The organism is Streptococcus sp. 27098_8_134, assembly GCF_041431675.1.
Lineage (GTDB): Bacteria > Bacillota > Bacilli > Lactobacillales > Streptococcaceae > Streptococcus > Streptococcus sanguinis_R.
On record NZ_JAPVYD010000003.1, the window covers coordinates 230127 to 287797 of the forward strand.

General features: G+C 42.9%; 56 protein-coding genes (2 of these 56 cut by a window edge). 51 read left to right on the plus strand and 5 right to left on the minus strand.

Going from position 1 to position 57671, the window contains the following annotated elements; genetic code table 11:
* The 33 genes from purR to O3620_RS08645 form a co-directional block, all read left to right on the plus strand.
* Positions 1 to 208 carry the 3' end of a pur operon repressor gene (gene purR, locus O3620_RS08485; RefSeq protein WP_260467425.1) on the plus strand. It extends 608 nt beyond the left edge of the window, so 208 of the gene's 816 nt are visible here — the last part of the coding sequence; its start codon lies off the left edge, out of view; it ends in the stop codon at positions 206 to 208.
* A gap of 21 nt (positions 209 to 229) precedes the next feature.
* Entirely contained in the window at positions 230 to 694 is a 465-nt protein-coding gene (locus O3620_RS08490; protein WP_061592469.1) for a hypothetical protein, read from the plus strand.
* Positions 695 to 910: 216 nt separating this feature from the next.
* Complete coding sequence (gene rpsL, locus O3620_RS08495; protein ID WP_002893867.1) at positions 911 to 1324, plus strand: 30S ribosomal protein S12; 414 nt, start codon at positions 911 to 913, stop codon at positions 1322 to 1324.
* Between the two features lie 19 nt (positions 1325 to 1343).
* The gene (rpsG, locus tag O3620_RS08500; protein ID WP_002893865.1) at positions 1344 to 1814 is read left to right on the plus strand and encodes a 30S ribosomal protein S7; all 471 of its coding nucleotides are present in this window, start codon (positions 1344 to 1346) and stop codon (positions 1812 to 1814) included.
* A gap of 421 nt (positions 1815 to 2235) precedes the next feature.
* Entirely contained in the window at positions 2236 to 4317 is a 2082-nt protein-coding gene (gene fusA / locus O3620_RS08505; RefSeq protein WP_002916556.1) for an elongation factor G, read from the plus strand.
* 323 nt (positions 4318 to 4640) lie between these two features.
* Positions 4641 to 5648, plus strand: coding sequence for a type I glyceraldehyde-3-phosphate dehydrogenase (gene gap / locus O3620_RS08510; RefSeq protein WP_002893859.1), 1008 nt, complete (start codon positions 4641 to 4643; stop codon positions 5646 to 5648).
* A gap of 350 nt (positions 5649 to 5998) precedes the next feature.
* Positions 5999 to 7810: a glutamine--fructose-6-phosphate transaminase (isomerizing) gene (gene glmS / locus O3620_RS08515; RefSeq protein WP_002920298.1), complete on the plus strand. Its 1812-nt coding sequence runs from the start codon at positions 5999 to 6001 to the stop codon at positions 7808 to 7810.
* 214 nt (positions 7811 to 8024) lie between these two features.
* Positions 8025 to 9071 carry a uroporphyrinogen decarboxylase family protein gene (locus O3620_RS08520; RefSeq protein WP_371601643.1) on the plus strand — a complete coding sequence of 349 codons (1047 nt, stop codon included), beginning with the start codon at positions 8025 to 8027 and terminating at the stop codon, positions 9069 to 9071.
* A gap of 55 nt (positions 9072 to 9126) precedes the next feature.
* A complete protein-coding gene (locus O3620_RS08525; protein ID WP_002911630.1) occupies positions 9127 to 9327 on the plus strand; it encodes a hypothetical protein in 201 nt (66 codons plus the stop codon).
* Positions 9328 to 9410: 83 nt separating this feature from the next.
* Positions 9411 to 10412 carry a uroporphyrinogen decarboxylase family protein gene (locus O3620_RS08530; RefSeq protein ID WP_002914090.1) on the plus strand — a complete coding sequence of 334 codons (1002 nt, stop codon included), beginning with the start codon at positions 9411 to 9413 and terminating at the stop codon, positions 10410 to 10412.
* 15 nt (positions 10413 to 10427) lie between these two features.
* Positions 10428 to 11312: a transporter substrate-binding domain-containing protein gene (locus O3620_RS08535; protein WP_002902202.1), complete on the plus strand. Its 885-nt coding sequence runs from the start codon at positions 10428 to 10430 to the stop codon at positions 11310 to 11312.
* A gap of 207 nt (positions 11313 to 11519) precedes the next feature.
* Positions 11520 to 12212, plus strand: coding sequence for an amino acid ABC transporter permease (locus O3620_RS08540; protein WP_002893846.1), 693 nt, complete (start codon positions 11520 to 11522; stop codon positions 12210 to 12212).
* A gap of 3 nt (positions 12213 to 12215) precedes the next feature.
* A complete protein-coding gene (locus O3620_RS08545; protein ID WP_002893845.1) occupies positions 12216 to 12902 on the plus strand; it encodes an amino acid ABC transporter permease in 687 nt (228 codons plus the stop codon).
* 12 nt (positions 12903 to 12914) lie between these two features.
* The gene (locus O3620_RS08550; RefSeq protein ID WP_011837550.1) at positions 12915 to 13679 is read left to right on the plus strand and encodes an amino acid ABC transporter ATP-binding protein; all 765 of its coding nucleotides are present in this window, start codon (positions 12915 to 12917) and stop codon (positions 13677 to 13679) included.
* 457 nt (positions 13680 to 14136) lie between these two features.
* Positions 14137 to 16275, plus strand: a complete 2139-nt coding sequence (locus O3620_RS08555) for an ATP-dependent Clp protease ATP-binding subunit (protein WP_002920293.1) — start codon at positions 14137 to 14139, stop codon at positions 16273 to 16275.
* 468 nt (positions 16276 to 16743) lie between these two features.
* On the plus strand, positions 16744 to 17427 hold the full coding sequence (locus O3620_RS08560; RefSeq protein WP_002920292.1) for a type II CAAX prenyl endopeptidase Rce1 family protein: 684 nt from the start codon (positions 16744 to 16746) through the stop codon (positions 17425 to 17427).
* Positions 17428 to 17467: 40 nt separating this feature from the next.
* On the plus strand, positions 17468 to 17788 hold the full coding sequence (locus O3620_RS08565) for a hypothetical protein (protein ID WP_223323636.1): 321 nt from the start codon (positions 17468 to 17470) through the stop codon (positions 17786 to 17788).
* Between the two features lie 58 nt (positions 17789 to 17846).
* Positions 17847 to 18104: a hypothetical protein gene (locus O3620_RS08570; RefSeq protein WP_002893837.1), complete on the plus strand. Its 258-nt coding sequence runs from the start codon at positions 17847 to 17849 to the stop codon at positions 18102 to 18104.
* A 443-nt stretch (positions 18105 to 18547) separates the two neighbouring features.
* Positions 18548 to 20005, plus strand: a complete 1458-nt coding sequence (locus O3620_RS08575; protein WP_002899076.1) for a PTS ascorbate transporter subunit IIC — start codon at positions 18548 to 18550, stop codon at positions 20003 to 20005.
* A 29-nt stretch (positions 20006 to 20034) separates the two neighbouring features.
* The gene (locus O3620_RS08580; protein WP_002899074.1) at positions 20035 to 20313 is read left to right on the plus strand and encodes a PTS sugar transporter subunit IIB; all 279 of its coding nucleotides are present in this window, start codon (positions 20035 to 20037) and stop codon (positions 20311 to 20313) included.
* Between the two features lie 148 nt (positions 20314 to 20461).
* On the plus strand, positions 20462 to 20947 hold the full coding sequence (locus O3620_RS08585; protein WP_023916969.1) for a PTS sugar transporter subunit IIA: 486 nt from the start codon (positions 20462 to 20464) through the stop codon (positions 20945 to 20947).
* Positions 20948 to 21000: 53 nt separating this feature from the next.
* Entirely contained in the window at positions 21001 to 21666 is a 666-nt protein-coding gene (locus tag O3620_RS08590) for a 3-keto-L-gulonate-6-phosphate decarboxylase UlaD (RefSeq protein ID WP_011837547.1), read from the plus strand.
* A gap of 3 nt (positions 21667 to 21669) precedes the next feature.
* Positions 21670 to 22533: an L-ribulose-5-phosphate 3-epimerase gene (locus O3620_RS08595; RefSeq protein WP_002920289.1), complete on the plus strand. Its 864-nt coding sequence runs from the start codon at positions 21670 to 21672 to the stop codon at positions 22531 to 22533.
* On the plus strand, positions 22533 to 23234 hold the full coding sequence (locus O3620_RS08600) for an L-ribulose-5-phosphate 4-epimerase (protein ID WP_002920288.1): 702 nt from the start codon (positions 22533 to 22535) through the stop codon (positions 23232 to 23234). The genes O3620_RS08595 and O3620_RS08600 overlap by 1 nt, the downstream gene beginning before the upstream one ends.
* A gap of 172 nt (positions 23235 to 23406) precedes the next feature.
* The gene (locus tag O3620_RS08605) at positions 23407 to 25098 is read left to right on the plus strand and encodes a transcription antiterminator (protein WP_002920282.1); all 1692 of its coding nucleotides are present in this window, start codon (positions 23407 to 23409) and stop codon (positions 25096 to 25098) included.
* 182 nt (positions 25099 to 25280) lie between these two features.
* The gene (gene ulaG, locus O3620_RS08610) at positions 25281 to 26372 is read left to right on the plus strand and encodes an L-ascorbate 6-phosphate lactonase (RefSeq protein ID WP_002902226.1); all 1092 of its coding nucleotides are present in this window, start codon (positions 25281 to 25283) and stop codon (positions 26370 to 26372) included.
* Positions 26373 to 26671: 299 nt separating this feature from the next.
* Positions 26672 to 28648 carry a transketolase gene (gene tkt / locus O3620_RS08615; protein WP_002920278.1) on the plus strand — a complete coding sequence of 659 codons (1977 nt, stop codon included), beginning with the start codon at positions 26672 to 26674 and terminating at the stop codon, positions 28646 to 28648.
* 177 nt (positions 28649 to 28825) lie between these two features.
* Positions 28826 to 29161: a preprotein translocase subunit YajC gene (gene yajC / locus O3620_RS08620; protein WP_002920276.1), complete on the plus strand. Its 336-nt coding sequence runs from the start codon at positions 28826 to 28828 to the stop codon at positions 29159 to 29161.
* 231 nt (positions 29162 to 29392) lie between these two features.
* Complete coding sequence (locus tag O3620_RS08625; RefSeq protein ID WP_002899059.1) at positions 29393 to 30142, plus strand: isoprenyl transferase; 750 nt, start codon at positions 29393 to 29395, stop codon at positions 30140 to 30142.
* An 18-nt stretch (positions 30143 to 30160) separates the two neighbouring features.
* Entirely contained in the window at positions 30161 to 30964 is an 804-nt protein-coding gene (locus O3620_RS08630; protein WP_002920274.1) for a phosphatidate cytidylyltransferase, read from the plus strand.
* 227 nt (positions 30965 to 31191) lie between these two features.
* On the plus strand, positions 31192 to 32448 hold the full coding sequence (gene rseP, locus O3620_RS08635; RefSeq protein ID WP_002920271.1) for an RIP metalloprotease RseP: 1257 nt from the start codon (positions 31192 to 31194) through the stop codon (positions 32446 to 32448).
* Positions 32449 to 32513: 65 nt separating this feature from the next.
* Positions 32514 to 34364 carry a proline--tRNA ligase gene (locus O3620_RS08640; protein ID WP_371601644.1) on the plus strand — a complete coding sequence of 617 codons (1851 nt, stop codon included), beginning with the start codon at positions 32514 to 32516 and terminating at the stop codon, positions 34362 to 34364.
* Between the two features lie 90 nt (positions 34365 to 34454).
* Complete coding sequence (locus O3620_RS08645) at positions 34455 to 34835, plus strand: PH domain-containing protein (protein WP_032916189.1); 381 nt, start codon at positions 34455 to 34457, stop codon at positions 34833 to 34835.
* A gap of 82 nt (positions 34836 to 34917) precedes the next feature.
* Here the strand turns inward: O3620_RS08645 and O3620_RS08650 are convergent, their stop codons facing one another.
* Positions 34918 to 35460: a DUF1307 domain-containing protein gene (locus O3620_RS08650; RefSeq protein WP_371601645.1), complete on the minus strand. Its 543-nt coding sequence runs from the start codon at positions 35458 to 35460 to the stop codon at positions 34918 to 34920.
* 166 nt (positions 35461 to 35626) lie between these two features.
* Here O3620_RS08650 and O3620_RS08655 point away from each other — a divergent pair, with 166 nt between their 5' ends.
* From O3620_RS08655 to O3620_RS08705, 11 genes are all read left to right on the plus strand, one after another.
* Positions 35627 to 40015, plus strand: a complete 4389-nt coding sequence (locus O3620_RS08655; protein ID WP_371601646.1) for a PolC-type DNA polymerase III — start codon at positions 35627 to 35629, stop codon at positions 40013 to 40015.
* A gap of 87 nt (positions 40016 to 40102) precedes the next feature.
* Entirely contained in the window at positions 40103 to 42001 is a 1899-nt protein-coding gene (locus tag O3620_RS08660) for an AAA family ATPase (RefSeq protein WP_371601647.1), read from the plus strand.
* A 37-nt stretch (positions 42002 to 42038) separates the two neighbouring features.
* Complete coding sequence (locus O3620_RS08665; RefSeq protein WP_048773942.1) at positions 42039 to 42986, plus strand: YafY family protein; 948 nt, start codon at positions 42039 to 42041, stop codon at positions 42984 to 42986.
* A gap of 86 nt (positions 42987 to 43072) precedes the next feature.
* On the plus strand, positions 43073 to 43195 hold the full coding sequence (locus O3620_RS08670) for a hypothetical protein (protein WP_002893824.1): 123 nt from the start codon (positions 43073 to 43075) through the stop codon (positions 43193 to 43195).
* Positions 43196 to 43235: 40 nt separating this feature from the next.
* The gene (locus tag O3620_RS08675; protein WP_002926086.1) at positions 43236 to 44582 is read left to right on the plus strand and encodes a DUF262 domain-containing protein; all 1347 of its coding nucleotides are present in this window, start codon (positions 43236 to 43238) and stop codon (positions 44580 to 44582) included.
* Complete coding sequence (locus tag O3620_RS08680) at positions 44576 to 46441, plus strand: DUF262 domain-containing protein (RefSeq protein WP_371601648.1); 1866 nt, start codon at positions 44576 to 44578, stop codon at positions 46439 to 46441. Before O3620_RS08675 ends, O3620_RS08680 begins: the two co-directional genes overlap by 7 nt.
* A 108-nt stretch (positions 46442 to 46549) precedes the next feature.
* Complete coding sequence (locus tag O3620_RS08685; protein ID WP_023916988.1) at positions 46550 to 46813, plus strand: type II toxin-antitoxin system RelB/DinJ family antitoxin; 264 nt, start codon at positions 46550 to 46552, stop codon at positions 46811 to 46813.
* Positions 46806 to 47084 carry a type II toxin-antitoxin system YafQ family toxin gene (locus O3620_RS08690; RefSeq protein ID WP_371601649.1) on the plus strand — a complete coding sequence of 93 codons (279 nt, stop codon included), beginning with the start codon at positions 46806 to 46808 and terminating at the stop codon, positions 47082 to 47084. Before O3620_RS08685 ends, O3620_RS08690 begins: the two co-directional genes overlap by 8 nt.
* 87 nt (positions 47085 to 47171) lie before the next feature.
* Positions 47172 to 47324: a hypothetical protein gene (locus O3620_RS08695; RefSeq protein ID WP_000778898.1), complete on the plus strand. Its 153-nt coding sequence runs from the start codon at positions 47172 to 47174 to the stop codon at positions 47322 to 47324.
* A gap of 21 nt (positions 47325 to 47345) precedes the next feature.
* Positions 47346 to 48587, plus strand: a complete 1242-nt coding sequence (locus tag O3620_RS08700; protein ID WP_371601650.1) for an aminopeptidase — start codon at positions 47346 to 47348, stop codon at positions 48585 to 48587.
* Positions 48588 to 48681: 94 nt separating this feature from the next.
* Positions 48682 to 48912 (plus strand): GlsB/YeaQ/YmgE family stress response membrane protein, encoded by a 231-nt coding sequence (locus tag O3620_RS08705; RefSeq protein ID WP_002893807.1) that lies wholly within the window; start codon positions 48682 to 48684, stop codon positions 48910 to 48912.
* A gap of 118 nt (positions 48913 to 49030) precedes the next feature.
* Here the strand turns inward: O3620_RS08705 and O3620_RS08710 are convergent, their stop codons facing one another.
* Both O3620_RS08710 and def read right to left on the minus strand, forming a co-directional pair.
* Positions 49031 to 49084, minus strand: coding sequence for a hypothetical protein (locus O3620_RS08710; RefSeq protein ID WP_230514083.1), 54 nt, complete (start codon positions 49082 to 49084; stop codon positions 49031 to 49033).
* A 1074-nt stretch (positions 49085 to 50158) separates the two neighbouring features.
* Entirely contained in the window at positions 50159 to 50791 is a 633-nt protein-coding gene (gene def / locus O3620_RS08715) for a peptide deformylase (RefSeq protein ID WP_002920256.1), read from the minus strand.
* 193 nt (positions 50792 to 50984) lie between these two features.
* On the opposite strand from def, the gene O3620_RS08720 reads away from it, so the two are divergent.
* The 3 genes from O3620_RS08720 to rpsO all read left to right on the plus strand — a co-directional run bounded on the left by O3620_RS08720 (position 50985) and on the right by rpsO (position 53330).
* Positions 50985 to 52154, plus strand: coding sequence for an MFS transporter (locus tag O3620_RS08720; RefSeq protein ID WP_002920254.1), 1170 nt, complete (start codon positions 50985 to 50987; stop codon positions 52152 to 52154).
* 11 nt (positions 52155 to 52165) lie between these two features.
* The gene (locus O3620_RS08725; RefSeq protein ID WP_023916992.1) at positions 52166 to 52894 is read left to right on the plus strand and encodes a pseudouridine synthase; all 729 of its coding nucleotides are present in this window, start codon (positions 52166 to 52168) and stop codon (positions 52892 to 52894) included.
* A gap of 166 nt (positions 52895 to 53060) precedes the next feature.
* On the plus strand, positions 53061 to 53330 hold the full coding sequence (rpsO, locus tag O3620_RS08730) for a 30S ribosomal protein S15 (protein WP_004193424.1): 270 nt from the start codon (positions 53061 to 53063) through the stop codon (positions 53328 to 53330).
* Between the two features lie 549 nt (positions 53331 to 53879).
* Here rpsO and O3620_RS08735 read toward each other — a convergent pair.
* Entirely contained in the window at positions 53880 to 54806 is a 927-nt protein-coding gene (locus O3620_RS08735; protein WP_049547645.1) for a S9 family peptidase, read from the minus strand.
* 287 nt (positions 54807 to 55093) lie between these two features.
* Between O3620_RS08735 and O3620_RS08740 the strand changes: the two genes are divergently transcribed.
* From O3620_RS08740 to O3620_RS08755, 4 genes are all read left to right on the plus strand, one after another.
* On the plus strand, positions 55094 to 55507 hold the full coding sequence (locus O3620_RS08740; RefSeq protein ID WP_032913054.1) for a YjdF family protein: 414 nt from the start codon (positions 55094 to 55096) through the stop codon (positions 55505 to 55507).
* Positions 55508 to 55695: 188 nt separating this feature from the next.
* Entirely contained in the window at positions 55696 to 55917 is a 222-nt protein-coding gene (locus tag O3620_RS08745; RefSeq protein ID WP_002920246.1) for a DUF4649 family protein, read from the plus strand.
* Between the two features lie 18 nt (positions 55918 to 55935).
* Positions 55936 to 56250, plus strand: a complete 315-nt coding sequence (gene trxA / locus O3620_RS08750; RefSeq protein WP_002920245.1) for a thioredoxin — start codon at positions 55936 to 55938, stop codon at positions 56248 to 56250.
* 157 nt (positions 56251 to 56407) lie between these two features.
* Complete coding sequence (locus tag O3620_RS08755) at positions 56408 to 56818, plus strand: hypothetical protein (RefSeq protein ID WP_002920244.1); 411 nt, start codon at positions 56408 to 56410, stop codon at positions 56816 to 56818.
* A gap of 205 nt (positions 56819 to 57023) precedes the next feature.
* Here the strand turns inward: O3620_RS08755 and O3620_RS08760 are convergent, their stop codons facing one another.
* On the minus strand, positions 57024 to 57671 hold the 3' portion of the coding sequence (locus tag O3620_RS08760) for a hypothetical protein (protein ID WP_023916995.1). The gene runs 198 nt beyond the window's last position; only the last 648 of its 846 coding nucleotides appear in the window; the start codon falls outside the window, past its right edge; it ends in the stop codon at positions 57024 to 57026.

Here is a 57671-nt window from a genome sequence, read left to right on the forward strand (position 1 = left end):
GGATGACTTCCTCAAAGGCGGGGGAACCATTACAGGGATGATTAGCCTCTTATCTGAGTTTGACTCTGAGCTGGCAGGTGTAGCGGTCTTTGCGGACAACGCGCAGGCCAATCGCGATTATCTGGACTATAAATCGCTCTTGAAAGTAACCAATATTGATGTCAAGGCGAATACCATTGATGTGGAAATTGGAAATATTTTTGATTAGGGAAAAGGGCGGAGATTATAGATGAAAACAGTTTTAGAAAAGTTTGACCACAGTCCGCTGTGGATTCGTTTAGGAGTATTGTCGATTTTATTTGGGATTCTGATTACCGGCATGGTTTTTGTGCAGGGCCAGTCTAATTCCACCAGAAATTCAGTTAGTTCAGCCGCCAGCATCGCATCAAGTAGCTCTTCCTTACAGCTATCTTCTGCTCAAAAAGAAGCACAGGAAAAAGAAATTCAGGAAGAGGAGCAAGCAGTTCAGGCCGCAGAAGAAGCAGTTAAACAGCTTGAAACCATGCAAACTTTGGAAGATTTGCAGCTAGCTAAGACTGCAGTAGAGAAAGTCAAGGATGCAGCGACGAAAGCTAGATTCCAAAGTCGTATTCAGGCGATAGCAGTCTTGATTGATCCGGAAGCAGCACAGTCCGCTGTTTCTGAAAATCCAGTTGCTGCATCAGAAGAAGCAGTGGCTCAGCCGCAGCAATAAGTTAGCAGCAATCTAATAAGTATAGATAGGCCTAAAATAGAAAAAAATGTATTGACAGAAAAGTATCGTCATGCTATAATGATAGACGGTACTTTTTACTTTTGGTCTCTCAAAAGTGTACAGAGACGTGCTGACAAATGTTGCAAAAGTACACGCAGATGGTAGCTGTCACCAAGTGTATCATCACCAAAATTAAAAAAATACAGGAGAATGTAGATGCCTACAATTAACCAATTGGTTCGCAAACCGCGTAAATCAAAAGTAGAAAAATCTAAATCACCAGCTTTGAACGTTGGTTACAATAGCCATAAAAAAGTTCAAACAAACGTATCTTCACCACAAAAACGTGGAGTTGCAACCCGTGTCGGAACTATGACACCTAAGAAACCGAACTCTGCCCTTCGTAAGTTTGCCCGTGTACGTCTGAGCAACCTGATTGAAGTTACAGCTTACATCCCAGGTATCGGACACAACCTGCAAGAGCACAGCGTGGTGCTTCTTCGTGGTGGACGTGTAAAAGACCTTCCAGGGGTACGTTACCATATCGTCCGCGGTGCACTTGATACAGCAGGTGTTACTGATCGTAAACAAGGCCGTTCTAAATACGGTACTAAAAAACCAAAAGCATAAGGAAAGGGGAGAAAGATAAATGAGTCGTAAAAACCAAGCGCCTAAGCGCGAAGTATTGCCAGATCCGCTTTACAATTCAAAATTAGTTACTCGTCTTATCAACCGCGTTATGCTTGATGGTAAGCGTGGTACAGCAGCTTCTATCGTTTACGGAGCTTTTGACCAAATCAAAGAAGCAACTGGAAACGATGCGCTGGAAGTATTTGAAACAGCTATGGAAAACATCATGCCTGTACTTGAAGTTCGTGCTCGCCGTGTCGGTGGTTCAAACTACCAAGTTCCGGTTGAAGTTCGTCCAGAACGTCGTACAACACTTGGACTTCGCTGGTTGGTAACTATTGCTCGTCAACGTGGTGAGCACACAATGGTTGACCGCCTTGCAAAAGAAATCTTGGATGCATCTAACAACACTGGTGCAGCTGTTAAGAAACGTGAAGACACTCACCGTATGGCAGAAGCCAACCGTGCCTTCGCACACTTCCGTTGGTAATATAGGATGCGAAAGCGTTAAGAAAGTCCCAGAGAAAATAGGGAATCGAAGCAGGTTGCGACTGCAACCAATGAGATTCATCTTTTTCTCCAGACTTTTAGCTTGAGCTCAACTAGAGCATGATGCTAGGGACGGTAAGGATGCAAAGTAAAAATAGGAAACTGATGCAGTATTCGATGAATACAAGGAAGTTTATCTTTTTCATACAGCATCCCGTTCCAGCTCAAATAGGCTAAGTTGAGCTTTTAGCCCGAGTTCAATTGAGCTCAGTCAGCTCTTAGCTATAATTCAACTGTTCATCTGACAAGTTGAGACCAACAAAAGCAAGATAAACATTGAGAACGGGTAGGTCCTGCCTATCCGTTTTTGCTAAATAATGTTATAATAAACTGTAAAATAAATTAATAGGAGAAATAACCAAATGGCTCGCGAATTTTCACTTGAAAAAACTCGTAATATCGGTATCATGGCCCACGTCGATGCTGGTAAAACAACAACAACTGAGCGTATTCTTTACTACACTGGTAAAATCCACAAAATCGGTGAAACTCACGAAGGTGCGTCACAAATGGACTGGATGGAGCAAGAGCAAGAGCGTGGTATCACTATCACATCTGCTGCGACAACTGCTCAATGGAATAATCACCGCGTAAACATCATCGACACACCGGGACACGTGGACTTCACAATCGAAGTACAACGTTCTCTTCGTGTCTTGGACGGCGCTGTAACCGTTCTTGACTCGCAATCAGGTGTTGAACCTCAAACTGAAACAGTTTGGCGCCAAGCAACTGAGTACGGAGTTCCTCGTATCGTATTTGCCAACAAGATGGATAAGATTGGTGCTGACTTCCTTTACTCAGTAAGCACTTTGCATGATCGTCTTCAAGCAAACGCTCATCCAATCCAATTGCCAATTGGTTCAGAAGATGACTTCCGCGGAATTATCGACTTGATCAAGATGAAGGCTGAAATCTATACTAACGATCTTGGTACAGATATTTTGGAAGAAGATATCCCAGCTGAATACCTTGAGCAAGCTCAAGAATACCGTGAAAAATTGGTGGAAGCAGTTGCTGAAACTGATGAAGACTTGATGATGAAATACCTTGAAGGTGAAGAAATCACTAATGAAGAATTGAAAGCTGCTATCCGTAAAGCGACAATCAATGTTGAATTCTTCCCAGTATTGTGTGGTTCTGCTTTCAAGAACAAGGGTGTTCAGTTGATGCTTGATGCAGTTATCGACTACTTGCCAAGCCCACTTGATATTCCAGCTATCAAAGGTATCAACCCAGACACTGAAGAAGAAGAAACTCGTCCTGCATCTGATGAAGAGCCATTTGCAGCTCTTGCCTTCAAGATCATGACTGACCCATTCGTAGGTCGTTTGACTTTCTTCCGTGTTTACTCAGGTGTCTTGAACAGCGGTTCATACGTATTGAACACTTCTAAAGGTAAACGTGAGCGTATCGGGCGTATCCTGCAAATGCACGCTAACAGCCGTAACGAAATCGAAACAGTATACGCTGGTGATATCGCTGCTGCCGTAGGTTTGAAAGATACAACTACTGGTGACTCATTGACAGATGAAAAAGCTAAGATTATCCTTGAGTCTATCAACGTTCCAGAACCAGTTATTCAGCTGATGGTTGAGCCTAAGTCTAAAGCTGACCAAGACAAGATGGGTGTTGCCTTGCAAAAACTGGCTGAAGAAGATCCAACATTCCGTGTTGAAACAAACGTTGAAACTGGTGAAACAGTTATCTCTGGTATGGGTGAACTTCACTTGGATGTCCTTGTTGACCGTATGCGTCGTGAGTTCAAGGTTGAAGCAAACGTAGGTGCTCCTCAAGTATCTTACCGTGAAACTTTCCGTGCTTCTACTCAAGCTCGTGGATTCTTCAAGCGCCAATCTGGTGGTAAAGGTCAGTTCGGTGATGTATGGATCGAGTTCACACCAAACGAAGAAGGAAAAGGCTTCGAGTTTGAAAATGCTATCGTCGGTGGTGTGGTTCCACGTGAATTCATTCCAGCGGTAGAAAAAGGTTTGGTTGAGTCAATGGCTAATGGTGTCCTTGCTGGTTACCCAATCGTTGATGTGAAAGCTAAACTTTACGATGGTTCATACCACGATGTCGACTCATCTGAAACAGCCTTCAAGGTTGCGGCTTCACTTGCTTTGAAAGAAGCTGCTAAGACTGCTCAGCCTGCTATCCTTGAGCCAATGATGTTGGTAACAATCACTGTTCCTGAAGAAAACCTTGGTGATGTTATGGGTCACGTAACAGCTCGTCGTGGACGTGTTGACGGTATGGAAGCACATGGTAACAGCCAAATCGTTCGTGCCTATGTTCCACTTGCTGAAATGTTCGGTTATGCGACAGTTCTTCGTTCAGCATCACAAGGACGCGGTACTTTCATGATGGTATTCGACCACTACGAAGATGTACCTAAGTCAGTACAAGAAGAAATCATTAAGAAAAACAAAGGTGAAGCTTAAGCTTTGAGCTAAACCTTGGCACTCGCGTTTGCGGGTGCTTTTTCTATTTTTTAGAGAAGCATATCCTCAATAAAGAGGGGAAATGATTTATCTTGTAAGTTGTATTCCCGCATTTTCAAAAGTTACTGCTTTGCTTTTTCAAATCAATGAAAGCCGAAATGAAAGTTAGTGAAAGAATTCATAATACTTGTTAATAACAATGAAATCAGTTGCATTTTACCTCAATTAAGTATATAATAGAAATGTTGAAAGGTGATTTGTAGCAACTCAAGTTACTCTTTTCACATAAAAATTTTTTGATTTTCATAAGGAGGAAATCACGAATGGTAGTTAAAGTTGGTATTAACGGTTTCGGTCGTATCGGTCGTCTTGCTTTCCGTCGTATCCAAAACGTAGAAGGTGTTGAAGTTACTCGCATCAACGACCTTACAGATCCAGTAATGCTTGCACATCTGTTGAAATATGACACAACTCAAGGTCGTTTCGATGGTACTGTTGAAGTTAAAGAAGGTGGATTTGAAGTTAACGGTAAATTCGTTAAAGTTTCTGCTGAACGTGACCCAGAACAAATTGACTGGGCTACTGACGGTGTAGAAATCGTTCTTGAAGCAACTGGTTTCTTTGCTAAGAAAGATGCTGCTGAAAAACACCTTAAAGGTGGTGCTAAGAAAGTTGTTATCACTGCTCCTGGTGGAAATGACGTTAAGACAGTTGTATTTAACACTAACCACGACGTTCTTGATGGTACTGAAACAGTTATCTCAGGTGCTTCATGTACTACAAACTGCTTGGCTCCAATGGCTAAAGCACTTCAAGACAACTTCGGTGTTGTTGAAGGATTGATGACTACTATCCACGCTTACACTGGTGACCAAATGATCCTTGACGGACCACACCGTGGTGGTGACCTTCGTCGTGCTCGCGCTGGTGCTGCAAACATCGTTCCTAACTCAACTGGTGCTGCTAAAGCTATCGGCTTGGTTATCCCAGAATTGAACGGTAAATTGGACGGATCTGCACAACGCGTTCCAACTCCAACTGGATCAGTTACTGAATTGGTTGCTGTTCTTGAAAAGAACGTAACAGTTGATGAAGTAAACGCAGCTATGAAAGCAGCAGCTAACGAATCATACGGTTACACAGAAGATCCAATCGTATCTTCAGATATCGTAGGTATGTCTTACGGTTCATTGTTCGACGCAACTCAAACTAAAGTTCTTGATGTTGACGGCAAACAATTGGTTAAAGTTGTATCATGGTACGACAACGAAATGTCATACACTGCACAACTTGTACGTACTCTTGAATACTTCGCGAAAATCGCTAAATAATTCAATGGTAAAAGAAAGAGACTCATTTGAGTCTCTTTTTCTGTACCTTGCTTTGTGAGAATCATCAAAGACAGGTTTGTGGTTTATTGAGCTTCTATTTTCCAAATTTTTAGTCATATAGAAAGTCAGTTCTGATACTTCTGTCCATTTTTCTAAATGCTTCAAGGGGCTGTTTTGCGGTAAGAGAAGCTAAGCATACTTTTCTTAAAGAAAACTATACCAATTTCATGCTTGACAAACCAAAAAAGAGTTTGTATACTATCTCTATTGAAGTTATTTAACTTCAATAGAACTATACCAATTTTAATAAGAAGGGCTGGTTTCTAAGACTAGAAATCAGAAGTAATGTTATGTGTGGAATTGTCGGAGTTGTCGGAAATCGCAACGCAACAGATATTTTGATGCAGGGCTTGGAAAAGCTGGAATACCGAGGTTATGACTCAGCTGGAATTTTTGTAACAACAGGGAAAACTTCTAGTCTGATCAAGTCGGTCGGTCGTATCGCTGACCTACATGCTAAAATTGGCATTGATGTTGCTGGGACTACTGGTATCGGACATACTCGTTGGGCTACTCATGGAAAACCAAGTGAAAACAATGCCCATCCTCATACTTCACAGACCGGCCGTTTTGTCTTGGTTCATAATGGTGTAATTGAGAACTACCTTGATATTAAGAATACTTATCTAGCTGGTCATGACTTCAAGGGGCAGACAGATACAGAGATTGCTGTGCATCTGATTGGCAAATTTGCTGAAGAAGAAGGCTTGTCTCTTTTAGAAGCCTTTAAAAAAGCTCTTCACATTATCCGTGGTTCTTATGCCTTTGCTTTGGTGGATTCAGAAGATGCAGATGTTATCTATGTTGCTAAAAATAAATCTCCACTACTAGTCGGGCTTGGTGAAGGCTACAATATGGTCTGCTCAGATGCTATGGCCATGATTCGCGAGACAAGTCAGTTTATGGAAATTCATGACCAAGAGCTGGTTATTGTCCGTAAAGACAGTGTGGAAGTGCAGGATTATGACGGGCATACTCTGGAGCGTGAAAGCTATACTGCTGAGCTAGATCTGTCCGATATCGGTAAGGGGACTTATCCATACTATATGCTCAAAGAAATCGACGAGCAGCCAACTGTGATGCGTAAGCTAATCAGCGCTTATACAGATGATAAGGGGCAAGTATCAGTTGATGCGGATATTGTCAAGGCTGTTCAGGAAGCTGACCGTCTCTATATCCTTGCGGCTGGAACTTCTTACCATGCTGGCTATGCTTCTAAGCGTATGCTGGAAGAGCTGACGGATACACCTGTTGAGCTGGGCATTGCCTCTGAGTGGGGTTATGCTATGCCGCTCCTTAGCAAGAAGCCTCTCTTTATCTTTATCAGCCAATCTGGCGAAACAGCTGACAGCCGTCAGGTCTTAGTCAAGGCGAATCAGATGGGCATTCCAAGTTTGACCGTGACCAATGTTCCGGGTTCTACGCTTTCTCGGGAAGCCAATCATACCATGCTGCTGCATGCAGGTCCTGAGATTGCGGTTGCTTCTACTAAGGCCTATACAGCTCAAATCGCAGCCTTGGCTTTCTTGGCTAAAGCTGTTGGCGATGCCAATGCTTCTGAGAAAGCGGCAGCCTTTGATTTGGTTCACGAGCTGTCCTTAGTTGCGCAGTCTATTGAGTCCACTTTGTCAGAAAAGGAGTTGATTGACAATAAGGTCCGCGGCCTTCTAGAAACAACTCGCAATGCTTTCTATATCGGCCGTGGTCAAGACTACTATGTGGCGATGGAAGCTAGCTTAAAACTCAAAGAAATTTCTTATATCCAGTGTGAAGGCTTTGCAGCTGGTGAACTCAAACACGGTACGATCTCTCTGATTGAAGACGGAACGCCAGTTTTGGCCCTGCTTTCAGACGAAGTCTTGGCTAGTCATACTCGGGGCAATATTTCAGAAGTCGTAGCTCGGGGTGCCAAGGTGCTGACTATTGCTGAGGAGAATGTAGCCAAAGAAGGCGACGATATCGTACTCAATCAGGTTCATCCATACCTGTCACCAATCTCTATGGTGGTACCGACACAGCTCATTGCTTACTTTGCAACCTTGCACCGTGGTCTGGATGTAGATAAGCCTCGTAATCTGGCTAAGTCTGTCACTGTAGAATAAGCACAGAGGGCCATTGCCTATAAAGATTGCCTATCTCATCCATAGAAAATATATATATATGGTACTTATCTAAAAAAGGTACAAAAAACAAGGTTATTCAGCAGAGGCTGAAAAGCCTTGAAAAAGCTAGCTTAGTCTAGCTTTTTTATTTTGCTTTGATAAATATTTTTAATCAGGCTGATAGGGAAAATATATTTCCCAGGAGAAGGAGAGGATGGTAAGATATATTACAAATTCAAAGAAGGAGGAAGTAATGGTCAGTAAGAAAGAATTAGTGCTGAGAGCTTTTCGAGGTGAAGAAGTTGACCGAGTACCAGTTGGTTTTTGGTTTCACTTTGTAAGCCAAGAGGAAAAGATGCTGGGCCTGGATAATCCAGTGATTTTCAATAAAAGTGTTGAGGGGCATGCTGCTTATGTTCGAGCTGCACGGCCAGACTTTGTCAAGATTATGAGCGATGGCTTCTTTAAGTATCCTAGTGCGCTTTATTCGGATCATATTGAGTCCATTCGGGACTTGGCTGCTATTCAGTCTATCGGCGAGTATCATCCTTGGATTGAGCAGCAGATTGAGATGGTGAAGGCTGTAAAGGCAAGCTATCCGGAGGACCTCGCTTCCTTCTACAATATCTTTGCACCGGTCTCCTATCTCAAGCGCTGGTTCCGCAGGGAAGGGTCGCGAGGAGATAGAGAAATTGCAGATTTTTTAGCAGAGAATCCCGAGCTGACAGGACAAGTTTTGGATGTCATTGCCGGCGATATTGCTATTTTGACTAGACGTATCATTGAGGAAGCGGGCACTGAGGGGATTTATCTCAGTACACAGCAAATCCAAGACGGCCGGGTAGATGCGGCTAGTTATCGTAGTTATATTGAGCCCAGTACGGTTAAGGTTTTGGAAGCGGCAAATGCGGCTGGCGGAGTGAATATCCTCCACATCTGCGGCTTTGAAGGAGCCAGCAATGATTTGGAACTGTTCAAAGACTATCCGGCTCAAGTCTTTAACTGGGCAACTCACCATGAGGGTGTCAGCCTAGCGGAAGGGCGCAAGCTCTTTGGCGGTCAGACTGTCCTTGGGGGCTTCGAAAATAGCAGAGCAGCTCTTCTAAATACAGGCAGTCGTGCAGAATTAGAGGATGAGACCAAGCGGTTGCTGGCTGCAGCTGGCAGTCAGGGAGTGATTCTAGGGGCTGACTGTACTGTACCAGATGATTTTGAAATAGAAAGATTGGACTGGATCCGCCAGGCAGCTAATCAGTTCTGATGGAATTGCCAAAGTCCTAAAGAGCAATTTTCAACTCTTTCAAGGAGGAAGATAGATGAATCGGTATCAAAAAATGCTTGCTGCTCTTGCTCTGATATTATTGATAATAGGAACCTTTCTGAGCATCAGTCAGATTTATGCTCATCAGTCTTCAGACAAAAAAGAAGATGATTTGCAGGCGCTCAAGAAACTGCCTGAGCAGTCAACTGGCTTGATGCAGCCCAATGATATCGCTGCCCTGCTCTTGTCGGATTAGAATTTTAAAAGGTTGACTTAGCTCAATGAGCAAGCTAAAAAACAAACCATTGGCTAGATAAGGATAATAAAAAAGGAGAAAAGATGACTTCAAAAAGAGAATTAGTACTGAAGGCCTTCAGAGGAGAGCCCGTTGACCGAGTGCCAGTTGGTTTCTGGCATCATTTTACCAACGAGGATGAGTGGCTGGTAGGTTTTGGAAATCAGGCCATTATTGAGAAAAATCTGGCTGGCCATCAAGCTTTTCTGGCAGAAGTCGAGCCAGACTTTATCAAGCTGATGAGTGATGGTTATTTTGCCTATCCTAATGAACGCTTGAAAAAAGTCCAATCTATAAAAGACTTAGCAGATATTGAGCCGCTAGGTGCTGACCACCCTTGGATTAGTGAGCAAGTGGAACTGGTTCAGAAGATTAGGGCTGGATTTACAGAAGACTTGGTCGCTATTTACAATATTTTTGCGCCAGTGACCTACTTCAAATGGTTGATCGGTAAGGTTGCTGGTGGAGATGATATCATTGCAGATTTCTTGGTGGAGGATGCGGTGCTCACGAAGCGGGTGCTGGATGTGATTGCTCAAGATATTGCAGCTCTGACGGAGCGGATTATCAAGGAAGCTGGTGCGGATGGAATCTACCTCAGCGTTCAGAGCATTCAGGATGCGCGGGTGTCGGCTGAAGACTATAAGGCTTTTATTGCTCCTAGTGAATTGGCGGTGCTGGAAGCAGCCAATGCGGCTGGCGGAGTGAATATCCTGCACATTTGCGGTTACGAAGGCGCGCGAAATGATGTTCATCTTTTTACTGACTATCCAGCTCAGGTCATCAACTGGGCAGTGGGGCCAGAAGGCATCAGCCTAGCGGAGGGCCGGAAATTGTTTGGCGGTCGTACTGTCTTGGGTGGCTTTGAAAATGGCAAGGAAGGCCTGCTCTACACGGGCAGTCAAGCAGTTATTCAAGACGAGACCAAGCGGCTGATAGCAGAGGCTGGCAAGGTAGCTTTGATTATCGGGGCTGACTGTACTATTCCAAGCGATATTGAAGCAGAGCGGATTCAGTGGGTTCGCCAAGCAGCAAGTTTAGCATAAGAAGGAGGCGAAAGAATGAGCAAGAAAAAATGGATTATTGGTGGAGCAGCAGTGATTGCTATTGTAGTGGCGACTTATTTGGGGCGAACCTTGACAGGTGCTTCATCTAGCAAGACGAGCAGCTCTGCATCAGGCAGTGGCAAGGTCACGACATTGAAAGTGGCACATACACAGAACTATGTTCCTTATGACTTTGTGGACGAAAAAGGCGAGTCAGATGGCTATGAAGTTGCTGTTCTCAAGGCCATTGATGAAAAGCTGCCAGACTATCAGTTTGAATATACTGGTACCAGTGATGAAGATCTTTTAGTCGGTTTGGAATCTGGGAAATATGATATTGGAACCAAGGGAGCATGGTACACTGAAGAGCGGGCGAAGAAGTTCATCATTCCAGAAAGCCCAATCGGCGCTAGCATTATCGGTTTCACTATCCGCAAGGAAGACGCTGAAAAATACAAGACCATTGATGATTTTGCCAAGGAAAAGGGCAAGTTGGTACCGATTTCTCCGCAGAATGCTCAATGGGCGGTTATCGAAGAGTATAATCAGAAGCATAGCGGTGCTCCTATTGATTTGACTGCAGCAGAGTCCTTCAAGGTAGCTGATGCTTATGCTTGGGTTCTGGAAGGGCGCTACGATGCTTTCTTTGACATCAAGCTGTCTTTTGAAAAAGCTGTGACAGATAAAGAAGGTTCTTACCATCAGTATGCGGATCAACTGACTTGGTTCCCTTACAAGGGGATTCCGACCTATCCCCTGCTGCATAAAAACGAAAAGAATGAAGAATTTGCCAAGGCATACGAGAAGGCAATTAAGGAACTGGAAAAAGACGGAACCTTGGCTAAACTATCTGAAAAGTATTTCGGAGAGGATGTCTTCTCTTATGTGGACAAGGATTAGTTGCTGCTGTCTGCTGATTATGGAAAATCAAAAGGCTGACTGAGAAGCTGGCTGAAAATAGAGTTGGTGGCTTCTAAGCTGACCTTGCTGCTGTTTGAAGGAATTTTCAAAGAGGATAGCTAGGCGAGAGCATGGTTGCTCCAAGCTGAAAGTGTCCGTCCAAGAGAAGCTTATTCTATCTAATCACTGTCGAAGGAGAAGAAAATTATGGTCTCGTATGACTTGTCCCGTGTCTTTGGCCTGCTGCCTAGTCTGCTGCAGGCTCTGCCGACCACTTTATGGATTATGTTTGTGACAGCTTTGATTGGCTCCTTGCTGGGTGGTCTATTGGCTTGGGCTCAGATTTCTGAGGAGCAGTCTTTTGCTGGCCTAGCTAGAGGATATATATTTATCCTTAGATGTACACCGCCTATTGTCTTACTTTTCTTGGTTTTTTATGGCATTCCAGAGTTTTTAGAATGGTGGCTGGGGCTGGATATCAATAATTGGTCGCGGACTGTTTTTGTCATCATCACCATGATTCTGCTCTTTGCGGCCATGATTGCGGAAGTCTTCAAGGCAGCTTATCTTGCTGTTCCCAAGGGGCAGACTGAGGCAGGTCTCAGTATTGGCTTGACACCGGCGCAGACTTTTCTGCGCATCGTCCTGCCACAGGCGTTTCGCATCGCCCTGCCCAATCTGACTACTGCCCTTCTTAATCTCATGAGGGATGCTGCGCTGGCTTATACGATTGGGGCAGTGGATGTCATGGGAGCAGGGCAAAATCTTATCAGTCGTAATCTGGGCAATTATTCCCTAGAAACCTATACAGCGGTGGCCTTGATTTACTGGGGGATTGCCCTAGTGGTTTCGCTGGCTTCCCAGCTTCTGGAAAAAAGTCTGACAGTCAAGGAGAGGTAAAGCATGGATTTGAATTATATTGTAAACACCTTTCTGGTTACTTTGAAAGGCATACCAGTAACCCTGATCATTATGGTGGTGGCTATTCTGCTCAGCTTTATTCCGGCTCTGCTTCTAGCTCTGGGACAGATTTATAAAGTTCGGGGTGTTCGGACTTTTTCAGTGGTTTATCTGGCCTTTATTCGGGCGACGCCTCCCATTTTGCTCATTCTCTTTTTCTACAGTCTTTTTCCTAGCTTATTGAATCAAATTTTTAAAAGTCTGGGCAGTCAGGTAGACGTCTTTAAGTTCAATCCGCTTTACTATGCTTTCATCATCTATAGCCTGATGACGACAGGCAGTTTATCGGAAATTCTGCGCTCTGCCATTTTGACGGTGGATAAAGGACAGTTAGAAGCGGCTCAAGCGATTGGTTTAACGAATTTTCAAGCCTATCGGAGAATTGTTTTTCCTCAGGCATTGCGCTCTGCCCTGCCCAATCTGGCCAATCTAGTTATCAATCTAGTCAAGGGAACCTCGCTGGTATTTGTCATGACAGTCAAGGATATCACAGCCCTGGCTAAGATAGAAGCCTCCCATTCTTACCAATATTCAGAGTCTTATCTGGTGATTTTTGTTATTTATCTCATTATTTGTGGCTTGATTCAGTGGATTTTTAGGGGCTTGGAAAAACGCTACGCTCTTGCTTAGGAAGGAAAGATTATGTTAGAAGTAAAACATATCTCCAAACGATTTGGAGAGCACCAGGTGCTGGCAGATGTCAGTCTCAAGGTCAATCAAGGTGACGTTGTGGTTATTCTGGGACCCTCAGGCTCTGGGAAAACAACATTTCTGCGCTGTCTGAATCACTTAGAAAAAGCGGATAGCGGCCAGCTGACTTTGTCTGGTAAGGACTATGATTTGGCTAAACTCAGCAAAAAGGAGATTTTGGAAATTCGTAGAAAGACAGCCTTTGTCTTCCAGCATTATAATCTCTTTGCCAATAAAACTGCCCTTGAAAATATCTTAGAGGGCTTAGTGATCGCTCGTAAGATACCGAGGGAAGAAGCGCTTAAGATTGCGGAAGAGTCCTTGAAGCGCGTGGGACTCTTGGCCTACAAGGACTACTATCCTTCGCAGCTATCAGGCGGCCAGCAGCAGCGGATAGGGATTGCCCGTGCCATTGCTGTTAAGCCAGATGTCATTCTGCTGGATGAACCAACTTCGGCTCTAGATCCGGAACTGGTCGGCGAAGTCCTCAGTGTCATGAAGCAGTTGGCTCAGGAGGGAGTGACCATGGTCGTTGTGACCCACGAGATGAGCTTTGCCCGTGATGTGGCCAACCATGTCATATTTATGGACGGAGGTCACATCATCGAAGAAAACCCTCCTCAGGAATTCTTCAGCAGTCCAAAGGAAGAGCGGACCCAACAGTTTCTGTCCCGCATTCTGTCCGATGCCAGCTATAGTGTAGAGTATATGATTTAAAAATCTGGATTATGTCCAGATTTTTATTATAAAAAAGCGTCTTTATAGGAACGAAAAGGACCTAAACGATAACTTCGATTACAACTGTAAATTTATTTTAAAAAATTATGTAAAATCTATTGACAAATAAATTCTGTCATGATAAAATTACAACTGTAAACAAAAAAGTTTACGTAAATTTAATTAGAAGGTATGAATACAGCCGGAAGGCAATTATTTTTGGGAGGATTGAAAATTATGTAAAATCATCTTCTTCTGAAAGAGATCAAATCACTCATAAAAATAGAGACTGAATCAGTCTTGATTTTTGAAAAGAGAATAAGTTATGTAAAATAATAGATTGCAGAAGATCTCCCAAATCAAAATTTATAGTGGATAAGGAAGAGATTTCTTATCTGAAACTTTGGTAAAATCAAAAATTATGTAAAGCAAAATATGAAAAAAGCGAGGTAATGCTATGAACAACAACTACAACAATTTTAACAATATGGACGACCTTTTCAACCAACTCATGGGGCGCATGGGCGGCTACAACAGCGAACACCGGCGCTACTTGATTAATGGTAGAGAGGTCACACCGGAAGAGTTTGCTCAGTACCGGGCTACTGGCAAGCTCCCCGGTCAAGGAGCAGGTGAGCAGACTAGCCAGACTGCTGCTCATGGACCTAAGCAAGATGGTATCCTAGCTAAGCTAGGTCGCAATCTGACTCAGGAAGCGCGTGACGGTAAGTTAGATCCAGTCATTGGGCGTAATAAGGAAATCCAAGAAACAGCTGAAATCCTTTCCCGCCGGACTAAGAACAATCCGGTTCTGGTCGGAGATGCCGGAGTTGGTAAGACAGCTGTCGTAGAAGGATTGGCTCAGGCTATCGTCAATGGTGATGTGCCAGCGGCTATCAAGAACAAGGAAATTATTTCTGTTGATATTTCCGGTCTGGAAGCTGGTACCCAGTATCGTGGTAGCTTTGAAGAAAATATCCAAAACTTGGTCAATGAAGTCAAGGAAGCAGGCAACATTATCCTCTTCTTTGACGAAATCCACCAAATCCTAGGAGCAGGCTCTACTGGCGGAGACAGCGGGTCCAAGGGCTTGGCAGATATTCTCAAACCGGCGCTTTCTCGTGGTGAGCTGACCGTTATCGGGGCTACTACTCAGGACGAGTATCGCAATACTATCCTTAAAAATGCAGCTTTGGCTCGTCGTTTCAACGAAGTCAAGGTCAACGCACCGTCTGCCGAGGATACCTATCAGATTCTTCGAGGCATTCGGGACCTGTATGAAAAGCACCACAATGTCATCCTGCCAGATGAAGTGCTGAAAGCGGCTGTGGACTACTCTGTCCAGTATATTCCACAACGGAGCCTGCCAGACAAGGCGATTGACCTGGTCGACGTGACTGCTGCCCACTTGGCAGCCCAGCATCCAGTGACTGACGTTCATGCGGTTGAAAATGAGATTGCTGAACAGAAAGACAAGCAGGAAGCAGCTGTTGAAAAAGAAGACTATGAAGCAGCTCTGAATGCCAAGACTCGCATTGAAGAGCTGGAAAAGAAAATTCAAAATCACACTGAGGATATGAAGGTGACAGCTACAGTCAATGACGTAGCAGAGTCTGTTGAACGGATGACGGGTGTGCCGGTATCTCAAATGGGTGCCAGCGACATTGAGCGCCTCAAGGGCATGAATGACCGTCTCAAAGCTAAAGTTATCGGCCAAGATAAGGCTGTAGAAGCCGTGGCTAGAGCTATCCGCCGTAACCGTGCAGGATTTGATGAAGGTAACCGTCCAATCGGAAGCTTCCTCTTTGTTGGTCCGACTGGCGTCGGAAAGACTGAGCTTGCTAAGCAACTAGCTCTAGATATATTCGGTACTAAAGAGGCCATTATCCGTCTGGATATGTCTGAATACTCTGACCGGACTGCTGTTTCCAAGCTGATTGGTACGACTGCAGGCTATGTCGGATATGATGACAACAATAACACCCTGACCGAGCGTGTGCGCCGCAATCCTTACTCTATCATTCTCTTGGATGAGATTGAAAAGGCGGATCCACAAGTGATTACCCTTCTCCTTCAAGTTCTGGATGACGGTCGTTTGACAGATGGTCAAGGGAATACAGTCAACTTCAAGAATACGGTTATTATTGCGACTTCCAATGCTGGATTTGGCTACGAAGCAGGCTTGGAAGAGGATGCTGAAAAGCCTGATCTGATGGATCGACTCAAAGCTTACTTCCGTCCAGAATTCCTCAATCGTTTCAACGCGGTTATTGAGTTCTCTCATCTCAAGAAAGAAGATTTGATGGAGATTGTGAATCTCATGCTGATCGAAGTAAATCAAACCTTGAGCAAGAAAGAAATTGATCTGACTGTATCTGATGCAGCTAAGGAATTCCTGCGCGACGCTGGTTATGACCAAGTCATGGGTGTTCGTCCGCTCCGTCGTGTCATCGAGCAGCAAATTCGTGACAAGGTGACTGACTTCCACTTGGATAATCTAGATGCTAAGCACTTGACAGCCGATTTAGAAGATGGTGTCTTGGTTATCAAGGAAAAGGGTTCTTCCGCATCTGAAGAAGACAAGCAGGCAGAATAAAACTTACTAAGTCAACTAACTTTTCAAAGACCTCCTTCTTAGATGAAGGCAGGTCTTTTTTGTTAAGTAGTAATTCCAAATAACTATCCTTTCTGAAAATAAATTAGTATTTATCCCAAAATATCAACTAAATTCTCCTTGATATCACTTAAAAGAAATGTTTCTATTAGGTATATAAAAAGAAAAACATTGAAACCTGATGCTGAAGAAAAGCCAGACTTGCTTAGAAGGTATCGGTAAAATGAAACAAAATTTTGATATTGCCGAAGCAGTCGATGGCTAGAATCAAGCTAGCAACCTAGCTTTTCTGAAACAAGAGATTAAGCTCGCATGCTGTAGGATTTTCAAGGAAAAATTTAGACAATTTGGAGGAAGACAGCAAATGGCAACTTTATAAAGCCAGTATATTAGCCTATCAGGGGATCAACTTTATGCAGAAGGATTTAAAATAAGAGAGATGAATAATTTTTGACGAAAGCAGACTGCTATGAAACAGTAACAACAATTAAGCACAATGTCATTATCTTTGCCATTCTCAGCACCCTGTGTGGCTGGACTGGTTATGTTGTTGATAAAGTAACCGGCCAGGCTCCTTACGAAAGTATCGGAACAGAGATAGGAAGCGGCTCTTTAGGGATGCTGATTTGGCTGCTAACTCCGTTAATCTGTACCATCTTTCTTCGAAGCCTTGGCGGAGACGGCTGTAAAGAGGCAGGTTTTTCCATTAATTTTAAAAATAATAAAACGTTATACCTTGTTAGTTTTTTAGTCTACCTTCTTGTTACGATGATAGTGAGATTCTTGGGACTGGTGGCACAAGGCATCAGAGTGACAGATGTGAAGGTTGAGCTCATGGTCTATCTTGGAATCTTGCTCACACAGATAGGGGCTCAATTCATAAAAAATATTTTTGAAGAATCCGTTTGGAGGGCATATCTTACCAATCAATTAATCAAATTAAAATTATCTGACTTAAAACTATATCTACTTGTTGGATTTATCTGGTGGATTTGGCATCTGCCTTACATTATGGAGTTTCTGTCTGAGAGAGAAATCCAAAATACCTTGCCGGTTGGAAGTCTTACATTCCTCCTTATCGGGCGGGATGATAATTGTTGTATGCTGGACGGTCATGTACACAGAGATTTTTAGACTTACTAAGTCTGTCTGGCCGCTGGTAATTATGCATACTATGGAAGATGCGGTTATAAATCCTTTACGATTACTAGGCTTTGTCTCGGTAGAAAAAAATCAGGCTTTCCTCTTCTCGCTTTCAGTGGTGATGATTCCGACTATTCTTTATTTAACAGTTAGTCTAGCTATACGAAAATGGAGAAAAAACAGGAGTATGGAAAGGCGAGCTAACAGAGTAACAAAAGATGATAATGTTGATTTATTTTTCTATTTAATAGAGGTAAAAGGCTATCAAAAGTCTGTAAAAATGGAAAAAGTTGACATTTCAATGAGTTATGTTCTAATTTTTTTGTACATTTTCAAGTTTTTATATATGTAAATGTCAGAAAAAAGTGTATAATGGATTAGTAAATTAAATTTTAGGAGAGGATTTAATTATGAAAAAGTTGGATATTACAACCATGCCCGACTATAGGAAAGTCGAGGCTGTTGTTCAGTTGTTAGTTAATGGAACCTTAACTAGTTATCGAATTGCGACGGATGCAAACATCAGCAAGATGAGTATCCTGACCTTAACTAAAGGGACCAGCAAAATTAAGAACATTACTTATCAAACTGCGATGGCCTTAATTAATTGGTATGAAGAAAACCATGAAAAATACGGCATCACCATTCATCAAAAGGCCGCAGGATAGTCTAAAACTATGATGTAGCTCAACCCTAACCCAGCTAACCATTGGATAGCTGGGTTTTTCTATGCCTCTTAATGAGACAAGCCGTGGGCGCAGTCGAATTTAGAGGCATTGATGCAGACTGAGCGCAAGCGAAGTCTACGTTCCGCTAATTTCTTAGCGATTGCCGGCTCGCAGAGTCAAGCAGAGCTTAGAGGCATTGATGCAGTTTGAACGTTAGCGAAAACTACGTTCCTCAAAAACTTAATGAGACGAGCCATAGGTGCCGTCGAATTTAGGAGCAGCCATGCTCACTTTCTTACTTTTTTCTGTCCTTAGGGGCAGATTTTTTTGACAGTCCAAGAGTGAACAGTCGCCTGTGTAATTCTTGGTCTTTTTGTTACCGCTTTCACGATTTATAATAAATCTATAAGAATAAGAAAAATAAAAAATAAAGGGGAGTTACCATGAATATCCTTCTTAATATTCTAAATTGGTTCTCGCAGAACATTCTGCAAAATCCAGCTTTCTTCGTCGGCCTTTTGGTGCTAATCGGTTATGCACTGCTTAAGAAACCTGCCCACGATGTGTTTGCCGGCTTCATTAAAGCAACGGTCGGCTATTTGATTCTTAATGCCGGAGCAGCCGGTCTGGTGAATACTTTCCGACCAATTCTGGCAGCCCTGAACTTTAAGTTCAAAATTGGGGCTGCAGTCATTGATCCTTACTTTGGATTGACAGCGGCGAATACAAAGATTGCGGAAGAATTCCCAAACTTTGTCGGAACAGCTACAACAGCTCTCTTGATTGGGTTTGGCTTCAACATCCTACTAGTAGCTTTCCGTAAGGTCACTAAGATTCGGACTCTCTTCATCACTGGTCACATCATGGTTCAGCAGGCTGCTACTGTATCACTGATGGTGCTCTTGCTGGTACCGCAGCTGCGCAATAGCTGGGGAACCTTGGCTATCGGCCTCATCTGTGGTCTCTACTGGGCTGTCAGTTCCAATATGACTGTCGAAGCTACTCAGCGTTTGACTGGAGGTGGTGGTTTCGCCATCGGTCACCAGCAGCAATTTGCCATCTGGTTCGTTGATAAGGTTGCGCCTTTCTTTGGTAAAAAAGAAGAAAATCTGGACAATCTGAAGCTGCCTAAGTTCCTGTCTATCTTCCATGATACTGTCGTTGCTTCTGCAACTTTGATGCTAGTCTTCTTCGGTGCTATCCTCTTAGTCTTGGGACCAGATGTTATGGCCAACAAAGAAGTTATCACAACTGGTACACCATTTGACCCTGCCAAGCAAGACTTCTATATGTATATCATTCAGACAGCCTTTACCTTCTCAGTCTATCTCTTCATCCTCATGCAAGGGGTGCGCATGTTCGTATCTGAGCTGACTAATGCCTTTCAAGGTATTTCAAGCAAGCTCTTGCCAGGTTCCTTCCCAGCGGTGGATGTGGCAGCGTCTTATGGATTTGGCTCACCAAATGCCGTTCTTTCCGGCTTTGCCTTTGGTTTGGTTGGTCAACTGATTACCATTGTACTATTGATTGTTTTCAAAAATCCAATCCTGATTATCACTGGTTTCGTTCCTGTCTTCTTTGACAATGCAGCGATTGCAGTCTATGCCGACAAGCGTGGTGGTTGGAAAGCAGCCCTTGTCCTATCATTTATTTCAGGTGTGCTGCAGGTAGCCCTTGGTGCTCTCTGTGTGGCTCTGCTAGGCTTGGCTTCTTACGGCGGATATCACGGTAATATCGATTTTGAAATTCCATGGTTAGGCTTTGGCTACATCTTCAAATATCTGGGTATTATCGGTTACGCTCTGGTTTGCTTCTTCTTCTTACTCATTCCTCAGCTGCAATTCGCTAGAGCGAAGGATAAGGAAGCCTACTATCAAGGTCAGGTACAGGCAGAAGATTAATATAAAATAAGATTTCGGAGGAAACTAAAATGGTTAAAGTATTAACAGCATGCGGAAATGGCATGGGATCATCTATGGTGATTAAAATGAAAGTGGAAAATGCACTTCGTAATTTGGGACAAACAGACTTTACGGTCAATTCTTGCAGTGTCGGAGAAGCTAAAAGTTTAGCTTCGGGCTACGATATTGTCATTGCTTCTCTGCATTTAATCAATGAATTGGAAGGCCGAACCAATGGAAAATTAATCGGCTTGGACAACCTGATGGATGATAAGGAAATCACTGAAAAATTAAGTCAGGTATTGTAAGAATTTCTATCTATGAAGATGGGTTCTCAGTTAGGGTGGGGTGGTTAGGCTGCCCCACCTTCCTATATTATCTATTGTGAGATTGAGCAGGGGCTAAAATTTTGGAAGGTATTGAAGATGCCCCTTGTATCCAATGAAAGGAAGAGAAATGAATTTAAAACAAGCATTGACAGACAACAAGTCTATTCGTTTGGGTCTTTCAGCCGAGACTTGGCAGGAAGCAGTCAAGCTATCAGTAGAGCCCTTGATTGAGAGCGGAGCTGTTCAGCCTCAGTACTACGATGCCATCGTCGAGTCGACAGAAGAATATGGACCCTATTACATTCTCATGCCGGGCATGGCGATGCCTCATGCCAGACCAGAAGCAGGGGTTAATCGCGACGCCTTCTCCCTGATTACACTGACAGAACCAGTCACTTTTTCAGATGGTAAGGAGGTCAGTGTTCTGCTTTCTTTGGCGGCTACCAGCTCCAAGATTCATACCAGCGTAGCCATTCCGCAGATTATTGCACTTTTTGAGCTGGAAAATTCCATTGAGCGGATTAAGACTTGCAAGAGTGACGAAGAAGTGCTGGCTCTGATAGAGGAATCAAAGGACAGTCCTTACTTGCAGGGCTTGGATCTGGATTCCTGATGGATGCTCAGAGAGACTAGGATATGATTGAAACTAAGAAGAGAGGTAAAAAGATGTCAAAACAGATTCCAAATTTACAGGTAGCATTGGACCATTCAGATTTGCAGGGAGCCATCAAGGCGGCTGTTTCTGTCGGCCATGAAGTAGATGTCATTGAGGCAGGAACGGTCTGTCTCTTGCAGGTGGGAAGCGAGCTTGTTGAAGTGCTCCGCAGTCTCTTTCCAGAGAAAATCATCGTGGCTGATACCAAGTGTGCGGATGCCGGCGGAACCGTAGCTAAAAACAATGCAGTGCGTGGTGCAGACTGGATGACCTGTATTTGCTCAGCCACCATTCCAACCATGAAGGCAGCCTTGAAAGCTATTCAGGAAGAGCGCGGCCAACGTGGGGAAATTCAGGTTGAACTCTACGGAGACTGGACTTATGAACAGGCTCAGACTTGGCTGGATGCAGGTATTTCTCAGGCTATTTACCACCAATCCCGTGATGCTCTTTTGGCTGGGGAAACTTGGGGAGAAAAGGATCTTAATAAGGTCAAGAAGCTGATTGAAATGGGCTTCCGTGTATCAGTGACAGGCGGTCTGAATATTGATACGCTCAAACTCTTTGAAGGAGTTGATGTCTTCACCTTCATTGCTGGACGCGGTATTACTGAGGCTGAAGATCCGGCTGCTGCTGCGCGGGCCTTTAAAGATGAAATCAAGCGAATTTGGGGGTAAGCCATGGCACGTCCAATTGGAATTTATGAAAAGGCGACACCCAAGCATTTTTCCTGGCCTGAGCGTTTAGCTTTTGCTAAAGAACTAGGCTTTGACTTTGTCGAAATGTCGGTGGATGAGTCGGACGAACGTCTAGCTCGCCTTTCCTGGTCTAAGGAGCAGAGGCTGGAGTTAGTAAAGGCTATTTATGAAAGCGGCGTCCGCATTCCGACCATATGCTTTAGCGGCCATCGCCGCTACCCGCTGGGCTCCAATGATCCAGAACTGGAAGCTAAGTCACTGGAAACTATGAAGCAGTGTATCGAGCTAGCTCAGGACTTGGGAGTACGGGTCATTCAGCTAGCAGGCTACGATGTTTATTATGAGGAGAAATCTCCTGAAACTCGTGCTCGTTTCCTGAAAAATCTCCGCCAGGCTTGTGATTGGGCGGAGCAGGCTCAGGTCATGCTGGCGATTGAGATTATGGATGATCCCTTTATCAACAGCATTGAGAAATATCTGGCTGTCGCGAAAGAAATCAATTCGCCTTATCTCTTTGTCTATCCGGATACAGGCAATGTCTCTGCCTGGCACAATGACCTTTACAGTGAGTTTCTGCTGGGGCATCAAGCTATTGCAGCCCTGCATTTGAAAGATACCTATGCCGTGACCGAGCAGTCCAAAGGCCAGTTTCGAGATGTGCCTTTTGGCAAGGGTTGCGTTGACTGGGAAGAAATGTTTGCTGTCCTCAAGCAGACCAACTATCAGGGGCCATTCCTTATTGAAATGTGGTCTGAAAACTGCGAGACAGTAGAAGAAACCAAAGCAGCCATTCAGGAAGCCAAAGACTTCCTCTATCCACTCATTGAGAAAGCGGGGTTGATGTAATGCTCTTACCAGAATTGAGAAAACGTGTCTATGATGCCAATGTAGCCTTGCCCCAGCACGGTTTGGTCAAATTTACTTGGGGCAATGTCTCTGCAATTGACCGAGAGGTTGGCTACATCGTGATTAAACCTAGCGGAGTCCCTTATGAAAAGCTGTCGCCAGAAAATATGGTAGTTACAGATCTGGACGGCCGGGTTGTAGAAGGAGAGCTCAATCCTTCCTCTGATCTTCCAACCCATGTGGAACTCTATAAGGCCTTCCCTAAGATTGGCGGTGTTGTTCATACGCACTCGACAGAGGCTGTTGGCTGGGCTCAGGCTGGTCGGGATATTCCTTTCTACGGGACGACTCATGCAGACTATTTCTATGGTCCCATTCCAGCAGCTCGTTCTCTGACTGAGGATGAAATCAACCGCGCCTATGAGTTGGAAACAGGCAGTGTGATTATTGAGACCTTCCGCGAGCGTGACATTGATCCAATGGCAGTACCTGGCGTCACCGTGCGCAACCACGGTCCTTTCACTTGGGGTAAGTCGCCGGAAGAAGCAGTCTATCATAGCGTTGTGCTGGAAGAAGTGGCTAAGATGGCGCGCTTTACAGAGCAGATTAATCCACGCGTCAAGCCAGCACCTAAATATCTGATGGACAAGCACTATTTGCGCAAACACGGTCCTAACGCCTATTATGGACAGAGAGGTTAAGCAAAGTTTACTAGAAATGCTTTGCAAGTTGGAGAGACAGATGCTCTCTCCTTTTGTCGTTTGAGCAGTAGGTCGGCTGGGAAGGGATTAGGAGTTGTCGTCACGTCTCGTTCATCATATTGTAATATCCTAATGTTATAATGTCCTGTAAATATTTTTTAAAGGAGGAATCATGATTTTATTGGATAAAACAAGTTGTGAACTCTTGCGCTACCTGATTGGGCTGCAAGAAGCAGCTACTATTATGACTATTTCCCGAGAGCTGGGTCAATCGCGCAGAAAAGTTTATTATCATTTGGAAAAAATCAATGATGCTCTGGCGGACTATGAAGAAGAGATTGTTAGCCAGCCGCGGGTGGGGATTTTACTGACAGAGCAGCAGAAGAATTTGTGCCGAGAGTTGTTGCTTCATGTGGATACCCACAGCTACATCCTGAGTGCAAATGAACGCATGCAGCTCGTATCCCTCTATATCTGTACGGCCAAGGAGCGGGTGACCATCGAAAAGCTGATGGATTTGACAGATGTCTCGCGCAATACCGTGCTTAATGACCTAAACGATATCCGCAATCAACTGACGACAGAGCAGTATTTAGTTAACCTCTATTCTACCAAATCCAGAGGCTATTATCTGGACTGCCATCCTCTCAATAAGATTCAGTACGTACACTCGCTGCTCTATCACATTTTTATTGAGGGCAGCCAAGCTTTCGTAGATGTTTTGGTGAAGAAGTTCAAGGAACTCTTTGATGGAGAAGTGCTCCTATCTCATCAACTGCAGAGCCTTCTCAGTCAGCAAGTTCCCTTAGTAGAGCAGGACTTGGGCAAAAAAATCAACCGCCATGAGATTGCCTTTATGCTGGAAGTGCTGCCTTATCTGCTGCTCAGCTGTCGCAATATGGAGCTGGAAGCGAAAGAAGAAAACAGTATCTCTCAGGAATTTAGTCTCATTCGCAAGCGGATCGAGTATCGGGTGGCCAAGCTCTTGAGTGAGCGCATGGAGCATGAACTAGCTATTCGGCTGAGTGATATTGAAATCTCGCTTCTAGCCGTGCTTTTACTGTCTTATCGTAAGGATAAGGATATTCATGCGACTAGTCAGGATTTTGCCCAACTGCAGGAGGCTCTGGAGGCCTTTCTCTGGCGTTTTGAAGCTTCTTCCTATGAGATTGAGAATAGGGATGACTTGTTGCGTAATCTCCTAACCCACTGTAAGGCCCTGCTCTTTCGCAAGACCTACGGCATTATGTCCAAAAATCCGCTCACGCGTCTCATAAAGTCCAAGTATGCTGATTTATTTACTTTTACAAAATCCTCTGCTGTGATTTTAGAAGAAGCGTGGTTTGTGGCGCTGACAGATGACGATATTGCTTATCTGACTATCCATATCGGAGGCTCTTTGAAAAATAGTCAAGCAGAGCAGCAGGATAATCGACAAATCTATCTGGTCTGTGATGAAGGAGTGGGCCTTTCAAAGCTACTGCTGAAACAATGCCGTTATTACTTGCCTAATGAGCGTTTGGAAGCTGTCTTTACAACCGAGCAGTTCAAAAGTGTCGAAGATGTGCTCACTGCTGATCTGTTAATCACTACCAATGAAGATTTGGAGACAGATCTGCCAGTCATTCAGGTTCATCCGATTTTGGATCATGAGGATATTCTCAATATCAGTCATTTTGTCATGACTCAGAGTCCTGAACAGGCCAACACTTTTAATCATGATTTGGAAAAACTGCTATCATGCTATGTAAAAGATGTCAGCCGCACTCAGGAATTAAAAGAAAAAATTCAAAAATTAGTCCACGAGAAACTGCTGACTAGCTCTGCCGAGGACACAGAAGACTGGATGAAAAATATTAGCTAGGAAATAGTTCCTAGCTTTTTAGCTGGAAAAGGGATATTTTCTTAAAAGTGGGATGAGAGCAAGTCTTGCTTCATAGTCCAGTTTTGAACACAGACCTGTGTTTTATTTGGTCTTTTTTTATCCCTTGAGGCGGACTATACTAGAAGCATAGAAATCAATCAATTTTTGAGGAGGAATGGACTATGCCAAACGTGAAAGACATTACCAGAGAATCTTGGATTTTGTCAACTTTTCCAGAATGGGGCACTTGGCTCAATGAAGAAATTGAAGAAGAAGTAGTGCCAGAAGGCAATTTTGCCATGTGGTGGCTGGGCAACTGCGGTGTCTGGATTAAGACGCCGGGCGGTGCCAATGTCGTCATGGATCTGTGGTCTAACCGAGGAAAATCAACCAAGAAGGTTAAAGATATGGTCAGAGGCCATCAGATGGCCAATATGGCTGGTGTCCGCAAGCTGCAGCCCAATCTGCGCGTGCAGCCGATGGTTATCGATCCTTTTGCTATCAATGAACTAGATTATTATTTAGTTTCTCATTTCCATAGCGATCACATTGACATCAATACCGCAGCGGCTATTGTCAACAATCCTAACTTGGACCATGTTAAGTTTGTCGGACCTTATGAGTGTGGCGAAATTTGGAAAAAATGGGGTGTGCCTGAAGAACGCATCATTGTTATCAAGCCAGGTGAAAGCTTTGAGTTTAAGGACATCAAGGTGACAGCTGTTGAATCGTTTGACCGTACCTGTCTGGTGACTCTGCCAGTCGAAGGCGCTGAAGCTCAAGATGGCGAACTGGCTGGCCTGGCTGTGACTGATGAAGAAATGGCAAGAAAGGCAGTTAACTATGTTTTTGAAACGCCAGGCGGAACCATCTATCACGGTGCAGACTCTCACTTCTCTAACTACTTTGCTAAGCACGGTAAGGACTTCCAGATTGATGTAGCTATCAATAACTATGGTGACAATCCTGTCGGTATTCAGGACAAGATGACTTCTATCGACTTACTGCGTATGGCTGAAAACCTGCGGGCTAAGGTCATCATCCCAGTTCACTATGATATCTGGTCTAACTTCATGGCTTCAACCGATGAGATTTTAGCCTTGTGGAAAATGCGTAAAGAGCGTCTTCAATATCAGTTCCATCCATTCATCTGGGAAGTGGGCGGCAAGTATACCTATCCTCTGGACAAAGATAGAATTGAATACCACCATCCTCGTGGCTTTGATGACTGTTTCGAGCAAGAGTCCAATATTCAATTTAAAGCCCTCCTTTAATATTCATTGAAAATCTTTCAAAACTTGTCAGCTCTTCCTTGCTGTGGTTAAATTCAGTCCTTGGCTAGCTTTCTAGTTTGCCCTTAGATTTTCATTGATTATAAAATGTTTTTCTACTTGATGAAGCAAAAGTTCAAATGGATAAAGGCTTCAGAAAGTATCCGATGAGATTATCCCTATCTTGCGATATAGGGATAATTTTCTTATAATAGATATGAGACAATTTTTATCGTTTCTACGACCATTGTTTATCCTGTTCTGATGTCAGAACAGATTTTAGTAAAAATAAGGAGAATCCAATGTCACAATTATCAGTTAATGCCATTCGCTTTTTAGGGATTGACGCGATTGAAAAGTCTAAGTCAGGTCACCCTGGCGTAGTCATGGGTGCTGCACCGATGGCTTATGACTTGTTTACTAAACAACTTCGTATCAATCCAGAAGAGCCAAACTGGATTAACCGCGATCGCTTCGTCCTGTCTGCAGGACATGGCTCTATGCTACTTTATGCCTTGCTTCATCTGTCTGGCTTTAAAGATGTCAGCATGGAGGAAATCAAAAACTTCCGCCAATGGGGTTCTAAGACACCAGGTCACCCAGAGTTTGGGCACACAGCTGGTGTTGATGCCACTACTGGCCCACTGGGACAGGGTATTTCTACAGCTACTGGATTTGCTCAGGCAGAACGTTTCTTGGCTGCCAAGTATAATCGTGAAGGCTATCCAATTTTCGACCACTATACTTATGTCATCTGTGGTGATGGTGATTTGATGGAGGGGGTTTCAGCTGAAGCTGCTTCTTATGCTGGGCTGCAAAAGCTGGACAAGCTGGTTGTTCTCTATGATTCAAATGATATCAACCTAGATGGAGAGACTAAGGATTCCTTTACAGAAGATGTTCGTGCCCGCTATGAAGCCTACGGTTGGCATACTGCTTTGGTGGAAGACGGAACAGACCTTGCAGCGATTGATGCAGCTATTAATGAAGCTAAAGCTTCCGGCAAACCATCTTTGATTGAAGTCAAGACGGTTATCGGTTACGGTTCTCCAAACAAGCAAGGAACGAATGCAGTGCACGGTGCGCCTCTGGGAGCAGAAGAAGCTGAAGCTACTCGTAAAGCCTTGGGATGGGACTATGCGCCATTTGAGATTCCTGAGGAAGTCTATGCAGACTACCGTACAAATGTAGCGGAGCGCGGTGCAGCGGCATACGATGCATGGAAGCAGCTAGTAGAGGACTACAAGCAAGCCCATCCAGAATTAGCAGCAGAAGTAACAGCTATCATTGCTGGTCAAGATCCAGTAGAGATTAAGCCAGAAGATTTCCCAGTGCTTGAAAATGGCTTCTCTCAAGCGACCCGTAATTCTAGTCAGGATGCCCTCAATGCAGCAGCTAAGGTCCTTCCAACTTTCCTTGGCGGTTCTGCTGACTTGGCTCATTCCAATATGACCTACATCAAGGAAGACGGTCTTCAGGATGATGCCCACCGTCTCAACCGCAATATCCAATTTGGTGTGCGCGAGTTTGCTATGGGAACAATTCTCAACGGTATGGCGCTTCATGGTGGTCTTCGCGTTTATGGTGGTACCTTCTTCGTCTTCTCAGACTATGTCAAGGCAGCTGTCCGTTTGTCTGCCCTTCAAGGCTTGCCAGTGACTTATGTCTTCACGCATGACTCTATTGCAGTTGGTGAAGATGGACCAACTCACGAGCCGATTGAGCATTTGGCTGGTCTGCGTGCTATTCCAAACCTGACTGTTTTCCGCCCAGCAGATGCGCGTGAAACTCAGGCAGCTTGGTACCTGGCCCTTAAGAGCCAATCTACTCCGACTGCTCTGGTCTTGACTCGTCAGAATCTGACAGTCGAAGAAGGCACAGACTTTGACAAGGTAGCTAAAGGTGCTTATGTGGTTTACGAAACAGGAGCAGATTTCGATACCATCTTGCTGGCTTCTGGTTCTGAGGTTAATTTGGCTGTTGCAGCTGCTAAAGCACTTGCAGCAGAAGGCGCTAAAATCCGCGTGGTCAGCGTGCCATCAACAGAACTTTTTGATGCTCAAGATGCAGCCTACAAAGAAGAAATTCTGCCAAATGCAGTTCGTCGTCGCGTAGCGATCGAGATGGCAGCTAGCCAGCCTTGGTACAAGTATGTTGGTCTGGACGGTGCAGTTGTCGGAATCGACCAGTTTGGTGCATCTGCTCCAGCAGGTAAGGTGCTGGAAGAATACGGCTTTACAGTTGATCACGTAGCAGAAGTTGTTAAAAATCTTAAATAAAAAGACATAAAATCAGGGTGTTGCTCATCCTGATTTTTGCTTTTTAAAAAATGTGGTTAGGCCAGTCATGCTTCATCCGACTTGAGACGGACTTTGCCTGAAAAGTCAGAATCATCTTGTAAAAATAAGGGAAATCTGCTATAGTAGTTCATATATGACATTCGAAGGAGAAAAGATATGAATCCAATTATGCTTATTGTATTTGCGGTTGTACTGGTAGGGATGACCTATTTCCAAATGCGTACTCAAAAGAAACAGGCTCAGCAGCGTATGGAAAGCCTTAACAAGCTACAAAAGGGTTATGAAGTCATTACCATCGGCGGTTTGTATGGAACGGTAGATGAAGTGGACACAGACAAGAAAACAGTTGTTCTGGATGTGGACGGTGTTTACCTGACCTTTGAACTGACAGCTATTAAGACGGTACTGCCATTGACTGAGGGGATTCCTGCTGTTGCTGGTGGTGAAGGAAGCGTTGATGTTCCTGAGGAAGAATCAGCGATTGAAGAGTAAAGAAATAAACAGCTTGCGGGCTGTTTTTTTGCTGTGACTCATACGGTTAGGAGGTGTCTGGTTTCAAGCTTATTCGCCTCGCAGTTTGGACAGGCTGGTTGAGTTTGGATTTCTCTGGTTGACATTCTGTCTTTATTTTATGCTCTCAGGCTTGAAAAAGCGGATGAATTGCCCACATTCCAAGGATTTATGATATAATGAACTGACAAAACTTTAAATAGGATAAAAAGTATGTTTAGTTTTAAGAAAAAAGAAAAGCTGAACGCACCGCTGAATGTTCCAAAACACATTGCCGTTATTATGGACGGCAACGGTCGTTGGGCCAAAAAAAGGATGCAGCCGCGCGTATTCGGTCATAAGGCTGGCATGGAAACCCTGCAAAAGGTGACGATTGCTGCCAAGGAAATGGGTGTTCAGGTCTTGACTGTCTATGCCTTTTCAACGGAAAATTGGTCTCGGCCGGAAAAGGAAGTTTCTTTTATTATGAATCTGCCGGTTGAATTTTACGACCGCTATGTGCCAGAGCTGCACAAGAACAATGTTAAGATTCAGATGATTGGTGATACGGCTAAGCTTCCTAAGGCAACATTTGAAGCTTTAGAAAAGGCTGAAAGCCTGACCAAGCTCAATACAGGTTTGATTCTCAATTTTGCCCTGAACTACGGTGGCCGATGTGAGATCAATCAGGCTGTTAAACTGATTGCTCAGGATGTTCTGGATGCCAAACTCAGTCCCGGTGACATTACTGAGGAAGTCATTGGCAACTACCTCTATACCAGCAACTTGCCTAAGATGCTGCGCGATCCGGATCTGGTGATTCGGACCAGTGGAGAGCTACGTCTCAGCAATTTTCTGCCTTGGCAGTCAGCCTACAGTGAGCTGTATTTTACGGACATTCTCTGGCCTGACTTTGATGAGAAGGCTTTGAAGGCTGCAATTGCAGAATACAGCCGTCGGAATCGACGCTTTGGCGGTGTTTAAGGGAGAAAGTAAAAGAGTATGAGTAAAAATTTACAAAAACGTCTAATCTTTGGGGGAATCGCTCTTGCTATTTTTATTCCTCTGGTATTGACAGGAGGAGTCGTCTTTCAGATTTTTGTGGGGCTGCTGGCCATGTTGGCGGTGCATGAATTTCTCCAAATGAAAGGCCTGCCGACAGCGACAATCGAGGGTGTCTTAGCCATGCTGGCAGCCTTTGTCCTAACCCTGCCCCTGGAGAACTATCTGAAGTTTCTGCCTGTGGATGGCAATGTCGTGGCCTATGGCTTGGTCGTCTTTCTTCTGTTGATTTCGACTGTTCTAGGTTCCAACTACACCTTTGAAGATGCGGCCTATCCGATTGCAGCTAGTTTTTATGTCGGTCTTGGCTTCAATGCCTTGATTGATGCCCGCTTGATGAATATTGACAAGGTCCTGCTAGCTCTCTTTATCGTCTGGGCTACTGACAGCGGAGCTTATCTGATTGGGGTGCGTTTCGGTAAAAGAAAGCTGGCGCCGAGAGTTTCTCCTAATAAGACTATTGAAGGAAGCCTGGGCGGCATTCTATCAGCCGTTCTAGTGACTGGAATCTTTATGTTGGTTCGACCGCAAGTGTACGCACCTTACAATGCCCTTGTCTTTTTGATTCTGGCAGTGCTCTTTAGTATTGCCGGCCAGTTGGGTGATTTGGTCGAAAGCTCAGTCAAGCGTCATTTCGGGGTCAAGGATTCTGGGAAATTCATTCCTGGTCACGGTGGTGTCTTGGATCGCTTTGACAGCCTTCTCTTCGTCTTTCCGCTCATGCATTTCTTCGGCTTGTTCTAAGACAGTCGTGCATGGCTGAAAGCAAGGGATGGCAAGTTTGTCCAAAGACCGCACAATCTGAGAAGGAACTAGGATTTGGAGCTCAAAATTTTGAGTTGAGCTTCTACCCTATTTTCAAAAGTGTCAGCTATGCAGGGGCGGGAAGCTCGGTATTTGGCCGTTTTCTGCTCCTTCTTTGATTTAAAAGCAAAAACAAGATTTCTAGGAAAGGTAAAATATAGAAGTCCATGCAGTTTATAACCTTTATTATTATTTTTGGGATCATTGTGGTGGTCCATGAGTTCGGACACTTCTACTTTGCGAAGAAGTCCGGCATTTTGGTCAGAGAGTTCGCCATCGGTATGGGGCCCAAGATTTTTTCCCATATTGGTAAGGACGGGACGGCCTACACGATTCGGATTTTACCCTTGGGGGGCTATGTGCGTATGGCCGGCTGGGGGGAAGACTCCACTGACATTAAGGTGGGGACACCGGCTAGTCTGACCTTGGATGCAGAGGGCAAGGTGGTTCGCATCAATCTCTCTGGCAAAAAGGTTGACCAGACAGCTCTGCCCATGAATGTGACCGGCTTTGACTTTGAGGAAAAGTTGGAAATCACTGGTCTTGTCCTTGATGAGCTCAAGACTTATGCAGTAGATCATGATGCAACGATTGTTGAAGAAGACGGCACTGAGGTGCGGATTGCACCGCTGGATGTTCAGTATCAGAATGCTAGTATCTGGGGTCGTCTCATTACCAACTTTGCTGGGCCTATGAATAACTTCATCCTGAGCGTGCTGGTATTTATGCTGCTGGCCTTTGTTCAAGGCGGCGTTCGCGATGAAAACAGCAATCATTTCCAAGTTATGGATGGCAGTGCTATAGCAGCTGCTGGGGTTCAAAATAACGACCAAATCCTTAAGATTAATGACTATAAGATTAGCAACTGGGCGGATCTAACCAGTGCTCTGGCGAAAATCACAGGCAAGAGCAAGGAAGCGCCGACCTTGTCTGTTACCTACAAACACGGCAGCGAAACGAAAGAGATTACCATACAGCCTAAAAAAGACGGCAATCGTTATCTGCTAGGGGTATCCCCAACGGTCAAGACAGGCTTCTGGGACAAGGTCATTGGCGGATTTACTGCAGCTTGGTCTACCACGGTTCGTATTTTGTCAGCTCTGAAAGATATCATCTTCAACTTCAATATCAATAAGCTGGGCGGTCCGGTCGCTATTTACAATTTCAGCAGTCAGGCTGCAGAGCAAGGCTTGCCAGCAGTACTCAGTCTTTTGGCTATGCTGTCGCTCAATATCGGTATTTTCAACCTGATTCCCATTCCGGCTTTGGACGGTGGAAAAATCGTCCTCAATATTCTGGAAGCTATTCGCAGAAAACCGCTGAAAAGAGAAACAGAGACCTATATCACTCTGTCAGGAGTTGCGATTATGGTTATTCTGATGATTGCCGTTACCTGGAACGATATTATGAAATTATTCTTCTAAGAGCCTAAGGTTCTTGGAGCCATGAAAAAGAAATTATTCAATTAAAGTCAAGGAGTTTTGTTTTTATGAAACAAAGTAAAATGTTAATTCCAACCCTGCGTGAGATGCCTAGCGATGCTCAAGTTATCAGTCACGCTCTGATGCTGCGAGCTGGCTATGTCCGTCAGGTCTCAGCTGGGGTCTATTCTTATCTGCCGCTGGCTAATCGCGTGATTGAAAAAGCAAAAAAAATCATGCGGGAAGAGTTTGACAAGATTGGTGCAGTGGAGATGCTGGCGCCTGCCCTGCTCAGTGCAGACCTCTGGCGCGAGTCTGGCCGCTATGAGACCTATGGTGAAGACCTCTATAAACTGAAAAATCGTGAGAAATCTGACTTTATCCTAGGGCCAACCCATGAGGAAACCTTTACAGCTATCGTCCGTGATTCGGTTAAATCCTATAAACAGCTGCCACTCAATCTCTATCAGATTCAGCCTAAATACCGCGATGAAAAGCGTCCTCGTAACGGGCTCTTACGGACGCGTGAGTTTATCATGAAAGATGCATACAGTTTCCACGCTAACTATGACAGCTTGGATGTAGCTTATGATGAATACAAGTCTGCCTATGAGAAAATCTTTACCCGCAGCGAGCTGGATTTCAAAGCCATTATCGGCGATGGTGGTGCCATGGGGGGCAAGGACAGCCAAGAATTCATGGCTATTACGCCGGACCGGACGGATTTGAACCGCTGGGTGGTCTTGGACAAGTCTGTAGCCAGCTTTGATGAAATTCCTGAGGATGTTCAGGAGGCTATTCGGACAGAATTGACCAGCTGGATGGTATCTGGTGAGGATACCATTGCCTACTCCAGTGAGTCCAGCTATGCTGCCAACCTTGAAATGGCGACGGATGAATACAAACCAGCAGGACGTGTCGTGACTGAGGAAGAAGTAGCCCGTGTTTCAACGCCTGACTGCAAGACCATTGACGAAGTTGCTGCCTTCCTTGGGTTAGATGAAAGCCAGACAATCAAGACCTTGGTTTACATGGCTGACGAGTCTCCTGTCGTAGCACTTCTGGTCGGCAATGACCAGCTTAATGAAGTCAAGCTGAAAAATTATTTGGCAGCGGATTTCTTTGATGTGGCGAGTGAAGTTCAAGTCCGTCAGCTCTTGGGAGCAGGTTTTGGCTCACTAGGGCCAGTTAATCTGCCAGAAGGCGTGAGAATTATCGCTGACCGCAAGGTGCAAGACTTAGCTAACGCTGTGGTTGGTGCTAACGAAGATGGTTACCACTTGACCGGTGTCAACCCAGGCCGTGACTTTACCGCTGAGTATGTGGATATCCGTGAAGTTCGTGAAGGTGAAATTTCACCGGACGGCCAAGGTGTCCTCAAGTTTGCTCGCGGGATTGAGATCGGGCACATCTTTAAGCTGGGAACTCGCTACTCTGACAGCATGAACGCTAATGTTTTGGACGAAAATGGTCGAGCAGTACCAATGATTATGGGTTGCTACGGTATCGGCGTCAGCCGTCTCCTGTCCGCTGTTATGGAGCAGCATGTCCGTCTCTTTGTCAATAAAACTCCTAAGGGTGAATTCCGCTATGCTTGGGGCATCAACTTCCCGAAAGAGCTGGCACCATTTGATGTGCACTTGATTCCGGTCAATGTCAAGGACGAGGAAGCCGTGGCTCTAACTGATCAAATCGAGGCTAACTTGCTAAGTGCAGGATATGAAGTCTTGGTGGATGATCGTAATGAGCGAGCTGGTGTCAAGTTCAGCGACAGCGATTTGATTGGTCTCCCAATCCGTGTGACAGTTGGTAAGAAAGCTGCAGAAGGTATTGTCGAAGTCAAGATTAAGGCTACAGGCGATACCATCGAAGTCCACGCCGATAATCTGCTAGAAACCTTGTCGATTTTGACAAAATAAAACAAACTGCCAGTTTTATCTGGCAGTTTTCTTTTGCTTATTGGAGGTGAAAATGCTATAGTAGGAAAAAATAGATTGGAGGACCGATTGATGGGATTATTCGGCGGTTTATTAGGCAATGCCTCTCAGAAAGATATTGAAAAAACAGAAAGACAATTGGAGGATATTCTGACAACAACAGAGAATGTGGAACTGGCTTTTAGTCTCATTCGCGACTTGATTGTCTTTACAGATAAGCGATTAATCTTGGTCGACAAGCAGGGAATGACTGGCAAAAAGACTTCTTATAAGTCCTTTCCTTATCGCTCTATCAGTCGCTTCTCAGTGGAAACAGCCGGTCATTTCGACTTAGATGCCGAGCTGAAAATTTGGGTTTCCAGCGCTCAAGAGCCAGCAGAAGTCCTGCAATTTACCAGCGATCGCAGCGTCATCGCTATCCAAAAAGCCTTAGCGGAAGCAGTGCTAAGATAGCATATTGCCCCTTTGGGATTTAAAATAAACAGAAAAGCCTTCTGAGCATTAACTATAAAGTTAAATCACTCAGAAAGCTTTTTTATTCTTCTTTAAGTCCTTGCCCCTTCAAATAATCAAAGACAACTTCTGGTTTATCTTGAAGTTTCCTGAAGAAAGTCTGACTACTTTCAGAGTCACTTGCTGATTGAATCAACTGTTCTTGATCTATTTTGCTGAGATCAAAGTCAAAAATGGCTATAGCGTTTTTCTTGTCTTCAGAAATTTTAAGATGAATTTTAAGTCCTTTTAGCTTTTCTTGATTTTCAATCATGGGACTTTTCTTAAGATCTTCTCTATAGGATTTCGTTAATTCTTCAACACTCATTTTTTGATTTTCTTCAGGGATGGCCTGGCTGGAAATGAGCTGGAAAGATAGGATCTTGTCTTTAGTATAGAAAAGTTTGACTGAATTAGTATAATACTCATCAATTTTATTAGAAAAAGTTTTTGTCTTCGTCTTTTCTTCTTTAGTCTTGCTTTGACTCTGATTTTGTTTGGGCTTGTTTTCTTGCTTATTCTGATTAGGCATACTGCAGGCAGTCAGGGTCAGCAGACAAGCGCTGGCTAAGAGAATTTTCTTCACAATTAAGACTCCTTTTGATAAATGTTTTTTCTATTATATCATAACTTAGCTCCAGGAAAAATATCTTGATAATCGTGTTGGGACTCGCGTTTTGTCCTATTCTTTTTCTGTCGAAAAAAGTGCTGATTTATGGTAAAATAGGGTCACTACTGTACGAGGAAATATCATGTCAAACAAGTTTGAAATTTTAATGCATCAGCTGGATATGCCACTGGAAATGAGAAATTCAGAGGCCTTTTTGAATGCAGAAATTGAGAAGGTTCTGGTCCACAAGGTCAGTCGGGTCTGGGAGTTTCATTTTTCTTTTGCGAATATTCTGCCCATTGAGATTTTTCGGGAATTGCAGAAGCGCTTAGCTCAAGAGTTTTCTAAGACGGGCAATCAGGCCATTTTTGAAATTCACTGTCAGGCTCCTCAGGTATCGGATGAACTCTTGCAGGCTTATTACCAGCTGGCCTTTGAGGAAGGGCCTTGTGCCAGTCATGGCTTCAAGAGTCTTTATCAGGATTTGCAGGTTCATTTGGATGGGGACAAGCTGCTGATTGAGGGGGCTTCGACCATTGATACGGAGCATTTTCGCAAGAATCACCTGCCCAATCTCAGCCAGCAGCTAGTCAAGTACGGCTTTCCTCAGCTGACCTGTAAGGTCCAGCACAGCGATGAGTTGACCCAGCAGCAAGCGGAGAATTTCCAGGCGGAGAATGACAAGATTGTCCAAGCAGCCAATGAAGAAGCGCTCAAAGCCATGGAATCCCTGCAGCAGATGGCGCCACCGCCAGAGGAAAAGCCAGCCTATGACTTCCAAGCTCGCAAGGCTGCGGCTAAACCAAAGCTGGACAAGGCAGAGATTACCCCTATGATTGAAGTTCAGACTGAGGAAAACCGTCTGGTCTTTGAGGGAATGGTCTTTGATCTGGAGCAGAAGGTCACTCGGACCGGCCGGGTCTTGCTCAATTTCAAGATGACAGACTATACTTCCAGCTTCTCCTTGCAGAAATGGATGAAAAACGAAGAAGAAGCCAAGAAGTTTGACATGATTAAGAAAGGTGCCTGGCTGCGCGTGCGGGGAAATGTGGAGATGAACAATTTCACCCGCGATCTGACCATGAATGTGCAGGATGTGCAAGCTGTCACCCACTATGAGCGCAAGGATTTGATGCCTGAGGGCCAGAAACGGGTTGAATTTCATGCTCATACCAATATGTCTACGATGGACGCCCTGCCTGAGGTCGAGGAAATCGTGGCAACGGCCGCAAAGTGGGGCCACAAGGCTGTCGCCATTACCGACCATGGCAATGTGCAGAGCTTTCCCCATGGCTACAAGGCTGCCAAGAAAGCTGGTATCCAGCTGATTTACGGTATGGAGGCCAATATTGTAGAAGACCGGGTACCCATCGTCTACAATGAAGTGGACATGGAACTGAGCGATGCGACCTATGTAGTCTTTGACGTGGAAACGACTGGGCTTTCGGCGGTCTACAATGACTTGATTCAGGTCGCTGCCAGCAAGATGCATAAGGGTAATATCATCGCTGAGTTTGATGAGTTTATCAATCCTGGCCATCCTCTGTCGGCCTTTACGACGGATCTGACCGGGATTACAGATGAGCATGTCCGCAATGCTAAACCGCTAGAGCAGGTGCTGAAAGAATTTCAAGAATTTTGCAAGGACAGCATCCTCGTGGCCCATAATGCTACCTTTGACGTAGGCTTTATGAATGTCAATTATGAGCGTCATGGCCTGCCGAAAATCACTCAGCCAGTCATTGACACACTGGAATTTGCCCGCAACCTCTATCCAGAGTACAAGCGTCATGGTCTGGGGCCTTTGACCAAGCGTTTCCAGATTGCTCTGGAGCATCATCACATGGCCAACTATGACGCGGAAGCGACTGGCCGCCTCCTCTTTATCTTTATCAAGGATGTGGCTGAAAAGCATGGTGTGACCAATCTCAAGGATTTGAATACGGATCTGGTCGATGAGAATTCCTACAAGAAGGCTCGGGTCAAACATGCGACCATCTATGTGAAAAATCAGACTGGTCTGAAGAATATTTTCAAGTTAGTCAGTTTGTCCAATACCAAGTATTTTGAAGGTGTTCCGCGGATTCCACGGACTGTTCTGGATGCCCATCGTGAAGGACTGATTCTGGGATCAGCCTGTTCAGAAGGCGAAGTCTATGATGCTGTTGTCTCTCAGGGGGTGGATGCGGCTGTCGAAGTAGCCAAGTATTATGACTTTATCGAGGTTATGCCGCCGGCTATCTATGAGCCACTGATTGCCAAGGAACAAATCAAGGACCAGGAAGAACTGCAGACCATTATTCGCAATCTGATTGAGGTCGGAGATCGCTTGGGTAAGCCTGTCCTTGCGACGGGGAACGTCCACTATATCGAGCCGGAAGAAGAAATCTATCGTGAGATTATCGTACGGAGTCTCGGTCAAGGAGCTATGATTAACCGAACCATTGGTCACGGTGAAAATGCCCAACCGGCTCCGCTTCCTAAGGCTCACTTCCGGACCACCAATGAGATGCTGGACGAATTTGCCTTTCTAGGCGAGGACTTAGCTAAGAAGTTGGTCATCACCAATCCGAATCAGCTGGCGGAGACCTTTGATCCGGTAGAAGTGGTCAAGGGCGACCTCTATACGCCTTTCATTGACAAGGCTGAGGAGACAGTTGCCGAGCTGACTTATCAAAAGGCCTTTGAGATTTATGGCAATCCGCTGCCAGATATCGTGGACTTACGAATTGAAAAAGAGCTGACCTCCATCTTGGGGAATGGTTTTGCCGTGATTTATCTGGCTTCGCAGATGCTGGTGCAACGCTCCAATGAGCGGGGCTATCTGGTAGGCTCGCGGGGGTCTGTTGGATCTAGCTTTGTCGCGACCATGATTGGGATTACCGAGGTTAATCCCTTGTCACCCCACTATGTCTGTGGCAAATGCCAATACAGCGAGTTCATCACGGACGGCTCCTATGGTTCTGGTTTTGATATGCCGGATAAGGACTGTCCAGAGTGTGGTCACAAGCTGAGCAAGAACGGTCAGGATATTCCATTTGAGACCTTCCTTGGATTTGACGGGGACAAGGTACCCGATATTGACTTGAACTTCTCTGGAGAGGATCAGCCAAGCGCCCATTTGGACGTGCGGGATATTTTTGGTTCAGAATACGCCTTTCGGGCTGGGACCGTTGGTACCGTTGCGGCTAAGACGGCCTATGGATTTGTCAAAGGCTATGAGCGCGACTATGGGAAGTTCTACCGGGACGCCGAAGTTGAGCGTCTGGCGCAGGGAGCTGCCGGAGTCAAGCGGACAACTGGACAACACCCGGGCGGAATCGTTGTTATCCCTAACTACATGGATGTTTATGACTTTACACCGGTCCAATATCCAGCTGATGATGTGACGGCCGAGTGGCAGACCACCCACTTCAACTTCCATGATATCGATGAAAATGTCCTCAAACTAGACGTCCTGGGACACGATGATCCGACCATGATTCGGAAGCTTCAGGACTTATCTGGCATTGATCCTAATGACATTCCTATGGATGATGCTGGCGTTATGGCCCTCTTTTCTGGGACAGATATTCTGGGTGTGACTCAGGAGCAAATCGGTACGCCGACTGGTATGCTGGGGATTCCAGAGTTTGGGACTAACTTTGTACGGGGTATGGTTGACGAGACCCATCCGACGACCTTTGCCGAGCTCTTACAGCTATCTGGTCTCTCTCATGGTACGGACGTTTGGCTGGGCAATGCTCAGGACTTGATTAAGCAAGGGATTGCCGACCTGTCCACCGTTATCGGCTGTCGGGACGACATCATGGTTTACCTCATGCACAAGGGCTTGGATCCTAAGATGGCCTTTACGATCATGGAGCGCGTACGGAAGGGTCTTTGGCTGAAGATTTCTGAAGAAGAGCGCAATGGCTATATTGCAGCCATGAAGGAAAACAATGTGCCAGAGTGGTACATCGAGTCCTGTGGAAAGATCAAGTACATGTTCCCCAAGGCCCATGCGGCAGCCTACGTTATGATGGCCCTGCGGGTGGCCTACTTCAAGGTGCATCATCCGATTTATTACTACTGTGCTTATTTCTCCATCCGGGCTAAGGCCTTTGATATCAAGACCATGAGTGGCGGACTTGATGCCGTCAAGCGCCGGATGAACGAAATTGCTGAGAAGCGTAAGAACAACGAAGCCTCCAATGTAGAAATTGACCTTTATACGACTCTGGAAATCGTTAATGAAATGCTGGAGCGGGGCTTCAAATTCGGAAAGCTAGACCTCTACAAGAGCCATGCAACTGAGTTTCTCATCGAAGAGGATACCCTTATCCCACCATTCTCTGCCATGGACGGTCTGGGTGACAACGTTGCCCGCCAAGTAGTCAGAGCGCGCGAAGAAGGCGAATTTCTCTCTAAGACAGAACTCCGCAAACGCGGCGGCCTCTCTAGCACCCTAGTCGAAAAAATGGACGACATGGGTATCTTGGGCAATATGCCTGAGGATAACCAGTTGAGTCTGTTTGATGAGTTTTTCTAAAATAATTCAAAAAAAGTTAAAAGATGGACAAAATTTGTCCATCTTTTTTGCTATCTTTATTTTAGTAAATAGTAGATGGGGGAAGAGATGTTTTTTTATCAAATAGAATTTAGCAAAATGAATAAAAATATTAAAGAAGCAGATGAGGATTTTATCAAAGATAATCAATGGTTTTATTGTTTCAAAAGCCAGACATGTCTTTACGTTGTCGGAGTAACAGAACATACCAAAGAGGATTTGTTTGATAAGCTAAAAACTTTGGGGATTAATGAAGAAGAACACACTGATTTTAAAGTTAAATCTATCAGTAAAAGAGAATATTTCAAGGAGGTGGGGAACAAGTATTCAGTTCAAATAGGTCAGCTTTTTCTTTATTCAGATGAAAGAGAGCTTTCAAATTCTGATGGCTTTGCTATTACTGATTTAGAATGCGATAACTTAAATATTGTAGGTTTAAATGAATTTAAAGAGTATGTTTTAAAACTAAAAATGTTTTTAAATAATCAAAAGGAAAGAAGGCAGAAAAAAGAAAAGGTCCTTGTTGAAAATCAGTTTTTAATTTTCAAAGGTTCTTTAGGAACTGGTAAAAAATTTGCTATCAAATATTTGATGAGGTTATTAAATGTCAAGTCTAAGACTATTTTGAAAGATGGGTTTTCAGTTAATTTTGAGTCAGAACAGCGTTTAGTGATAATAAAGGACTATTTAACTATGCATCCTAGAAAAAAAGAGGAATTAAAAAATAATATTTTAGAAACAAGGGGAGGAAGAATATATATTTTTTTGGCAGAATCAGATAGCATAGCTTATGAAATATCTAGAGAATTTCTTCCTCTATTTCATGCCGTTTATGAATTAAATTTTCCTCCCTACTCATATAACGAACTTGTTAATATTATAAAATTTCGCTTAGGGGATTATGGTTTTCATTTAGAAGAGGATCTAATAAAACTGCTTTCAAATCACAATTGTCTTACAAATAGTTACGATAGTTGTTATTTTGCTCAAAAGATTATTGAATATAATTTAATAGAAAGTAATTTGAGTAATGGAAAACAAACTGTTTCCTTGCCGTCGGAGCTGTTTTGTATGAAAGGTTGCAACAATCCATTAGGCACAAATTCTGATACTTTGAAGGAGCTAGACCGTTTGGTTGGTTTATCTACTGTTAAAAGTCTGATTCATAGAATTCTAGATTACTTCTCTATATCGCAAAGAAGATTTGAAATAAATTCTTCGCCCGTTCGGCCTTCTATGCACTTTATGTTTTCTGGAGCATCTGGTACTGGAAAAACAATTGTTGCTAGATTGTTGGCAAAAATTTTTTATGAACATGGAATTATTAAATCAAACGTTTTGATTGAAGTAGGTCGCTCAGATTTAATTGGTGAATATGTTGGCCAAACAGCTCCAAAGGTTAAAAGATTATTTGATAATGCCAAAGGCGGTATTTTATTTATTGATGAGGCCTATAGTCTAATTCCACAAGGAGAGCGTGATTTTGCTAATGAAGCTATTCCTACAATTATTCAAGAAATGGAAAATAATAGAAATGATGTTATTGTGATTTTCGCTGGTTATACAGAAATGATGGAGGAGTTTTTAAACACCAATCCAGGTTTAGCTTCTAGAATTAGTAGAAACATTTATTTTAATAATTATAACAAGTATGAACTGTATGACATTCTGACTCTAATGGCTAATCAACAAGGTTATCTAATAGATAAAAAATGCAAAGCTATCCTCTTGACCCATTTTGAAAAGTGCCTTTGCTCAGAAAGTTTTGGTAATGCTCGTTATGTCAGAAAACTCTTTGAGCTTGTTTTATATATTCAAGCGGAGCGACTGATGAAAAAAGAGAGAGTATCAGCTCTAAATGGTGAAGACATAAGCTATTTGTCTTGCAGAGATTTTGAAAAAGCAATACTCGATTTAGAGAAAAAAGAAAACAACTCAAAAATAATAGGATTTAGGGCAGGCATATAGAATATTCATGTTATAATATAGGGAAAGAGGAGGTTTTATGAACGATCAAGAACGTATTTTATCCATTTTGTTACGTTTGCAAGCAGGAGCTCGTCTATCAAAAAATCAATTAAGTGATGAATTCGGAGTTAGCGCCAAAACGATTCAGAGAGATTTCGCTTTATTAGGTGATTTTATAATGACTCAGCCCATGATAGCAGCTGAGTTGGCATACGATTCAAAACATCATACAAGATATTTAAAAGGAAAATCACTCTTTAATAAAAAAGATATTTTAATAATTTCTAAGATTTTATTAGAAAATAGAGCCTTAAATAAAGTAGAAAATGAGGACTTGTTAAAAAGCTTGTTGGGGCTTGTTTCAAAAGAGGAACAAAAAGAGATAGAAATGATTATCAACAGCGAAAGATTGAACTATGCTCCGATTACAGATGAGCAAAATCGTATTCAAAAGATTTGGGAATGGTCAGAGATGATTCGCAAGGAGAAGGTGCTAGAAATTGTCTACAAGAGTCCATATCAAGATAAAAAAGAACATCTAATTTATCCAGTTTCTCTGTATTATGATATTCATTATTTTTATATTGTTGCTTACAATCTTAAGAATGAGCATTACATGACCTTGCGTTTGGACAGAATCCAGACTTGGAAGTCCTCAAAGGAATCTAAACCTCGCATTTCTTATGGCAAAAAATTCAGGGATGGTGATATTCGTAATCAGCGGGTAGACGCTTTTTTAGGAAGAAAGATCACAATTGAATTGGAATTCCGTTATGATCCAACTATTGTTTTAGACCAATTTCCTAATGCACAGGGCTTATCAGCTGACGAAGGATGGACACGTTTTAAGTTTGAGAGCCAATATACACCTGGTCTTAAGCGTTGGCTGCTCAGTCAAGGAGAAGCCGTTAAAATTTTGTCGCCACAGTCTTTAGTTGGTGATATTCGGAAGACGATGAAAGAAATTTTAGGCTACTATCAATAAATATTTTTCATATTTGAACTTGAGTGGACATAAAATGTCCACCGAAAGGTGTAGAATTTATATATTAAGAAATAAAGGAGACAAAAATGATTGAATGGATTGTAGTTGATAGGTTTGGTAATCAAATCGCAGGACCATTTTTTGATAAAATAGCAGCAGAAAACGTTGCAAAAGCAATTCCTAATGCTACTATTATTCCAAAGCATTAATGGACCAAAGATTCTATGCTGATAAGATTTTTAGGAGATAATGATGAATGCCAATGAAAAAGAAATAGGGTTTGAAAGTAAAAAAGTATCAGAAATATTGAAATGGGATAGTCTAACAATACCAAGTTATCAAAGACCTTATAAATGGAACAGAAAGCATATCCGTAATCTTTTTTATGATTTACGAGATGCTATGGAGAAAAAGGAATATCAAGTTGGCTCTGTTATTTTGCATGAGAATGACGGGCACTTAGATATTGAAAGACACTTAGATATTGTAGATGGCCAGCAACGATTGGTTTCCATTTCGTTATTTCTTTATGCTTTAAATAGATATGATGAATTTAAAGGAGCAAAAAACTTACTTGAAGCTGGCTTTGGAGAACTATCTTGCTATAATGCTTACGAAAATCTTAATGAATGGAAGAATTTAATCCAACTTGTAGGCGAGAAAGAAGCTGAACAGGTGTGTAGTTTTCTACTTGAAAATTGTTCTGTCTCGGTGATTACTATGCCACAGGAACGATTATCAGAGGCTTTTCAATTGTTTGATTCACAAAATAATCGTGGAAAATCTCTAGAACCTCACGATTTACTCAAAGCTTATCATCTTCGTAAGCAAGATTCAGAAGATGAAAAGATTGTTGAAAAGTGGGAACAGTTTGTGGAAGACAAAGATTTAAGCCTCAAAGAGTTATTTGATAAACATCTTTTTCGTATGAGACGTTGGTCTCGGGGAGAGACAGGACTAACAAATAAGCGTTATGGTTCTTATCTGCGCTTTACAGAGGATTTTATCGATGATTTTAAAGGCGTTGATTTAAATCAGAACTTTCCATACCTAGAATTGTATCGTCATGTTGAAGAGTTCCCTATGTCAATTACTATGCCTATTATTGATGGAAGTAAATTTTTTGAGTATATTGAATCGACCCATGAAACTATTATAGCTCATAAAAAATTTTTAAATGAAAAGTTAGGATTTTCTGATGAAGCTGAAAGGGAAGAAAAAAATTCAACTTACCCAGAAGGTATGTTGAAAATTTACAATAGCTCAAAGGGACGCTATCTCAAGTGCCAAAATATATTTGAAAATATTTGTTTGCTTTTTGCAGAGAGATTTGGAAAAGAAGAGCTATCAAAGGAAATAGTAGAGACCTTATTTATTTGGTCTTATTACCTCCGTGTTAAATCTCGAGCGATATATGATGCAACTGTTGGAAACTATGCTGCTGGTGGAAGGTTCAGACAAAAAGAGGTTCAAAAACTATTCCAACTTTTAGCCCATGCTGTAACTCCAAATGATTTCATGGTCAAGATAGATCGAGAATTATTTGAAAATTATACAGTGGAGCAGATTATAGAGGAGGAAAAAGAGAAATGGTAGAAACACATATAAGCTTATCAGTTAATCGTTTGTTAAATGAAGATAGCTATGCTATTCCTCTTTATCAGAGAAATTTCGCCTGGACTTATGATGAAATAGAGCAATTATTGAACGATGTAGCAGATGCTTTTCAAGAAAAAAGAGAAAACTACTATATTGGAACATTAGTCGTTAATGAAGAGAATGGTATTTTCAAAATCATAGATGGGCAACAGCGGACAACAGCCCTTAATTTGATTGCCTTAGCTTTGAAACATGAGTTTGGTTTTAATCGATTGAATGCTGTCAATCTTACTTTCCCAGCTAGGAAGAAGTCAAATGAGAATATTCAAAAGTTATTCACCAAGCAAAAAATTTCTGAGAATGATGAAAATGAGCTGACTAGAGGTTACAGACATGCTTATGACGCATTGAAAAAAGTACTAGAGGAGCGGCAATTTGAATCTCAATCTTTCTTTAATTATCTTTTTGATAAAGTCATTATTTTTCGCAGTCTTCTTCCTAATGATTTAGATTTGAATCTCTATTTCGAACGTTTCAACTCTCGAGGAGAACAACTAGAGGCCCATGAAATTCTTAAGGCGCAAATGATGGATAAGTTTGGTGAAGATCAAGAAATGGCGCAAAAATTCGCAAGAATTTGGGATGCCTGTGCAGAATTTGATAAGCCGGTATTAAAAGCTTTTCAAATTCGAAGTAGACCAAATAATCCTGATGAAGAGGGGGAGAAAATTTTTGGGAAAGAATATGCTAATTTCAAATTGCAAGAAGTATTTGATAAGATAGGAGTTGAAAAGTTAGAGACAAAAAGTTTACTAGAGGCTATTTCTGAGGACAAATCTGAGAGGGGGAGAGCAGTAAGTAAAGAGTCAGATATTTCAAACTATACAACTGTAATTGATTTTCCAACGTTTTTGCTTCAAGTGTTTTTCATCATGGAAGGAAGTAATGAAACTACATTTGATGATAAAAAATTATTGAAAATTTTTGAAATTGAACGACGAGATAGAGAATGGGTCCAACAATTTGGGCAACTACTTCTGACTATGAAGCATATATTTGATACGCTTATCGTAAAAAATGTCCAATTAGAAAATGAAACCGAATGGCAAATCAAACGAGGTCAGTATGAGACATATCAACGAAATGAAAATGGAGGATGGAAATATGTTCGAATTAATTTTCAAAAAAATACTTTTGACAATTTAAACAAAAACATTATTCTCCTCCAATCCATGTTTGCTGTGACCTTCACTGCCAATCGTGATAGTCGTTGGTTATATGAAATCTTACAATTTCTCTTCAAGCATATTGAAGAGCTAAATAATCAAGAATTTGGTGCTCGGTTTAAGGATTTTCTTGAAAAAATGGTAGTGAGATATGCAGAAGAAAGATTGTTTACTGAGGATGGAAGTATAAAGAAATACGGGGATATTCCTGTTTATACATTTAACTTTGTAGATTATGTTTTATGGAAAAATCGAGAAGAATTGAAGAAAGATTACGATGTTAAGTTTGAGGAATTCAAATTTGCTTATCGTCGTTCCATAGAGCATTGGTTTCCTCAGAATCCAAATGGCCAGGATGGAGAGTGCCAATTACCTGCTGAGTTTTTACATTCCTTTGGCAATCTTTGTATCATAACTGATAGTCAGAATTCTAGGTTTGGGAACTCTTATCCAGAAGCTAAATTGGAACAATGGGAAAGAGAAGGTATATTCCATCGTCAAAGCCTAAAATTACAGATGATGGCAGAAATAACAAAACAAAAGGATTCTGACTGGGGAGCGGATCAGATAAAAGAACTGGAAAACGAGATTTTACCTATGGTTAACGAATTTATAGGAAGTAAAAAGTAAGTTATAAGATTTATCGTAAATAGAGAATTTGAGAAGCCATTGTATATCTAACAGATTTACAACGGCTTTCTTTTTTGTTAAAATAGTCTATGGAAAGAAGGTGAGAGTATGTCAAAGACTAGTATGAGTATCCGCTTGGATAGTGAGGTCAAGGAGCAGGCTCAGCAGGTTTTCAATAGCTTGGGAATGGATATGACAACGGCTATCAATATTTTTCTTCGTCAAGCTATTCAGTACCAAGGGCTGCCCTTTGATGTCAGACTGGATGAGAGTCGGAAGCTAGTGGAAGTATTGGCGGATTTAGATCAAAATCGGAATATGAGTCAGTCTTTTGTGAGTGTTTCAGACTTGATGGAGGATTTGCGTGCTTAAGATTCGTTATCATAAACAGTTTAAAAAAGATTTTAAGTTGGCTATGAAGCGTGGACTTAAGGCAAATTTGTTAGAAGAAGTCTTGGATTTTCTGATTCAGGAAAAAGAACTTCCTGCCAAATATCGAGATCATCAACTGACTGCATCCAAGCATTTTAAAGGAGTGCGTGAATGCCATATCCAGCCGGATTGGCTCTTGGTTTATAAAGTGGATAAGGAAGAATTGATTTTAAACTTGCTTAGGACAGGCAGTCATAGTGATTTGTTTTAATCTATTAAAAGATAATTGAGGATTCTGAAGACACCAGCACGATTAGAAATTTATACCTTAGAATTAAGTTTTAGAAAGGACTTGCTCATGAAACTTACCATTTCCGCACAGGATAAGCCTGCGCAAAAGGTGTTTGATTACCAGCTGGATCTTGATCCAGATACAATTTTGAAAATGACCGCTTTGATTTGCGGCACAGTGGCAGCGGTTAGCCTGCTGTCCCTGTTTAAAGAGAAATAAAAAGAGAAAAGGAGAAGCAGCATGGTTCTGCCAAATTTTAAAGAAAACTTAGAAAAATACGCTAAACTATTGGTTGCCAATGGTATCAATGTGCAGCCGGGTCACACGGTAGCGCTCAATATTGATGTGGAGCAGCGTGAACTGGCTCACTTGATTGTCAAGGAAGCCTATGCTCTGGGAGCTCACGAGGTCATCGTCCAGTGGGCGGATGATTTGACTACGCGGGAGAAATTCCTCCATGCGCCAATGGACCGCTTGGACAATGTGCCAGACTATAAGGTGGCTGAGATGAACTATCTCCTTGAAAAGAAAGCCAGCCGCTTGGGCGTTCGTTCATCTGATCCGGGGGCTTTGAACGGCGTGGATGCTGAGAAATTATCAGCTTCTGCTAAGGCTTTGGGTCTGGCTATGAAGCCGATGCGGATTGCAACCCAATCCAATAAAGTCAGCTGGACAGTTGCAGCGGCAGCTGGTACAGAGTGGGCTAAGAAGGTCTTTCCGAATGCAGCCAGCGATGAGGAAGCAGTAGATCTTCTCTGGGATCAGATTTTCAAAACCTGCCGTGTCTATGAGGATGATCCAGTAGCCGCTTGGAAGGCCCATGAAGAAAAACTCAGCTCAAAAGCTAAGGTTCTAAATGAGGAGCAATTCACTGCTCTGCACTACACAGCGCCGGGAACTGACTTGACATTGGGCTTGCCCAAGAACCACCACTGGGAGTCGGCTGGCAGTCTCAACGCTCAAGGCGAGTATTTCATTGCCAACATGCCGACAGAAGAGGTCTTTACAGCACCGGACTTCCGCCGAGCTGAAGGTTATGTGACCAGCACCAAGCCACTCAGCTACAATGGCAACATCATCGAAGGCATCAAGGTGACCTTCAAGGATGGCCAGATTGTGGACATTACTGCTGAAAAGGGAGACCAGGTTATGAAGGATCTTGTCTTTGAAAATGCTGGTGCGCGTGCTTTAGGTGAGTGTGCCTTGGTACCAGATCCAAGTCCGATTTCTCAGTCAGGCATTACTTTCTTCAATACACTTTTTGATGAAAATGCTTCTAATCACTTGGCAATCGGTGCGGCCTATGCGACCAGTGTGGTCGGCGGAGAGAATTTATCCGAAGAAGAGCTGGAAGCAGTGGGTCTCAACCGCTCGGATGTCCATGTGGACTTTATGATTGGCTCTAACCAGATGGATATTGATGGTATCCGCGAAGATGGCAGCCGTGTAGCAATCTTCCGCAATGGAGACTGGGCAATCTAAGATTTCGAGCTGCCTTAAATGGCGCATTCCATAATGATAGCTTCCACTTGCTTCTTGAGAAGCCTTGCTAGAAATATAGAAAGAAGGGGCATATATGATTGGTAGTATGTTTGTCGGTTTTATCATCGGCCTTATCGCCGGGGCTATTACCAGCCGTGGGGAGCGCATGGGCTGTATCGGAAAAATCCTTTTGGGCTGGTTTGGTTCCTTGATTGGTCAATTTCTCTTTGGCCATTGGGGACCAATGCTGGCTGATACAGCTATTGTTCCATCAGTGTTAGGAGCAGTTATTCTCTTGGCTATTTTCTGGAGACGGGATAGTTAGAATAGAAAAAGAGAAAAAACAACAGCTATACGAAATTATTAGCTGTTGTTTTCTTTGGTCAGTTTACAAACTGTACTTTCTATTATGAATAAACAATGATAAAGTAGAACTCTAAAGTTTATAATATTTTATTTGATTTTGAGCGGTTACATTTCCAACATAATGTTTGCAAATTATCTCGTGTAGATAATCCGCCTTTAGAAATTGGAATATATGATCAATTTCTAATAGTAAAAGACTTTGCTCTTTGGTTGATGCACCGCAAATTTGGCATGTATAATTATCGCGCTCTTTAATATAGTTGCGTAATCTATTTGTCATTAATGATCGTTGGGCTTGAATACTTTTATTATATTGAATTTGTTCTAAAAGATATTGACAGACTGCTTCAACAGTTTCGTTGTTAAAGGTTATTGTTGTTCTTTGAGAACTGTTCCCAGAGTTACTTACATATTCAAAAACATATCTAGTATATTCAATATTAATATCAGGAACATTGACTTCTAAATGTTGTATTAAATCTTGTTCGTAATATTTAATGATATATTTTGGGACTTGAACATTATTTTTAATATTTTCAAGCCTATTTTTCAAATTCCCAAGAGTATTTTCTATCCGCGAAATATTTTCGCTAATTTCTTCAAGTTGTTTTAAGCTTTCTTCGCTTGCTTCTATATCGAAATATTTGCATAGGTATTTAATAGGTTCTTCTGAAGAACGTTTAACAATATATAAAGAAGCTGGATAGACTTTATCATTATTATAAGTTCGGATATTTCTATCTCTTCGATAGTTATATCTACTTGTATTTTCAAATGATGCTAAATGAATATGTTCTCCTATAACCTTCTTTGCTTTAAAACAATTATTGTTTGGTATTGACTTAGCATACTCTGCAATGTCGTTAAACTCTTTAATTGTAGATGTAATATTATTTTTTTGTTCTAGAAAATCTGGACTATTAAAATAAAGATTTTTCATCAAATTTCTAATTTTGATGTAAATAATGCAAAAAATAAACGTACCAATTACTGTTATAATTAAACCTAAAAATTGGTTCCATAAAAAAGGTAGCAAAGAAGGTAATAAGGCTAGACATACCAACAAAATAGTGATATCAAAAACCTTTTTTATGAGAATTCCTCCTCCTAAAATTTTTTAAAATAATCTCTTCATTTTTATAAACAATAATAAAACTAGTTTTAAATTATAACATCAGTATTTTTGATAATGATATGCAAGTTATTTACTCAATCACCAACATACCGTCTTTGACTGCAAATGGGTCTTTTTCGTTGATGCGGTCGTAGAACATGATGCCGTTGATATGGTCGATTTCATGCTGAACAACAATGGCGTTATAGCCCTTGAGCTTGATACGATGCTTTTGACCGTCCTTGTCGAAGTAATCCACGGTCACTCGTGCATGACGAACCACGTAGCCCGGTACTTCTCGATCGACTGACAGGCAGCCTTCACCATCAGCTAAGGCTGCATCCTGAACGGAATGGGCTACAATTTTAGGATTGTACATCAGTGTTTGCAGGCTATAAGCTTCCTTAGTCGGATTCCCCTCTTCGTCCTCAGGATTTGGGACCAAAACAGCAATTAAGCGTTTGGAAATGTCCAGCTGGGGAGCAGCAAGGCCAACACCACCGCGCAAGCCCATTTTTTCAGCCATGACTGGATCCTGGGAATGCTTGAGAAATTGCATCATCTTCTCGCCCAGAATGATTTCCTGGTCTGATAGAGGGAAGCTGACTTCCTCAGCGATAGCGCGCAGGGTCGGATTGCCCTCGCGGATAATGTCCTTCATATCAATTAAATGGGCTGGTTTGGTTAATCGTTCAATAACAGATGTTTTTTCACTTACAGGCATGATTCTCTCCTTTTTCTATCCTTCATCATAACATAAAACAAGCCAGAAATAAAGGCGGGAGCGGTTTTGACTGGCTGGCGGTGCTTGATTTTGAATAGAGCGACAGCAACCCATAATATTCCTGGCAAAGAAATTGCGTCTTGGCCCAAAAAACTGTATGATAGAGATAGTGTGAATTTTAAAGGAAAATAGAATGAAAAAATTGATGGAAAAGGTGAGTATCCTCTCGCTTTCTTTGATTCTGACGACGGCTTTTTCGATTTCCAGCGCCCAGTCGGCCATGTTTGCTTTTTATAAAGGGATTCCAGAAAGTTGGGTAGAACTTCTGGTTTCTTTGCCTTCGGCTGGGATTATGCTGATGTTGCTGTTTAATAGGGTCATTGAAAAATACCTGACAGAGCGTCAGATGATTGTGAGCGGGCTTCTGATTTTTTCACTTTGCGGGCTACTTCCTCTACTTAATCAGTCTTACTGGCTTATGTTTGCCTCTCGGCTTGTCTTTGGGATGGGAATTGGTCTGCTCAATGCCAAGGCTATCTCGATTGTTAGTGAGCGCTACAAGGGACAGGAACGCGTTCGGCTTTTAGGACTGAGGGGATCAGCAGAAGTAGTCGGGACAGCCCTCTTGACTTTTGGTGTCAGCAGACTTCTTCCTCTTGGTTGGCAGGCTGCCTTTCTCGTCTATACCTTCGGTCTTGTGGTTTTGGCTCTTTATCTGCTTTTTGTCCCTTATGACAAGGTCTCTGAAAAGCATCTAGAACAGTCTGAATTGACTCCTAAGCTAAGCAGTCAGGATTGGCAGCTGAGTCTAGCTTTTGCCTTTGTGGCGGGGGTTATTGTACTGACTTATATTGCTATCAATGTGAGAGTTCCGGGGATTGTGGAGAAGTCTGGTATGGGGACAGCTCAGACAGCAGGTGTGATTCTTTCCTTGATGCAGTTGATTGGGATTGCAGCGGGTATCAGCTTTGCTAGTTTGACCCGTCTTTTTAGAGATAAACTGCTGACGCTTTCTGGTCTGGTTTTTGGACTGACTCAGATTATCATAGGCTTCTCACCTAATCTCTTATCACTCAGCATGGCTACTATTAGCGCCGGCTTTGTCTATAGTGTCGGTCTGACGACCATTTTTTACACCCTGTCCGAGCGCATTTCCGCCCACCTACTCAATCAAGCCACTTCTATCGTGATTTTAGGCTGCAGTATCGGAGCAACGGCCACTACATTTGTCCTCAGTTTCATTGGGAGATTCTCCAACGCTCCAGCCTTTATCTTCAGCGTTTTGGGTCTAGCTATGATTCTGACCTCGCTCTTTGTGCTAGGATTTAGCAAAGAAAAGAGCGGAATGGCTTCAGAAAGTTAGGAGGTTATACGATGCGTCTGGATAAATTTTTAGCAGAAAATGGTCTGGGCTCGCGCGCTCAGGTAAAGCAGCTCCTAAAGAAAGGGCTGGTTTTGGTCAATGGCAGAGCAGAGAAATCACCTAAGACCCAGATTGATGAGACAGCAGATGAGATTATTGTTTCTGGCCAAAGGCTGATCTATGAAAAATTCGTTTACTACCTTCTCAACAAGCCGCAGGGAGTCATTTCGGCGACAGAGGATGACCGTCATAAGACGGTTCTGGACTTGTTAGACGAGACTGCCCGTCAGAAGGAAGTCTTTCCTGTCGGCCGCTTGGATATTGATACCCACGGCCTGCTCCTTCTGACCAATAATGGCAAGCTGGCTCATGCCATGCTGTCACCCAAAAAGCATGTAGAAAAAATTTATCGTGCTCAAGTGGCAGGCCTGATGAACCAAGCAGATGAGGAGCGCTTTGCTGCAGGAATAGAGCTGAAAGACTTCACCTGTCAGCCAGCTCAGCTCAAGATTGTAGAGCTGGATGAAGCAAAAAAGACTTCTCTTGTAGAAATTACCTTAGCTGAGGGCAAGTTCCACCAGGTCAAGCGCATGGTAGCTGCCTGCGGAAAAGAAGTCACGGATCTGCAGCGCCTCACGATGGGCCCCCTACATTTGGATCCTGCATTGGCTCTTGGAGAATGGCGGAGATTGACCGAGAAAGAAATACTTTCTTTAGAAATCTTTGGGGTTGAATTGTAAATGAAAGAGCCTGAATTCCTCATACAAAAGATTTGAAACAGAATCATTTGACAAAGGTAGCCCTTCTTGGTAGAATAAGTATGTCGTAAAGACAAATAACTTCTTCTTGGTTGCAGGCCATGCCAAACCTGTCACTCGGATGAAGCGTAAAGAAAAGGAGTATATCATGGCAATCTCAAAAGAGAAAAAAAATGAAATCATTGCACAATACGCACGTCACGAAGGTGACACTGGTTCAGTAGAGGTACAAGTTGCTGTCCTTACTTGGGAAATCAACCACCTCAACGACCACATCAAACAACATAAAAAAGACCACGCTACTTACCGTGGCTTGATGAAGAAAATCGGTCGCCGTCGTAACCTCTTGGCTTACCTTCGTAAGAACGACGTTAACCGTTACCGTGAGTTGATCAACTCTCTTGGACTTCGTCGTTAATCATGATGCTAAGGGCGCCAAAAATCCGTATGAAAATAGGGAAACGACACCGTGTTCGATGAACACAAGGAGTTTCATCTTTTTCACTAGGATTTTAGCCCGAGCTCAAAATAGCTCTCTGACTTCAGGGGGCTTTTTTGTTTTATCAACTTTTTAGGACTTCGTCGTTAATCTGCTTTATTTTCCACTTACATTGCCTTGTCACCTTACCTCGATATACTCAAGTATTATCTTCGGTTACGGTTACTAGCACTGCAAGGTAAAATAAACCAGATCTTCTCCCTTAGGGGAGATTTTTTATTTTTCAAGAGAATTTTAGTACAATCTTCGGCTCGTCGCCTTGTCTAGAAACATTTTATCCTGCAAGAATGGAGCACTCTTATTTGTAGAGTGCTTTTTCTTTTTCACTGGGATCTTAGTCCGAGCACAAATCACCCCCTCTGGATTCAGAGGGCTTTTCCTTAGTCTTGCTTCTAACTCAGTCAGACTCTTTTTGTGGTCCAAAAAAGCCCTTCTATTATTTTAGAAGAACTTTTTCTATCAGCAATTTTACTCTTTCAAGAATTTTTGGATCGCAGGGGCGGCAGTGATAGCAAATCTTTCGTCGATGCGGTGCTCCCCACCTTCTACAGTGACCAGCTCTGCATTTGGAACGGTCTGACTCGCTTGAACAGCATACTGGTAGGGCACGACTGCATCATCAGTACCGTGGATAATGAGGGTCGGAGCGGTGATTTTTGCCTGCTCTGCCTGGATGTCAATGTCTAAGGCATCGATCAGATAAATCTTGCCCAGAGTAGTGTTGTGGTGTGTCAGGCTGTCTGGAAGTTGATCGAAGTCGGGACTCCCTAGCTCACGATAGGTCTCTTTGGCATCGTCAAAAAGAACGAAAGCTGGAAAGATAAGCAGGAGTTTGTGTACGCGGTCCGGATAAGCAGCAGCATAAAGACTAGCAACAACGCCGCCTTGGCTAGCACCGAATAAGCTCATTTTGCTTTTATCTACAAAGGTCTCGGAACTCAGCTTTTCCATGACTTGAGTCAAGTCTGTGAATTCGGTCTTGACCGACATGTTCAGCATATCTTGTCCACCGCTCTTCGATTGGCGGCTGCCGCCGTAGAAATCAAAGCTGTAAACCAGATAGCCTTGCTTTGCCAGCAGTTGGCTGTACATGTCATATTGTTCAAGGGTGTTGTTCAATCCATGTGCAATGACAATGGTCGGCAATTTTTTACTCTTGTAGTCACGAGGAGCAGTAATCTTTCCGTAGAGCTGCTTGTCGTCGTATGAAACACTGTATTCTTCAGACACGATGTTTTCTGTTGGAGTCGGTTGATTGTCGGTTTTCTCGCTAGAAGCTGTCTGTGTAGTTCCTAGCTTAGGAGGAGTAGAGTTCAGTTTGGTCTGGGAGTGCCAGAAGAACAGAGTCAGTCCTGTCAAGATCAAGACTGCTAAGAAAGTCCAAATATACTTCATAGTTCTCTCCTTTCAGTATTTGTAGTATTATAGCGGAAATGAATGTATTTTACAAGAAGAGAGATTTCTTGTTTTTGATTTTTCTGGATTTCATACAAGAAAATCCATTTCAGTCATCTAAGCGAGATGCCGATAACCTTGAGTTTTTTAGAAAATCTTGCTAAACTGTAGCTACTAAGATAAAAACACAGTTCTGGTTGGTAGTCCAGACGCAAAAAATCCATTTTTTGTCAGTAACCTTCCTCCTTGGTTGTCCATTCTTAGGAATTTTTAAAGGAGGGGCTGTCATGGATAAGATTTCAATGACGCTGACAGTTTATTTTGAAGAGGGATTTTGGCACGGTCTTTTCGAGCAGGAATATGCTCAATCTTATAGAGTTTGCCGAGTCACCTTTGGTGCAGAGCCTAGCACGCAGGAATTGTTGGATTTTTTAAACCGTTATTATCATCGGTTGCAGTTTAGTCCTAGCATCAGGGTGAAGGAGAAGACTAAGTCGGTCAGTCCTAAACGCCTGCAGAGACAGGCTAAAAAGGAGCAGATGGCTTCACGTTCTTCAAAGTCTCAGGAAGCGCTGAGTCTGCAATTAGAAGAGCAAAAGAAAATCGCTCGAGTCAAGCGCAAGCAGCAGAAAGAACTGGCTAAGCAAAGGAAATTCGAACTCAAACAGCAAAAACGGTTGGAAAAGCACAAGGGGCATTGAGCCTGGTTTTTCTTATTTATATGGGAAAGTCTTCCGATGGGAGGCTTTTTTGTTTATCAGGAAATCGGTGAGTGGCTTAAAAAGTGAATTGATTTCTCCAAGTCGTTTCATTTGACAGATGTAACTAAAGATATTACAATATAATCATAAAATAAAAATTACAAGAGTAATTTGAAAAAGGAGAAATTATGATTGAAATTACATATTTGGATGCTGTCAAGCAGGAGCGGAAGATAACCTTTGAGTCTTATCAGGAGTTTGAGCAGTCCCAGCAAGCCTGCTTGATTGGAGTGGCAGATTATTACCCAGTTAAAAAGTTGACTTATAAAGGCCATGATTTGAACTACCAGGGTACTTACGGCGATGTCTTCTTTTTCCTGATGAAGCAGGATTTGACAAAGTTTGACTAAGAATAAAGGAGAAAAATAATGGTAAAAGCAATCACAGATGCAACATTTGAGCAAGAAACAAAAGATGGAGTAGTGCTCATTGACTTTTGGGCGACTTGGTGCGGACCTTGTCGCATGCAAGGACCAATCCTTGACAAGCTCTCACAGGAACTTTCCGAAGACGAGCTCAAGATTGTTAAGATGGATGTGGATGAAAATCCAGCTACAGCACGCGCCTTTGGCATCATGTCTATCCCGACCTTGCTCTTTAAAAAAGACGGTCAGGTCGTCAAGCAGCTAGCGGGTGTCCATACAGCCCAGCAGATTAAAGCTATTGTGGCAGAATTGGGATAAGGTGAGTGGAAGATTAAATTAGACCTATTTAAAATTGAGACTGCTCTAGTTATAGAGTGGTCTTTTTTATTGCGATTGTAACAATAAGGAGTCAATTTAAAATTTTTGTTTGAAAATTCACTTTTTAAGGTATAATAAGAAGAGGTATTTTTTTCCAATGGGTCCCGTTAGGGAGCTGGGTTATTTAAAACATGATGGGAATGAAGTAATGTTTATGATTGAGTTGCTAAAACATCTTTTATTTGTTTTTATGATTTTTACACCATTTGTTGCTCCAGCAGTTTTGTGTTTCTTTGTAGGTTGGATGATTCCTAGAGAGCAGATCACGCAAAAAAGAATCATACTAGTATTAGCCTTGTTGATCCCTGTTTTGCTTTTAATTTCGTATTTTGCCCCTCAGATTTTAGGACTGGTCTTTTGGAGTTTGATCTGGTTTTTCATCGGGCTGTTGCGAATGAAGAATTATACTAAGTCACAGTACTGGACAAGATGGCTTATATTTATCGTTTGTTTTAGTGCCTATATTTTACTTTATCTCCGCTTTTTTGGTTCTCTTTATTTTTATTGAACTATTTAAAAAACAGCTTGAAGATTTGCTTCAAGCTGTTTTTGTTTATTCTTTATTGCCCCAACTCCTCGCTATAAGCAATAATCTGATCAACTGTGTCAGACAAGAACTGGATGGTGTCGCGAAGGGGTTTGTCATTTTCTGCATATTGTCTTAAGGATAAAAGAGGTGAAGGGAAAAATCTTTCTTATTCATCTCTTTTATATTATTCTTTACTTGTGTGTCGTTTTCCAGAGGCAATTGCATCTGCTTCGGTCATGGACACGACTTTGTCAAAACGTGTATTGGATGGCATGTTCTCCATGCTATACCAATATACATCCGCGGTTCCGTTTCGAGCGACATAAACCGTTCTTGTTTGTTGCTGTTCCGCTGCCTGTCTCTCCGCTTCTTGGCGTGCTTCCTCTGCAAGGCGTGCTTCTTCAGCCCGTTGGTTAATTGCATTTTGAACTCGTCCGATGCGATCCGTCAAGTTAGATTTTGTAGTTGGATCTGCAACGAGTTCGACTGCTGCCTGTGCCGGAGAAATATTTTCTGCGACCTGATTATTTTCAAGCTGTTGGACAGCCTGATTGGCTTCTTCAACAATTTTCTTAGTCTCTGCTTCTTTACGTGCTTGTTCCTCGCGAGCTTTTTTCTCCTCTTCCTGTTTTTGTTTCTGAGCTTCCTTTAGCTCTTTTTCTTTACGTTCTTTCTCTTGTTTTTCTTTTTTACTGCTAGATGCTGTAGAGCTACTAGTTTGTGATGACGATGAGCTAGTTGAGGAACTATTAGATGTAAATTTTGTTACCTGGCTTTGTTCTGTCTGCTCTTTAATAACATCAGGAGTTAACTTCCCTACTGCATAGATTCC

Bases quoted from the DNA above. Each gene is read 5' to 3' on its own strand.
- O3620_RS08490 (WP_061592469.1), top strand. From the start codon at position 230: ATGAAAACAGTTTTAGAAAAGTTTGACCACAGTCCGCTGTGGATTCGT.
- rpsL (WP_002893867.1), top strand. From the start codon at position 911: ATGCCTACAATTAACCAATTGGTTCGCAAACCGCGTAAATCAAAAGTA.
- rpsG (WP_002893865.1), top strand. From the start codon at position 1,344: ATGAGTCGTAAAAACCAAGCGCCTAAGCGCGAAGTATTGCCAGATCCG.
- fusA (WP_002916556.1), top strand. From the start codon at position 2,236: ATGGCTCGCGAATTTTCACTTGAAAAAACTCGTAATATCGGTATCATG.
- gap (WP_002893859.1), top strand. From the start codon at position 4,641: ATGGTAGTTAAAGTTGGTATTAACGGTTTCGGTCGTATCGGTCGTCTT.
- glmS (WP_002920298.1), top strand. From the start codon at position 5,999: ATGTGTGGAATTGTCGGAGTTGTCGGAAATCGCAACGCAACAGATATT.
- O3620_RS08520 (WP_371601643.1), top strand. From the start codon at position 8,025: ATGGTAAGATATATTACAAATTCAAAGAAGGAGGAAGTAATGGTCAGT.
- O3620_RS08525 (WP_002911630.1), top strand. From the start codon at position 9,127: ATGAATCGGTATCAAAAAATGCTTGCTGCTCTTGCTCTGATATTATTG.
- O3620_RS08530 (WP_002914090.1), top strand. From the start codon at position 9,411: ATGACTTCAAAAAGAGAATTAGTACTGAAGGCCTTCAGAGGAGAGCCC.
- O3620_RS08535 (WP_002902202.1), top strand. From the start codon at position 10,428: ATGAGCAAGAAAAAATGGATTATTGGTGGAGCAGCAGTGATTGCTATT.
- O3620_RS08540 (WP_002893846.1), top strand. From the start codon at position 11,520: ATGGTCTCGTATGACTTGTCCCGTGTCTTTGGCCTGCTGCCTAGTCTG.
- O3620_RS08545 (WP_002893845.1), top strand. From the start codon at position 12,216: ATGGATTTGAATTATATTGTAAACACCTTTCTGGTTACTTTGAAAGGC.
- O3620_RS08550 (WP_011837550.1), top strand. From the start codon at position 12,915: ATGTTAGAAGTAAAACATATCTCCAAACGATTTGGAGAGCACCAGGTG.
- O3620_RS08555 (WP_002920293.1), top strand. From the start codon at position 14,137: ATGAACAACAACTACAACAATTTTAACAATATGGACGACCTTTTCAAC.
- O3620_RS08565 (WP_223323636.1), top strand. From the start codon at position 17,468: ATGGAAGATGCGGTTATAAATCCTTTACGATTACTAGGCTTTGTCTCG.
- O3620_RS08570 (WP_002893837.1), top strand. From the start codon at position 17,847: ATGAAAAAGTTGGATATTACAACCATGCCCGACTATAGGAAAGTCGAG.
- O3620_RS08575 (WP_002899076.1), top strand. From the start codon at position 18,548: ATGAATATCCTTCTTAATATTCTAAATTGGTTCTCGCAGAACATTCTG.
- O3620_RS08580 (WP_002899074.1), top strand. From the start codon at position 20,035: ATGGTTAAAGTATTAACAGCATGCGGAAATGGCATGGGATCATCTATG.
- O3620_RS08585 (WP_023916969.1), top strand. From the start codon at position 20,462: ATGAATTTAAAACAAGCATTGACAGACAACAAGTCTATTCGTTTGGGT.
- O3620_RS08590 (WP_011837547.1), top strand. From the start codon at position 21,001: ATGTCAAAACAGATTCCAAATTTACAGGTAGCATTGGACCATTCAGAT.
- O3620_RS08595 (WP_002920289.1), top strand. From the start codon at position 21,670: ATGGCACGTCCAATTGGAATTTATGAAAAGGCGACACCCAAGCATTTT.
- O3620_RS08600 (WP_002920288.1), top strand. From the start codon at position 22,533: ATGCTCTTACCAGAATTGAGAAAACGTGTCTATGATGCCAATGTAGCC.
- O3620_RS08605 (WP_002920282.1), top strand. From the start codon at position 23,407: ATGATTTTATTGGATAAAACAAGTTGTGAACTCTTGCGCTACCTGATT.
- ulaG (WP_002902226.1), top strand. From the start codon at position 25,281: ATGCCAAACGTGAAAGACATTACCAGAGAATCTTGGATTTTGTCAACT.
- tkt (WP_002920278.1), top strand. From the start codon at position 26,672: ATGTCACAATTATCAGTTAATGCCATTCGCTTTTTAGGGATTGACGCG.
- yajC (WP_002920276.1), top strand. From the start codon at position 28,826: ATGAATCCAATTATGCTTATTGTATTTGCGGTTGTACTGGTAGGGATG.
- O3620_RS08625 (WP_002899059.1), top strand. From the start codon at position 29,393: ATGTTTAGTTTTAAGAAAAAAGAAAAGCTGAACGCACCGCTGAATGTT.
- O3620_RS08630 (WP_002920274.1), top strand. From the start codon at position 30,161: ATGAGTAAAAATTTACAAAAACGTCTAATCTTTGGGGGAATCGCTCTT.
- rseP (WP_002920271.1), top strand. From the start codon at position 31,192: ATGCAGTTTATAACCTTTATTATTATTTTTGGGATCATTGTGGTGGTC.
- O3620_RS08640 (WP_371601644.1), top strand. From the start codon at position 32,514: ATGAAACAAAGTAAAATGTTAATTCCAACCCTGCGTGAGATGCCTAGC.
- O3620_RS08645 (WP_032916189.1), top strand. From the start codon at position 34,455: ATGGGATTATTCGGCGGTTTATTAGGCAATGCCTCTCAGAAAGATATT.
- O3620_RS08655 (WP_371601646.1), top strand. From the start codon at position 35,627: ATGTCAAACAAGTTTGAAATTTTAATGCATCAGCTGGATATGCCACTG.
- O3620_RS08660 (WP_371601647.1), top strand. From the start codon at position 40,103: ATGTTTTTTTATCAAATAGAATTTAGCAAAATGAATAAAAATATTAAA.
- O3620_RS08665 (WP_048773942.1), top strand. From the start codon at position 42,039: ATGAACGATCAAGAACGTATTTTATCCATTTTGTTACGTTTGCAAGCA.
- O3620_RS08670 (WP_002893824.1), top strand. From the start codon at position 43,073: ATGATTGAATGGATTGTAGTTGATAGGTTTGGTAATCAAATCGCAGGA.
- O3620_RS08675 (WP_002926086.1), top strand. From the start codon at position 43,236: ATGATGAATGCCAATGAAAAAGAAATAGGGTTTGAAAGTAAAAAAGTA.
- O3620_RS08680 (WP_371601648.1), top strand. From the start codon at position 44,576: ATGGTAGAAACACATATAAGCTTATCAGTTAATCGTTTGTTAAATGAA.
- O3620_RS08685 (WP_023916988.1), top strand. From the start codon at position 46,550: ATGTCAAAGACTAGTATGAGTATCCGCTTGGATAGTGAGGTCAAGGAG.
- O3620_RS08695 (WP_000778898.1), top strand. From the start codon at position 47,172: ATGAAACTTACCATTTCCGCACAGGATAAGCCTGCGCAAAAGGTGTTT.
- O3620_RS08700 (WP_371601650.1), top strand. From the start codon at position 47,346: ATGGTTCTGCCAAATTTTAAAGAAAACTTAGAAAAATACGCTAAACTA.
- O3620_RS08705 (WP_002893807.1), top strand. From the start codon at position 48,682: ATGATTGGTAGTATGTTTGTCGGTTTTATCATCGGCCTTATCGCCGGG.
- def (WP_002920256.1), bottom strand. From the start codon at position 50,791: ATGCCTGTAAGTGAAAAAACATCTGTTATTGAACGATTAACCAAACCA.
- O3620_RS08720 (WP_002920254.1), top strand. From the start codon at position 50,985: ATGAAAAAATTGATGGAAAAGGTGAGTATCCTCTCGCTTTCTTTGATT.
- O3620_RS08725 (WP_023916992.1), top strand. From the start codon at position 52,166: ATGCGTCTGGATAAATTTTTAGCAGAAAATGGTCTGGGCTCGCGCGCT.
- rpsO (WP_004193424.1), top strand. From the start codon at position 53,061: ATGGCAATCTCAAAAGAGAAAAAAAATGAAATCATTGCACAATACGCA.
- O3620_RS08735 (WP_049547645.1), bottom strand. From the start codon at position 54,806: ATGAAGTATATTTGGACTTTCTTAGCAGTCTTGATCTTGACAGGACTG.
- O3620_RS08740 (WP_032913054.1), top strand. From the start codon at position 55,094: ATGGATAAGATTTCAATGACGCTGACAGTTTATTTTGAAGAGGGATTT.
- O3620_RS08745 (WP_002920246.1), top strand. From the start codon at position 55,696: ATGATTGAAATTACATATTTGGATGCTGTCAAGCAGGAGCGGAAGATA.
- trxA (WP_002920245.1), top strand. From the start codon at position 55,936: ATGGTAAAAGCAATCACAGATGCAACATTTGAGCAAGAAACAAAAGAT.
- O3620_RS08755 (WP_002920244.1), top strand. From the start codon at position 56,408: ATGGGTCCCGTTAGGGAGCTGGGTTATTTAAAACATGATGGGAATGAA.